Below are 56,855 nucleotides of genomic sequence, written 5' to 3' on the forward strand. Positions count from 1 at the left end.
ACGCGACACCGGCCTGCAAGGCCGTGAGGGCCTAGCGGCACTGGCGGGCAGGGCCTTGAAGGCAGCGCGGCCTGGGCCAAGGGCGCAGGAGCGGCCGGTCTGGCACTGGCGTGACAAGGCCAGCCGGTCCGGCCCTGCCAGGCCGGGGGAGTAGCCGCCGGTCCGGACCTGCCGGGACGCCGGGAAGGCAAGGATAATAGGATGGACCGGCGATGCCACGTTAGCCATCGCTCGAAAGGCGTCCATGACGGTGCCTGTTCCTAGGGTGAAAGGGAAGGGAAAGCCATGGAGCTGCTGTCCGGAAATGAGGCCATAGCCCAAGGGGCTTGGGAGGCCGGGGCAACCGTTGGCGTGGGCTACCCCGGTACCCCCTCAACAGAGGCCCTGGAGTCCTTCGCCAGCAAAGACGGCGTCTATGCCGAATGGTCATGCAACGAAAAAGTAGCGCTGGAGGTTGGCCTGGGCGCCAGCGCAGCCGGCGCCAGAGTCCTAGTCACTATGAAGCATGTCGGGGTGAACGTCGCCGCCGACCCGCTATTCACCGCCGCCTACACCGGGGTCAATGGCGGCTTGGTTATCCTGGCGGCCGATGATCCGGGCATGCACTCTTCTCAAAATGAACAAGACTCCCGCTTTTACGCACTGGCCGCGCGTGTCCCGATTCTCGAACCGGCTGATTCGGCCGAGGCGCTAAGTTTCACCAAAGAGGCTTTCGTACTATCGGAGCGTTTCGACACCCCTGTCTTGATTCGCTCGACCGTGCGCATTTCCCATGCCAAAACCATCGTTGAAACCGGCCAGCGAACCGAACCAGACCAACGCGAATACACCACCGATCCGGCCAAATGGGTCATGATGCCGGCCTTCGCCAAACCGCGCCGTGCCGTTGTCGACACCCGGGTAGCCGACTTGAAAGACTGGGTTGAGACCAGCCCATTCAATGAGGTCTTCCTCAACGACAGCCAGATCGGCATTGTCTGTTCGGGTGCCGCCTATCAATACGTCACCGAGGCCCTGCCCAATGCCAGTGTTTTCAAGCTTGGCATCAGCTGGCCTTTGCCGGCCGCGTCGCTGCAGCGCTTCGCAGCCAGTGTCGAACAGCTCTATGTCGTTGACGAGGCCTCGGATTACCTTTCCAACCAGGTCAAAGCCCTGGGCATAAGAGTCACCCCGAGCCCGGCGCCACTGCCACTGGCCGGGGAACTAACCCAGGGGATTGTCAGCGCCGCCTTTGGACTGCCAGGTCCCGAAACGAACAAGGTCCGCTCAGATCTGCCCGGGCGTCCGCCAATGTTTTGCGCCGGCTGTCCTCACCGCCTGGCCTTCAAAGAGCTAGGTCGCCTAGGCGCCATAGTTGCCGGCGACATCGGCTGCTACACCTTAGGCGCCTTACCGCCTCTTTCAGCCATGGACACCATGGTGGACATGGGGGCTTCTGTCTCGATGGCGCACGGCTTTGAGCTGGTGCTAAGCGGCCAGGGCAAACGCCGTCCGGTGGTGGCGGTGATCGGGGATTCGACCTTTGCCCACTCCGGTGTCTCCTCCCTGATGAACACGGTCTACAACGCCGGTGGCGGCACAGTGGTGATACTCGACAACCGCACCACCGCCATGACCGGGCGGCAGGGCAACCCGGTTAGCGGGCAGACACTACAAGGCCGCCCAGCTAGAGAACTTGACCTTGAAGCGCTGGTGCGAGCCTTGGGAGTGGACGACGTCAAAACAGTCGACCCCCATGACATGAAGGCCGTACGTCGTTCCATAAAGGCCGCGATTCGACACGAAGACCTTAGTGTTCTGGTGTTCCGCGCCTCTTGCGCCCTGCTTGAAAGACAGCCCGGCCCACCGGTAACAGTGACTGAGGACTGCAACGACTGTGGGGTCTGCCTGATGCTGGGCTGCCCCGCCATCGCCCGTCTGGATGGTACCGGCCTACCATGCATCGATCAGGTCCAATGCGTTGGCTGCGGACAATGCGAGCAGTACTGCGCCCCCGGCGCAATTGTCGAGACCGGTCTGCTGGCGAGCACGGGGGTCTAGAGGTTTGACTATGACGCGGGCCGCAGCCAGGAACAGCCGAAGCGCATTGCTGCCACCTGACCAGGTACCTGCCATAACCACACGGCCTAGGGAGATAAACCATGTCTGAGCCTGGCCAAGGCGCCGCCCCCTGCCCTGAGGCCAGCACAGGCCATTCACCAGTCACAATCCTGATGTGCGGGGTTGGGGGGCAGGGCACCATCCTGGCGGCGGATCTGCTGGCGCGTTGCGCCATGGCGGCCGGTTGGCAGGTGAAACTATCCGAGATACACGGAATGTCCCAGCGCGGTGGCGCGGTTACCACGGTGGTCCGCTTCGGCCAGACGGTGGCCTCAATGGTGACCGACCCAGGCTGCGCCGACCACATCATCGCCTTCGAAACAACCGAAGCCCTGCGCAACCTGGCCTTCTTGAAAGCCGGCGGCAACCTGATTGTCAGCCAGGAGGAAATCAAGCCACTGTCCGTGCTGGCGGGTAACGCTGAGATGCCAGCCGGCGCGAGGGACACTTTGCTTGGGGCGGGCGCGCGGCTAGTCCCGGCGGTGAGGTTGGCCCAAAAGGCCGGTAATCCCCAATGCTCCAATGTCGTGCTATTGGGGGTCCTAGCCAAGCAGCTCGGCTTCGCGCCGTCGATCTGGCAGGAACAGATTGAGTCGCGGCTTCCGGCCCATTTGGTCGCAGTCAACATCGCCGCCTTTGAAGCCGGCTTCAGCCTCGACGACCCGGCCACCTAAGGGCGTGGTTTTTGCGGCTGACGGGCCCTGACCGCCCGGCGGCAGGGCGCGGCGCCACCAGCAAACACGCGGTGGGTGAGGGTTGACTTAGCGCCCGGGTGGCCGGCCTGACACAGCGCCCCAACGAAAACCGGCGTTGGGCCTGGTCAGCCGAGCTGATAGATCTCGGTCGCCTGGACGATTTGGTAGCCGGCCTGGGACAGCCTCTGCTCGACGCCAATGCCTTCGACTTTGAGCACGTTGACGGCTGAGCCATCACTGATGGCGAAGCAGTAGCCGTATTCGATGTTGACATCGCCAGAATCGAGCAGCGTCAGCAGATCGGCCAGGGAGCCCATTTGATCAGGGATACGGACCGCCACAACCGGTGTGATACGGGCGCGGAAGCCGGCATCGCGCAGCTGTTGAACTGCAAAGTCGGGCCTATCACAGAAAATCCGGGCGATGCCAAAATCGGCCGTGTCGGCCAGGAACAGGGCGCGCATGTTGATACCGGCATCGGCGATGGCGCGGCAGGCTCTGGCCAGGTGGCCCTTTCTGTTCTCAAGAAAAACAGTCAGTTGCGAAATCACAGGCTATTTCCTTTCACGCCGGTCTACGATCCGTCGGGCCTTGCCCTCGAAGCGTTCTATCGTCTTCGGTTCAACTATCTTCACGTCGACGGCCACCTGGAGAGAACTCTTGAGCTCGCCTGAGATCGTTTTCCTCAGGGCTTCGAGCTTGCGGACCTCATCAAAGGGGAACTCGGCGACGGTTTCGATCCAGAGCTCGGCCTGGTCTAACGGGGTCTTGGAGGTCAGGACTATCTGGTATTGGGCGGTGATGTCCTCGAAGCGGGTGATGACCTCCTCGATCTGGGAGGGGAAGACGTTGACGCCTCGAATAATCAGCATGTCATCGGTGCGTCCCCTGATCCGGTCAATCCGGCGAAAAGTCCGGCCGCAGGCACATTCGCCGGGCAAAATCCGAGTGACGTCATGTGTGCGGTAGCGGATCAGCGGCGAACACTGTTTGGTCAAGGTAGTGAACACTGCCTCACCCCATTGCCCGTCGCCAACCGGCTCTAAGGTTTCCGGGTCGACTATCTCAACGATGAAATGGTCCTCACAGACATGCAGCCCGTTTTGCTGGGCGCATTCGCAGGCTACGCCCGGCCCCATGACCTCAGACAGGCCGTAAATGTCATGCATCCTTAAGCCGAGTTTGGCCTCGATTTCCTGGCGCAACCCTTCGGAACACGGCTCGGCACCAAGTAAGGCCGCCGAGAGCCTGAAATCCTTTGGTGGGTCGAAGCCTTGCTCAATCGCACTTTCGGCGATGTGCAGAGCGTATGAAGGCGTGCAGCAGAGAATGTCGGTGCCAAAGTCTTTGAAGCATTGGATTTGGCGCCTGGTGTTGCCTGAGGAAATTGGCACTACTGTGCAGCCAATCGCCTCGCCGCCTTGGTGAGCGCCCAAGCCGCCGGTAAACAACCCGTAGCCGTAGGCCACCTGGACCACGCTTTGGGCCGTGGCGCCGGCCGCTACCAGGAAGCGACCAAAGCACTCGCCCCAGTCGGTCAGGTCATTTCTGGTGTATCCAACCACAGTGGCTTGGCCGGTGGTGCCGGAAGAGGCGTGGATGCGGACCACCTCATCGCGTTCAACAGCGAAAAGCCCAAAGGGATAGGCATCTCTTAAGTGTTGCTTTTCGGTGAAGGGAAGCTTTGTCAGGTCACTCAGGTGCCCGATGTCGCTGGGAGACACGCCAGCATCGTCGAAGCTCTGCTTGTAGAAAGGGATCCGCTGGTAGACGTAGCTCACCATTGCTTTGAGGTGGTCGAGCTGCCATGCCTCCACGGCCTTTGCCGACATGGTCTCTTTGTCGGGTTGGTAATACACGCATCACCCTTCTTGATCCGCCGCCCCACCGCGAGGCTGGCGCAAGTCGCGTCCACTGGCAGCCCGCAACCCCCACCGTCGCCGGCCGCCTCAGTGTACTAGGTGGCTGGTGAGCGGCCGCCGCGCTGACCCACGGCATCGGGCTGAAACGCTGTCGCAGCGTCCCCATGGTGAGCCGACCCGCCCGGCGGCTGGCCCTGAGGGTCGGGCGGCTGACAGAATTGGGGGAACAGAAACGGGCGCGAGACGACGCCGGCCGCCCTGGGCAGCCGGCAACTTGGATAGAAGAGGTGCGTTATGGAGCTAGTCACGATCGCCGTGGTTGGGGTGATTGTGGTTGTGCTAGTCACAACGGTAGCTCCGAAGATCGGCATCGCCTCGCCGCTGGTGCTGGTGGTACTGGGCGTTGGAGTCAGCCTGCTGCCAATGGTGCCGCCCTTGCACGTCGAACCCGAATTGATCCTGGGCGGCATCTTGCCGCCGTTGCTGTATTCGACCGCTGTCAACACCCCGGTCATGGAATTCCGCCGGGATTTGAGGATCATTTCGATCTTTGCGGTCTTATTGGTGGCAGTTTCGGCTGTGGCGGTTGGTTTCCTTCTGGTTTGGTTGGTGCCCGGACTGCCGTTGGGGATTGGCATCGCCGTGGGCGCCGTGGTCTCGCCGACGGACGCCGTGGCCACGACAATTGTGCGAAAATCCGGCGCCTCAAGCCGGCTGTTGCGGGTGTTGGAGGGCGAAGCTCTGTTCAACGACGCCACAGCCCTAGTGCTGCTGCGCTCAGCCGTGGCGGCGACAGCGGCGGGCTTTTCATTCTGGCGCATTAGCATCGAGTTCGTTTATGCGGTAGTGGTCGCGCTGATTGTGGGCTTCGTCGTTGGCCGGATCAACGTAGCGGTCCGCTCGCGTATCCCACATGTCGCTTCGAACGTCGCGTTTTCCCTGGCCGTGCCGTTTTTGGCCTATGTGCCCGCGGAACATCTAAGAGCCTCCGGCCTGGTAGCAGCGGCCATGGCCGGCCTGATCACCGGCCACCGCACGCCAAAGCGGCTGCCTTCGCAAATCAGGATCGCCGAGCGGGCCGTCTGGGAGACCGCCAATCTGATTCTGGAGAGCGCGATCTTCCTGCTGATGGGCATGCAACTGCGGGCTTTGTTGATGGACATCCACTACTCGACCACACTGGAGTGGCTGGCCTTGGAGTTGGGGGTGGCCTCGGCCTTGATCGTTTTGGCGGCGCGGACTGTCTTTGTATCCGCCTCGGTTTGGCTGCTGGCCCGGCGAACCGACCGCGTGGCCCGGCGACATGAGCGGATCGCGATCTTCACCGAGCGAGTAGATCAGCTGCGCGAGGCTGACACCGATGACCAACGCCGCCGGCGGGTCAGCCAGCGTCGATGGTCGCAGTTCAAGACGGTGATGTCGCGCCGGGCTGCCGATCTGGACTATTTGACCAGTGAGCAGTTCGGCTGGAAGGACGGGGTCATCTTGGTGGCGGCAGGGATGCGCGGGGCCATTACTTTGGCTGCCGCCCAGTCCCTACCCAACGGCACACCCAACCGGTCGCTGCTCATCCTGACGTCCTTCGTGGTGGCTGCGGGCACGCTGCTGATTCAGGGGGGCACGCTCTCGACCTTGGTCAAGGCGCTCATAGTCGAGCCGCGCGACACCAAGGCTGATGAGGTGCTGGCGCGACATTTGGATGTCGAGCTGAATCAGGCGGCGCTGAAGCAACTGGATTCCGGCAAATGGCACCATGCCGATGGCACGGCCTATTCCGAAGAATCGTTCGCCAGGGCGCGTTCGATCTTGGAGACCAACCTGGACGCCAAAAGGGTCAGACCGCGGCGGCAAAGGTCGCACGAGCTGGCCGCCTTGCGGCTGGAGATACTGGAGGCCCAGCGGGCGGAGCTGCTGCGGATTCGCGATGTCGGCAGTTACCCGGGCGAGTTGCTAACAGCCAAACTGGCCCAGCTGGATGCAGACCAGATCAGCATTGAGTCTCGGCAACAGTAGCTTGGCGCCAACCAGTTTTGCCTCGAGACCTGCCATCGACCAGGACGCGTCTTGGTTGACGCCACCGGTCAGGGGACCTATCGCCAGGCGGTGCCTTGGCTTTGTTACAGGTCGGTAACTATCGTTGCGACTAGTTTGGCGTAGCGTCATACTTATTACTTGACCCAGAGTTCACCAACAGTGAGGAGATGCTGGTGTCGAAGTCTCGCAAGGCTCTAGTTTTGGGCGTGACCGCCGCCCTGGCCCTAACAGTGGCCGCCTGCGGTTCGGACAACAAGTCAGGGGAGGGTGCCGGCTCGTTAACCATTGCGCTGACATCCAGTCCATCAGCAACGGCGCTGGAGGCCCTGGCCAAGGATTTCGAGAAGGAAACCGGGATCAAAGTCAGCGTTGTTCAGCTGACCTATGACCAGATCTCGACCAAGATCCTGTTGGCGGCCGGCCAGCCGGACGCCGCCTATGACGTGGTTCAGTTCGACTCGCCCATGTATCCGGCTTTGGTTTCCGGTGAGGCGCTGGCGGATCTAAGTGGTCACGTCAAAGGGTCGGACAAGTACGACTACGCCGATTTCCCAGATCAAGTCCAGCAATACGCCATGTTTGGCGAGGACATCAAGTCGATCCCGCTTTCGACCGAACCGTATGTCTTGTGGAGTAACTCCGATCTGCTGGCGGCTTCTGGTTTGGAGCCGGCCGACACGCTCGACGAGTATGTCGCCAACGCCAAGGCTTTCACCGAGGCCGGCGCCTATGGATCCGACAACGCCTTTGGCGCTCAGGAGAGCGCCTACTACTGGCTCCAGGCCGTCTACATGTTTGGTGGCCAAATCACCAAGCCCGGTACCTGCGAGTCAGCCTTAGACAGCCCGGAAGTCGAGGCTGCCACCAAGTTCTACTTCGACATGCAGGCGACCACGCCGGCCATGACGCTGAACGGTGGCGGTAACGAAATGACCAGTGCCTTCATCCAGGGGGATGTGGGCCAAATGGTCAACGCCACCGGCTATTGGTCAATCGTGGCGGATCCAGACCAGTCCAACATTCCCGAGTCGTTTGTCATGACCCTGCCACCGGCCGGGGATAACGGACGCCACACTTTGGTTTTCGGTTGGCTTATCGGCATCACCGCTAATTCCGCCGCCCAAGATCAGGCCTGGCAGTTCCTTGAGTTTGCCTTGGGTAAGGATTCGATGGACAAGCTGATCGAGCTGGGGGCACCGCCGCCGGCCAGGACATCGCTGGTGACCTCGCCTAACGCCCAAGAAGCCATCCCATATGTTGACCTTCTGGTAGAGGCCTCGTCCTACGGCGCGCATCTGCCTTACACCCCGGTGATGAACGAAATCATTACTGAGGTTTCGGCCGCCATCTCGGCGGCGGCCACAGACGGCTCCGGGGCGGACGGGTTCCTGCCCAAAGCCCGCGAAATGGTGGCCTCAATCTTGAGTGATGCGGACGTCTGTCTGTAATGAGCGAGACTGGGCTGGTGGCGACGGGCTCAGCCCGTCGCCACCGCCGCGGTAAGCTGTCGCGCCGCCGGCGCGCTACCGGGCTTGCCTTTCTGTCGCCAGCACTAGCCCTATTGCTGGCGATTATGGCCATCCCAATGGGGCTTGGCCTCTACCAATCACTAACCAACGAATCACTGGTCCGGCGGGGCCAGACCAAGTTCATCGGGCTAGAGAACTACGCCGACCGAGTCATCGCCCCCGGTTTCGCCAGCGCCGCCCTGGTGACGGCCATAATCATGGTGTTGAGCCTGGCGGTACAGCTGCCGATTGGCTATTGGCTGGCGCTCTGCCTGTCCAGGCGGATCGGCGCCAGTTCGGTCTTCAGGACCATCTTGACTTTGCCAATGATGTTGACCCCGGTGGCAGTCGGTCTGATGTGGCGGTTCCTGGCTGACCCAGATTTGGGAATCATCCGGTGGATCGCCTCGACCATGGATTCTGCGGCCCATCCCAACGTTTTCGGTTCGCGTGTTTCCGCCACCATCTTGATAGTGGTGGTCAACTCTTGGATCAATATCCCCTTGGTCACACTGCTGTTGTTGGCCGGGCTGTTGGGTGTGCCAGACGAACTCTATGAAGCCGCCGCCATTGACGGTGCCAACCGCTGGCAGACCCGCTGGCACATCACAATTCCCTCCATCACGCCGGTAATCGCGGTGGTCTGTGTTTTGCGACTGGCCGGAGATTACTGCATGTTTGACCTGGTCTACACCATTACCCACGGTGGGCCAGGTACCTCGACCCGGAACCTGTCAATGCTGGCCTACCAGGAGGGTCTGGTCAACTACTCGATTGGACGGGCCACAGCCATTGCCATGACCATGGCCATTTTGGCCCTGCCGGCCTACCTGGCCTTTAGGAAGGTGTCACGGGCATGAAACTGCGCCAGAGCCTGCCAAGGCGCGCCGGCTGGTGGCTGGTGATGTGCGGAGCGGCCGCCATGACCTTATGGCCGGTGCTGTGGACCATCTCGACCTCCTTCAAGTCCCAAAAAGAGACCTACCAGTTCCCGCCCACGATCTGGCCTGAAGACGTCCGGTTGTCCAACTACACCAGGCTGTTTGAGTCGACTGACTTCAGATCGGCTTTGGTGACCTCAGTGGTGGTCACCGTGGGCGTGACAATACTGGTCCTGGTGATCGCCTACCCCTGTGCCTATGCCCTGGTCAGGATGCGGGCCTGGGGCTCGCGCCTAGTGCTGCTGCTAGTGGCCTTCGCCCAGACTGTACCGGCCATCGTGGTGCTGATTCCGCTCTACTCGATCAGCGTCAGGCTTCACCTTTACGACACCAGGACCGTCCTGATCTTGGTCTACACGGCCTTCCTGATTCCGTTCTCGACCCTGATTCTGATGGCCTTCCTGCGGGCCGTACCTACCGAGATTGAAGAAGCCGCCCTGGTAGACGGTTGTAGCCACGTCAGAGTGTTGACCCGGATAGTGCTGCCCATGACCCGGCCAGCCATCGCCACAGCGGCCGTCTTCACCGGCCTATTCGCTTGGAACGAGTTCCTCATCGCGGCCGTCCTGGGGGGCGACAAAGCCCGGCCGCTAACGGTCATGATCTCCCAGTTCGTATCGCAAAAAACCATTGAGTGGGGCCCAATGACCGCTGCCGTCTGCTTGGTGCTACTGCCGGTGGTAGTAGCCGTGGTCCTGCTGCAACGACATCTTGTCTCCGGCCTGGTGGCCGGAGCGCTGAAAGCCTAATAGGCCCAACAACGCAAGGAGAAGTGGACATGAACCAACACAAGACCCAGGTGGCGATCATTGGCGCCGGCATCATGGGGGAGTTCTACGCCGGGACTTTACGGCAGTCCAATTTGCGGTTTAGGACTGACCTAGTGGCGGTCTGCGACATTGATGCCTCCCGCGCCGCCGCCGTGGCCGGGGACGAGGCCACGGCCTACACCGATGTTTCTCAGATGCTGGCCAACGAGACCCTCGACTGGGTCTACCTGGCAACGCCTGATTTCGCCCACCGGGAACCGTTTGAGGCCTGTATGGCGGCCGGGGTTCCATGCCTGGTTGAAAAGCCACTGGCGACAACGCTCGAGGATGCCAGGGCCATGCAGGCGGCGGCGCAGCGGGCCGGGGTGCAGGTTGAGGTCAACTTCTCTAACCACATCAACCCGGCCTATGCCGCAGCCAAGACGGCCATCGAGGCTGGCGAAATAGGCCAGCCGCTAGGGGTCTATGCCCGGCTGTCGAACGTTTTCACCTACCCCTTGAACAACCTCAGTTGGGCCCAAAAGTCCTCAGTTGCCTGGTTCCTGATTAGCCACACAGCCGACCTGGCGGCTTGGCTAACTGATTGGCAGGCCACATCAGTTCTAGCTCGCGGCTCAAAGGGTCGTCTAGCCGCCTTAGGCCTGGATACCTACGACCTGATCCAGTGTTTGGTGACCTACTCCGGCGGGCGCTCGGCCATTTTCGAGGCCTCATGGACGCTGCCGGAGTCGATGCCATCACTGGTCGACATGGCCTATGTGATTCACGGTGACGCTGGCCAAATCGCCATTGACACCACTCGCCAAATGGTGACAGTGGCCGGCCCAGGCGGTTATGTCTACCCCGGCACGCTTGATTGGGACCAGCAGTGTATTACCGATTGCCTCGAGCGCCTGGACCAGCCCACCCCGGCCGAGCCGTTAGCTGAAGGGCTGGCCAACACCGCGCTGGTGGTGGCCCTGCACCGTTCACTGCAAAGTGGCCAAGTCGAAACCATCGAGGCGGGTTAGGCGGGGGAGGACCAAGCCAATGGCGGAAGCAGAGGCGCTAGCGGGGCTGATGGATCAATGGTCCAGCCAGCTACTGGCACCCGCCCAGCAGGTGGTGTCAAACGACCGCCTGGCCATAGCCCGGGCCGCCCTTGCCATCGCCAGCCACCTCGACCCCCAGGGCCGTCTGATGTGCTTTGGCGCTGGCCACTCCTGGTGCCTGGCGGCTGAGCTTTGCTCCAGAGCCGGTGGCCTGCCCGGAGTAGTGGCAATGAGCCTGGCCGATCTGGGCCCAAAGCGCGACCAATGGCGCCAATTGGCGGATTCAGGCCCCGAACGCCAGGTCGAACTGGCCCAGCCAATGATCGACCACCACCGGCTGACCAGCCGAGACGTGCTGCTGGTGATATCAAACTCGGGGCGCAATTCAATGGTGATCGAATTGGCTCGGCTGGCTAGGGCCATGGGCTGCCTGGTGGTGTGCGTGGTCTCGCTGGCGCACGCCAATTCGATCAAGTCACGCCACCCCAGCGGCCAGATGCTAATGGATCACGCCGACATTGTTCTAGACAACCATGGATCGCCAGGGGACGCCGGAGTTGAGGTGGCACCAGGCGTAGTGTCGGGTGCCACCTCAACTATCGCCGGTTCCTTGACCCTTCAATTGCTGGCCTGCTGCCTGGCCTACCACTTCAGCCAGAGCGAAAGTGGTTTTGCCACCATTCGCAGCGCCAATCTCGATTGTGAGGCGAGCCAATGAAAACAATCGGAACAGTCGATCTAGGTGGCACCTTCCTCAGGACCGGTTGGTGGCGTCAGGACGCCTGGTTGATGACCCATGCCGAGCGGACCTGCACCAACGACGGTCAAGACGCGCTGACCAGCCAGATCATCCGGGCGGTCGAGGCCGGGCCGGACATCAGCGGCCTGGTAGTGGCCACCGCTGGTGGCCTGTCAACGGTCACCGGTCATATTCACCATGCTGCCAACCTGCCACTTGACAACCTTGATCTGCGTGAGACCTTGGGCCAGCGGCTGGGGGTTCCGGTGGCGGTGCTGGGTGACGCGGCCGCCGGCACTGTGGCTGAGTTTGGCGCCGGCGCCGCCAAGGGCCTGTCCCACGGCGCCTTTTTGACCATTTCGACCGGCATCGGCATGGGTCTGGTCATCAACGGCAGGCTGGTCAGCGGCTTGAACCACCAGGCAGGGGAGCTTGGCCACATCCCGGTGGACACCTCGGCTGAAGCCCCTCAATGTCCCTGTGGTCAAAGTGGCTGCCTTGAGGCCTTCGCCTCCGGCAACGGGCTGGTAGCGCGTTTTTGCGCCGATGGAGGTGCCACAGGCAGCCCGGTACCTGACGGACGGGCTGTGGTCGAGTTGGCGGAAAGAGGCCACCGGGGTGCCACCGTGGTAGTCAACCAGGGCGGGCAATTGCTTGGCGCGGCTTTGGCCATGTTGATACGGCTTTTGTCGCCACAGGTTTTGGTGCTAGGTGGCGGTTTAGCCAAGTCTCGTTACTACATCGGTTTGGCCACAACCTGGCTAGAGCGGATTCTGGCCCAGTCTCTACCCGGCTCCAGCCGGTTGATCTGCACCGGAACCTGTGAACCGTCGAACCCATTAGTGGGCGCGGCTTTGGCCGGCGCCGGTGACCTGGCCGCGAGGCGGTTGCTAAAAGGCACCGGTTATGAAGAGCAATTGGAGGCATTGTGGTAGTTAACGGCACAACCGATCAGCCACCTGGCATTTTTATGGTCGGCACTGCGACCCGTAACCTCGACTTCGCCGCCGGCCTGGCCATGGCCGGCTACGCCCGGCGCCATGGACCCAGCCAGGGCACCTTGGAGCCACTGCAGGCCAGGGCCTTGGCCGTGGCCGACCCGCATGGCAATCGGGTCGCCTTGGTGGCACTGGACCTGGTCTATGTGACCAGGGCGATCGCACAGGCGGTCGAGGAACGACTGGCTCGCAGCGTCGGTCTGCCACATCAAGCCCTGGCGATTAGCGCCACCCACACCCACTCCGGGCCTGATGTTGGCAACCCTGACGATCCCGCCGGCCAGATGGTGGTTGAAACCGCCGCTGAGGCGGTCCAAGCAGCGCTGGGGTCAATGGCGCCGGCCGAGCTGTGGAGTGATGCTGTTGGCGTTGAGGCCCTTGGCATGAACCGTCGCAACGGCACGGCCCCACCCTTGTCCGCCCACGTCATCGTGGCCACTAGGCCCGGCCGGCCCGGCGATGTCATGGCCACTCTGCTTGAATTCGCCTGCCATGCCACCATCTTGGAGCACGACAATGTCCGCTACTCGCCGGATTACCCCGGCCATGCCCGCCGACTGATCGAGCAGTTGGTCGGTGGGACCTGCGTTTTTGTCCAAGGGTGTTCCGGCGACATCAATCCGGTATTTGATTCCCACCAGCCTTCTGGGGCCCACCTGGCTGGCGCACTGCTGGCCGGCACGGTTGGCACCAGCCTGCTGCGCTCATTGCGTCACCAGGCTGGCGCCAAATACGTCAATCTGACCTGGAACGGCGACTACCCGGTAACAACAGTGTCGACATTGCGACCGGTGCCGGCCGGTCGAGTCTGGGCAGCCCAGGGGGACACCGTCGTTGATTTGGCCGCGCTAGCCGACCCGGCGGCGGCAGCGGCCCGGCTGGCGGCGGCCCGTCAAGCTTTCAAGGCGGGCCAAAACGGACCCGACCATCATGCCTTGGGCGCCGAGCTAGGCGAGGCCTGGGCACAGGACCTGCGCGCCAGCGGATACATGGACGCGGTCCCAGCCGACCCGCCCACCCAACCAACCAATCTGACCAGCCGGGTCCTGGGCTTGGGCCCGGCCGCCGCCATCTGCGCCTTACCTGGCGAGGTCTTTTGGACCACCGGCCAGGACCTGCGACAGCGTCTAGAAGCGCCACCGCATTTGCTCCTGGCGACCTGCGCTAACCAGGCCGTCGGTTACCTGCCGCCGGTCCATGAGTTTGCCGAAAAAGGCTACGAGATTGGTGAAGCCGGCTTGGCCAAAGGCGCGGCCGAGGCCGTAGTCGAGACCACAGCTGGTCTGCTGGCCGGAGGTGGACCCCCTGGGGTCCGGGCGGAAACGTGAACACTAGTGCCGCAGGCCGGCCGTTCGTTGCCGGGCTGATTACCGTTTCGCAGATGGGCAGCTCGAACCGGGTGGGCCTGCTTTACGCCCTGGCCGAGCATGGTCCGACCTCACGCTCGGAACTGGCCCGTATGGCTGGCGTGCCGCGCGGGTCAATCGCACCAATCGTGGCCGGTCTAATCAAAGACGGCATTCTGATCGAGTTGGAGCCAACTGGAGAGACCCCCAAAGTGGGCAAACCATCGCGGCCATTGTGGTTTGGTCCACGGATTGGACACGCCGGCACAGTCAGAATCGAAGCTGGCGTGGTCGAATGTGCCCGGGTCGATCAACGGGGCCAGGTCCGCGACTCGGCCCAAGCCGCCTTTGGCCGCGGTGCCACCACCGGCGAACTTGAGGACCTAGTGTTGAAACTGGCCCAGGAAGTCTTCGACCGGGCCACCGGCCCACTAACCGGTATTGGGCTGGTCTGGCCGGCCGTCTGGGACCGGGACACCGGACGAGTCTTGTCGTGCACGCCCATACCGGCACTCGAAGGATCGCAGCTGGTCGAACGCCTAGAGCAGCAGACTTCGCTTGAGGTCTTTGTCGAAGACGACGCCCGGGCGCTGAGTGTGGGCCAACGCTGGTTTGGCCAGGCCCGTAATGACGATTCGTTTGCCGCTGTCCAGATCTCGGCTGGGATAGGCGCCGGGCTGATCGTGGACGGCCGGTTGTTTTCGATTGACGACCAATTCCCAGAAATCGGACACATGGTGGTGGACGTTTTTGGCGAGCCGTGCCGCTGCGGGCGGACCGGCTGTTGGGAAACCATCGCCGGCCTAGGCTGGTTGCGCCAACAAGCCCGCCGCCACGGTCTGGCCAATTGGGCCACTGTCACGCCTGGCTACCTGGTCACGACCCAAGGCCCCCAAACTAAGAGGCTGCTTGACTCCTATGCCCGCAATATCGGCATCGGCCTGGCCAATATCGCCATTGCCTTTGGCATCAGCCGCTTCATTCTGCATGGCGAGGTTGTCAGCGGCGGCCCAACACTGCTGGACCAGGTCAGGCGGCACACTGCGGCCCAATGCGCCATGCCCGGGACGGGCCAACCGACTATTGATCTGGCCGACTCAACCCACCCGACCGCCCTACTTGGGGCGGCCGCCATGCCACTTGTCCACGCCATCGAACGCGCCTAGAGCCCCTGCGATGGCAGCCCAATCACAAGGAGAAACGAAATGACCAAGTCACAAGTCCAAATCGGCATAGTCGGGGCTGGCATCTGGGGTGAAAAGCACGCCGAAATCTACCAGGCCATGGATGGCTGTGAGGTTGTGGCGGTCTGCGACCGGGAACTAGCCAAAGCCAGCTCCTTGGCCTCAAAGCTTGGTCTCGATTCTGCCTATGGCGACTACAACGAGCTCTTGCGCCATGGCCGCATCGACGCGGTGGCGATTGTGACGCCAGATTTCGCCCACGCTGATATCGCCGTGGCGGCCGCTGCGGCCGGCAAGGACATGCTGATCGAAAAGCCATTGGCGACCACTGTCGATGACGTCGCCAGGACGGTCGAGGCCATCACCTCGGCCGGGGTTAGGGCCATGGTTGATTTACATAATCGCTGGTCACCGCCGTTCAACACGGCGCATAGTTTGCTTGAATCGGGCCGAATTGGTCAGGCCTATTCGGCCTACTTCCGGCTCAACGATACGCGCTGGGTGGCCACGGACATGCTGCCCTGGGCGGCCCAATCTTCGATTCTTTGGTTCTTGGGCAGCCATTCGATTGACGCCTTGCGCTGGTTTTTCGATGACGAGGTAGCTCGCGTCTTTACCGTGGCGCGCAAAGGCCTGCTGGTGGAGGAGGGTGTCGACGCCACCGACGTCTACTTGACCACCTTAGAGTTCACAAAAGGCGGGATCGCCCAAATGGAGAACGGCTGGATCACCCCAAACGCCCATCCATGTATCAATGACATCAAATTCACGCTCCAGGGCACCAAAGGCACTATCGCCATCGACGCTTCGAACCACAACCTGATCCAATGCTTCACCGATGACGATATGAATGTGCCAGATGTGGTTGTTCACAACTCGGTCTTTGGGCGGCCAGTTGGATTTGCTTTTGAGTCAATCAGGTCGTTTGTTGAGTGCCTCATTTCCGGCGAGGACTTCAAGGTCAGCCTGCTAGACGCCGCCAATGGCGCTTGTGCGCTAATCGCGGCGGAGGAATCAGCCGCTAAGCGCCAACCGGTGACAGTCCGCTACCTCTAGCCCTCGGCGCGCCCCTCAGCGCGCCAGAGGCGAGCTTTGGCATAGACCACCCGTTAGGGCCGGCCACTAGCCTTTGACGGCGCCAGAGATAACTCCTTTGATGATGTGGCGCTGCCCTATCAGGTAGAAGGCAATAATCGGGATGATGGCGATGACCAGCATGGCCATCAGGCCGCCCAGGTCCTTGGCGCCGTAAGAGCCGGTCATGTACTTCTGAACCGCGATTGGAATGGTCTGATAGTTCGATCCGATGACCAAGAATGGCAGCAGGTAGTCGTTCCAGATCCACATGGCGTTGAGAATGGCAACGGTGATGGCGGTGGGGCGCAGCACCGGGAAGATGACTTTGAAGAAAACCTGCCAGGGCGAGGCGCCGTCAACCATGGCGGCCTCTTCGATTTCGATCGGGATCGACCGGATGAAGCCGACAAAGATGAAGACTGACAGTCCGGCTCCAAACCCGGTGTAGAGGACCACAATGCCGAAGGGATTGTCCAACCGGGTCATATTGGCCACCTTGGACATGGTGAACATGACCATTTGGAAGGGCACAATCATCGAGAAGACAAAAAGGTAGTACAGGGTCGAGGTCAGCTTGGATTTGACGCGGGCAATGTACCAGGCGGTCATCGACGTGACCAGCACAATCACCACTGTTGAAGCAATCGTGATGAAGAACGACCAACCGACCGCGCCAACAAAGTCACTCCGGCCCAAACCGTCAGCGTAATTCGACCAGCCAGCAAAAGATTCCCCAGTTGGCAACGAGAACGGGCTGGTGTCAATGTAAACCTTGGACTTGAAGGAGTTCATCAAGATCAAGGCCATCGGTACTAGGTAAATGATCGAAAGCACCGTCATGCCAATGACGGCCACGACGCGGAAGACGCGCGAGGTCTTTTCCATCAGCCGTCCGCCTCCTTGCTACGTGTGGCTCGTAGCTGGATGAAGGCGATCAGGGCCACCAGCAGGAAGAACATAACGGCCTTGGCTTGGCCCACACCTGAGAGGTTCTGGTTGTAGAAGGTGTTGAAAATGTCCAAGGCTAGACCCTGGGTTCTTGGGCCTGGAGTCAGGGCGAGGTTTTGGTCGAACAGTTTGAAGCAGTTCGACAGGGTCAAGAACGTGCAGATAGTGATCGAGGGCATCAGCATGGGGATGGTGACGCGGAAGAGGCGGCGCCAGTAGCCGGCCCCGTCAATCTCCGCAGCCTCAATCACATCGCCGGGAATGTTCTGAATCCCGGCAATGTAGATAACCATCATGTAGCCGATCATCTGCCAGTTGACCAGCAAAACCAGACCCCAGAAGCCGTAGGCCGGCGAGAAGGTCAGGGGCTTGCCGATGGTGTTGATCAACAGGGCGTTGAGCAAAACCTGCCAGACGTAACCCAGCACAATCCCGCCAATCAAGTTGGGCAGGAAATAGATGGCGCGGAAAATATTGCGCCCCTTGATGGCTTTGGTCAGGATCGAGGCCAGGGCGAAGGCGAAAACGTTGACCATGATGACCGAGACAACGGTCAACAAGGTTGAAAACAGTAAGGCGCGCAGGACCGAAGGGGATCCGTTGATATCGGGTTGGAAAGCCTGCTGGTAGTTCCGCAACCCGACCCACTTGCCGTCTGTGACAGTGGTGAACTGGTTGAACGACAGCCAGAACCCTAAAACAAACGGCACTACGAAGGCCAAGATGAAGGCCAGGGTGGTTGGCAGTGCGAAGAGAGGAAACCACCGCTTGAGGTAAGACGAAATCTTCATGAAAAAAGCTCCAGTTTTGGGGGCTGACTGGCCCGCCGGGGCTGGCTATTTGGCGAACCAGTCAGCCGGGCCGGGGGCGGCTAGCCCTGGCCCATATTGGCAGCCTCCTGCTGCCAGCCGTCGACAACAGTTCTGACGACGGCATCCCAATTGGCTGAACCTTGGGCGTATTGCAGCAAAGCGTCGCCAAACTGGTTTTTGAAGTTTTGACTTGGGAACAGCTGGAAGACCCAAGGCAAGTTGGTGATGCCCTCCTTGTCCCGCCAGGCCATTATGTCCTGGGCCAGTGGGTCGGCCGGCGCATCGGCCGCGGTGAAGGTGTCGAACGGGGCGATGAAGCCCAGGTCGTTGGTCACGAACTGTTTGCCCTTGTCAGAGCTGTAGAGCCACCAAAGGAAGTCGAGCGAGGCCTTCTGTTTGGCCTCGGAGGCATTGACGTTGATGGCCAAGTAGTTTTCTGTGCCAATGCAAATGCCTTGGCCTTCCTCGCCAGACACCCCGATATACAGGGGCAGGAACTTAACGTCTTCAGCCTTAACTGTGTTGCCCTGGACGCCGTTGATCTGGCCCCAGCCCCAGTTGCCGTTTTGGACCATGGCACTTTGACCAAGGGCGAATTCCGACATCGAATCGTCGACGGTCTTGGCCCCAAGCTGTTCCTTGGGCGTGGTCGAGTTGTTCAAGTACAGGTCAAACAGCTTCTTGAAGTCCTCGTTGTAGGAGAACTTGACCTCTGAGGGAACCTCGGTCTTGTCGAGGGCGCCGTCGTCCTTAAACTCGTAGTAGAACGGCACATTGGCCAGGTGGGTCTGCCAGCGCCAGTCTTCACCGGTCTGGAGCGAGGTCGAAGAAAAGACGCCTTCGATCCCCAGTTTGTCCTTGTGTTTGGTCATATCTTCAACGACCTTTTTCAAGGTGGCAAAGTCGGTGATCTCCTCAACCGAGCCGACCGTAGCGGCCTTGTCAGGCAGCGCGAAGTACTCTTTCATAATGGCGTCGTTGTAGATGATGCCGTAGCCCTCGATGACATAGGCGACGCCGTAGACGCCATCGCCGTCGTGGATGGCCAAAGACTGGTCTGACAGATGAGCGTAGAGGTCAGAGCCAGAAAGATCGGCCGTGTAAGCCTTGGCGTTTTGGTAGCCGACCGGCCCGTTGACCTGGAAAATGGTCGGGGCATCAGACTTGGCGATTTCGCTGCGGAAAGTCTGTTCGTAGGTGCCCGAGGCGGCGGTCTCGACCCGGACCGAAACCCCAGTCTCTTTGGTGTACTCGGCCGCAATTTGCCTGTAAACATCAGCAACTTCAGGCTTGAAGTTGAGGAAATAGACACCGGCAGCGTCACTGCCGCCGCCGTTCCCTGAGCCGCAGGCCGCCAGGCCGGCGAGTCCTAGGCAAGCCGCCGCGGCGGCAACGATGATTCTCTTCATATGACCCTTCTTCCATATGGCGCATCCATCTGGGGCATTGAACTGTTTTTAGGCCGGCGTGGGGCGGAGTCGAGAATGACGCCAGCGATGTCTCCCCACCAGTTTAAGCTTCAATGGCCGCCACTTTGGCCGGTTTTGGGGGTCTGGGCAGGTAACGGTTTGACAACACTTTTGCTGCCAAGGCTTTGGCCAAGGCGCTAGGAGGAGGCTTGGCCGATGGCGCTGGGCAAGTAGCTAGGCAGCGCCTGGGTGACAAGCTGTTCGTAGACCAAATCAGGGGCCAAGCAGCGCAGCTCCTCGGCCAGGCATTCGGCGGTTGAACGGCGAGACAGCACCAGATGCTGGCGATCATGCCCGCTTTGGCGAAGGACAGCCCCGGCTTGGGTGTGTTCCTTGTCCAAGACCAGGTGGCTGCCGCCGCGGAAGTAGAGCTCAATCGAGCTGATCGAGCCGGTCAAGCCTGGGGCCCGGCGCACTGTTACGTGCAACGACTGGGCCACCCAAGCGGCCATCAAATCAGCCGCCACCGCGGTTGGGGCGCTGATAACCGCACTGGTGACGGTGCCGGCATCGGACTGCGCCAGGGCGCCTGTCAACTGGGCTCGCCAGGGCGACAGCCGAGCCCAGGCCAGGTCGCCGTCACCTGGGTGATAGGCGGAGGTTAGGGCTTTGAGAGCGGCTTCGCGGTTGGGGGCCTCGCGGGAATCAGTGATGCGCCTAACCGCCATTCGCCCAAGGGCAGAGGTGGCCGGAACCTCAGGACGTGTGGCCGGCCACCAGACCACCACCGGCAAATCAGGCACCAGTAGCGGCGCCACTATGGCCTCGAGGCTAGTGGCGGCGCGGCCAATCGCCCTCAAGACGACTATCTCGCCGGAGCCGCCATCTGAGCCAAGGCGGATCTGGGCGTCCAGGGCAGCCGGTTCGTCAGGCGATTCGGTGGTGACAACAATGGCCCGGCAGGGGTGTTCCATAGCCGCCACGCGTAGCACTTGGACTGAGCTTTCGAGTTCGCCTGGCTCACACTGGACCACCAAGTTCAAAGCCCGCGCCTGGGCGGCCACCCCAGCCTGGGCTCGCAATTCGACCAGGCGGGTGGCAACCTGGCTAACCGATGTGGCGTAAATCGGAATGATCACGGCCGCCTCCAGGTTTTGCCGTCCCGGGCCAGCAGCCTATCGGCAGTTTTCGGTCCCCAACTGCCAGCCGGATATCGCGCCGGCGGCTTGTTTGAGGCCTGCCAAGCCTTCAGGACAGGTTCCACCACCCGCCACGATTCACTGACCTCACTAGATGAGGCCTGGTAGGGCGGGACACCGACCAGCACGTCAAACAGCTCCTGTTCGAAACCCTCCGGCAGGGCTTCGGCAAAGGTGTAACCATGAGAGAAATCGACTGTCACCGGGCGGACTTGAGTCTGGGTGTTTGGCACTTTGGTGTCGATGCGCATGGTCACACCCGAATCGGGTCGCATTCGGATAGTCAGGAGGTTGGGTTCCAGTTGGCCGGCTAGGGCCGGTACCGTCTGCGCCCAAGCAGTCGGTTTCAGTAGCAGGGTGATTTGGGTGATGCGCCGGCCCAGTCGCTTGCCGGTGCGGAGGTAGAAGGGAACGCCCCGCCACCGGTCTGTGTCAACCGCTAGCTTCAGGGCCGCGTAGGTCTCTGTGGTCGAACCTCCGATCACGCCGGGCTCATCCAAATAGCCCTTGACCTGGATGTTTCCCTGCCACCCGGCAGTGTACTGGCCGCGCGCGGCGGCTTTTGAGACTGGTCCGGCCAACTCGATTTGGCGCAAGGCGCACTGGCGGGCCGCCCTGACATCAACTGCCGCCATCGAAGCCGGTTGGTCCATGGCCGTCAAAGCCAGCAGTTGGAACATATGGCCGGTCACTATGTCGCGCAAGGCGCCAAGTTGGTCCCAGTAGCCGGCTCTAGCGCCAATTCCTTGGTCTTCGCCCATAGTGATTTCGACATGCGAAACGTGGTCTCGGTTCCAGACCGCATCGAAGAGCCGGTTGGCGAAGCGCAGCGCCACAAAGGTCCGGACTAATTCGTTGCCTAGGTAGGGGTCCATACGACAGACCTCAGTCTCACAAAAACCCTGATCGATCAGGTAGTTCAGTTGCTTGGATGAGACCAGGTCAAAGCCGTAGGGACGTTCGACCACTAAGCGGCCACCATGCCCAGGGGCTCCGGCCAAACCAGAATCAAGTAGGCCCTGAACCGCCACCGGGCAGCGGTCCGGTGGCAGGGCTAAATAGAACAGACGCTGTTGTCTGGTCGAGTGGGCCACATCTGCGGCTTGGAGGGCCAAGGCCAAATCCTTGTAGGTGGCTGGGTTGGCCACATCGCCGGAAACATAGTGCAGCCGGGCAGCGAAGTTCTCCCAAACCTGCTGACGGAACGGGGTGCGGGCGCCGCTGGCCACAGCCGCATGGGCCTCGCGCCGCAGGTCGGCTTCGGACCAGTCCCGGCGGGCTACGCCTACCAGGGCGAAGCCGGCTGGGAGCAGGCCGCGGTTGGCCAGGTCATAGAGTGCGGGCAGAAGCTTCTTATGCGCCAGATCGCCGCTGGCACCAAACAGGACCATGGCACAAGGCCCGGCCATTGGGGTCAGGCGCGGGTCCCAGGCAAAGCCCAATTGGCGCTCACTTGGACCTGGCAGGGCGTCCGCGGACACTCCTACAAACCGGCCAGTTCGAGGCTGCGATGGGCCGCGTTGACCACGTTGGCAGCCGTGAAGCCGCGTTCTACCAGCAAATCTGCGCCCGGGGCCGAGGCCCCGAACTCCGTCACGGCGACGCATTGGCCAGCTGTGCCAACTAAACCACGCCAAGGCCCCGGGGTGCCGGCTTCGACAGAAACCCGGGCTCGAACCTTAGAGGGCAGAACCTGTTGGCGGTAGCTGTCGCTTTGCTGGTCGAACCACTCAAGGCAAGGAGCCGAAACCACCCGGGCGCCAATGCCCTCTTCTCCCAGCAGTTCACGGGCCTGAAGGGCCAATTGGACCTCGCTGCCACTGGCCAGCAGAATCACGTCGGTGGCCGCCAGCGGCGAGGCAGCCAAAACGTAGGCACCAAAACGCAGGTTTTCAGCGCTGGCCAGCGATTGGGCCGCCCGGTCTGGTACTGGCAGGTTTTGCCGGGACAGCACCAGGCAAACCGGTTGGCTTGATTCGAGGATGTGGGCCCAGGCCTGGACGGTTTCGTCAGCGTCAGCCGGTCGAATAACGGCCATCCCGGGGATGGCCCGCAACGACTCGAGATGTTCGATCGGCTGGTGGGTGGGGCCGTCCTCACCGACACCAAGCGAGTCATGGGTCAATACGTAGGTCACCGGCAGTTGCATGAGGGCGCTTAGGCGCATGGCGCCGCGCATATAGTCGCTGAAGACCAGGAAGGTGCCACCATAGGGCACTGTCAATCCATCAAGGGCAATGCCATTGAGGATTGCGCCCATGGCGTGTTCGCGTACGCCAAAGTGGATAGTTCGCCCGGTCGGGTTGGCCGGCAGGAACGAGGTCTCACCTTCAATGGTGGTGTTGTTCGAGCCGGCTAGGTCGGCCGAACCACCCCAAAGCTCGGGTAGGACTGGCCCGATGCCGGCCAGCACCTTGCCAGAAGCCGCGCGGGTGGCGATGGGCTTGCCCGGGGCAAAGCTGGGCAGTGAATCGCGCCAGCCTTCGGGAAGCAGACCGGAACGCAGACGCTCTAGCAAAGCTGCGGCATCGGGCCGGGGGGCCAGCCAACTGGCCAGCTCTTGGTCCCAGGCGGCCGCCGCTTTGGCCCCCCGACCTAAAGCCCGCCGGGTGTGCTGCAGCACCTCGGGTGGAACGGCGAAGTCACTGGCTGGATCCAAGCCAAGGTTGCGTTTGAGGCCAGCCACTTCCTGGGGCCCAAGTTTGGCGCCGTGGATTGAGGCCGTGTTCTGCTTGGTGGGCGAGGGCCAGCCAATAATCGACCGCAGGCAAACAATCGACGGCGCGTCTGAGACCGCTTGGGCTTTCTTCAGAGCCTGGTAAAGCGCCTGGTAGTCCTCTGCGTAGCGACCGCCGTGGGTCCAATCGACTCTATCGGTGTGCCAACCGTAGGCGCGATACCGGGCCAGGACGTCCTCAGTGAAAGCTAAGTCGGTTGACCCTTCAATCGAGATCTGGTTTTCGTCATACAGCACCACCAGGTTGGCCAGCTTGTGGGTGCCGGCCATCGAACTGGCCTCGGCGGTGATGCCCTCCTCAAGGTCACCTTCGCCGGCAATAACCCAAATGGTGTGGTCAAGAGGCTGCCTGCCGTCAGATCCGGGCTCCAGCATGGCGCCGAGTCGCCGTGCCGCCATGGCCATGCCGACAGCCGAGGCCAGCCCCTGGCCCAAGGGCCCGGTCGACATTTCCACCCCAGGGGTCAGGCCGTGTTCTGGGTGTCCCGGTGTGATCGAACCGGCCGTGCGCAGCGCTTGGATATCCTCCAAGGAGACGTCATAGCCGGCCAGGAACAGTTGGACGTAGAGCAGGGCCACAGTGTGACCGGCCGAGAGAACCAGCCGGTCACGTCCCAGCCACTTCGGGTTAGCCGGGTCGTGGCGCATCAGACGCTGGTAGAGCAAATAGGCTGGGCCGGCCAGCGAAATGGCACTGCCAGGGTGACCGGAGCCGGCCTTTTCGATGGCGTCTGCGGCCAGGGCCTTAGCGGTGGCGACGGCGAGGTTGTCAAGGTTGGACCACTCCAGGTCATAAGGCATGGCCATCAGCTTAGTCGGCGCAAGGAAAGTTGGGTTGGGCGCGCAGCACCTGCCACCCCCTCGCTCGCCAGTCCGAGCTTTGGCATCATTGGCTGAACCGCGAGTTTGGGCTTTGGCATCATTGGCTGAACCGCGAGGTTGGGCTTTGGCATGAAAAGGCCGGGGCGGGGCCAGGCTCGTTGTCTCGCGCCTTGTCTTGGGGCAATGCCGCCGCATTGCCAAAGACAAATGCCCGGAGCCAATCCCAGACAACAATCCTCGCCCCGCCCCTCGCAAGGATGGGCTTTCGCACAATCGCCTTGGGCGAGGAACACTGCGGGACAATTGTCCGGTGGAACTAGATCAGGTGATCGCGGCCTATTTGGCCCATTTGCGCCTAGAGCGCGGCGCTAGCCTGGCCACACTCGACGCCTACCGCCGTGACCTGCGGCGTTACCAGGAATACCTTGGTCCGGTCAAGCTTGAGTCGGTTTCCGCCAGGCAAGTTGAAACCTTTGCCCGCCAGTTGCGGGAACCTGGCGGCGGCGCGGCCTTGTCAGCCGCTTCGACGGCGCGGGCGATTAGCGCAGTCCGGTCGCTGCACCGTTTCGCCTTGGCTGAGTTCTATGTCACAAGCGACGTGGCCCGCGACGTAACCGGGCCAAAACTGTCCGCCCGTTTGCCTAAGGCTCTAACGGTCGAACAGGTCGAAGCCCTGTTGCAGGGGGCAAAAGGTGCCGGTGAGCCGCTTGACCTGCGAGCGGTGGCGGTGCTGGAGCTGCTCTACGCCGCCGGTTTGAGGATCTCCGAGCTGGTCGGGCTCGATCTTGATGACGTTGACTTCTCAAATCAGCGCCCGGCTTTGAAAGTCCTTGGCAAGGGCGCTAAGGAGCGGATCGTGCCGGTGGGCGGCCCTGCCCACTTGGCCTTGGAGGCCTATCTGGTGCGCGGCCGGCCGGTCCTGGCCCGGCGCGGCCAGGGCACCCCGGCTTTGTTTCTGGGGGCTCGGGGTGGGCGGCTGGCCCGGCAAGCGGCCTGGCAGATAATCAGGCAAGCCGCCGATGCCGCTGGTTTAGGTGGCCTGGAAATCTCGCCGCACTCGTTACGGCACTCCTTTGCCACCCATCTGCTTCAAGGCGGAGCGGATATTCGTGTGGTCCAAGAACTGTTGGGTCACGCTTCGGTTACCACTACCCAGATTTACACCAAAGTCACCCCCGAACACCTGCGTGAGGTCTGGTTGGGGGCCCACCCAAGGGCTCGCGGAACGGGTTAGCAGCCCAAGTAGGCCGGGAAGATGGCCAGACCAGGCCGGGGAATCGGCAGGGCCAAACCGGGAAGATAGCGGGATCTGGCCGGGAATCGGCAGGACCGGGACGGGAAGTCGGCAAAACCTGCTGGGGAATTGGCACAATCAGGCCGGGGCCAGCGTGCCCAAGCCTGCGCCAGCCGGGGCCTTGATAACGTGGCCGCGTGAGTGCGCGGATCAAGCCAAACCCTGCGGCAGTCAAAGACGATTTCCCGCCCCCGCCAAAGCTGAGTGGCCACGGGCCTGCCCGGATTATCACCATGTGTAACCAAAAAGGTGGCGTGGGCAAGACCACCACCGCAATCAACCTGGGGGCGGCCCTGGCCGAATACGGCCGGCAGGTGCTGCTGGTCGATTTTGACCCGCAAGGAGCGGCCACCGTCGCCACAGGGGTCAACCTGGGCGAAGAAGACCCCACCGTCTACGAGGCCCTGATGAACCCTGAGGTCGAGCTGACTTCGGTGATCAAGTCAAGCAAGATTGCGGGCCTTGACGTGGCGCCTGCCAATATCGACCTTTCGGCCGCGGAGGTCCAATTGGTGGGCGAAGTCGCCAGGGAGAACACCCTGGCGCGGACGCTGCGAGGGGTCGCGGATGACTACGACATCATTCTGATCGACTGCCAGCCTTCATTGGGTTTGCTAACCGTCAACGCTTTGACCGCTGCCCACGGCGTTATCATCCCCTTGGAGACCGAGTACTTTGCCCTCAGAGGTGTAGCCCTGCTGGTTGAGACCATCTCCAAAGTGGCAGACCGGCTCAACCCAAGGCTGAAGATCGACGGCATTGTCGCCACTATGTTCGATGCGCGCACCTTGCATTCGAAAGAAGTTCTGGACCGAGTGCATGAGGCCTTTGGTAGCGAGGTCTTCACGACTGTCATTGCCCGCACGGTCAAGTTCCCCGACGCCTCGGTGGCGGCAGAATCAATTCTGAGCTTTGCGCCGACCCACGCTGGCGCCGAGTCCTACCGGCGTCTGGCCCGCGAATTGGTGGCGCGCGGCGATGCCGCCTGAAGTCGAAACCTTCGCCGTCAACCTGGCCAACTTCACTGGCCCCTTTGACCTGCTGTTGTCACTCATCGCCAGGCACCAGTTGGATATCACCGAAGTGGCCTTGGCCCAGATCACCGATGATTTCATGGCCCATATCAAGGCCCAGGAAGACAATTGGTCGCTGTCCCAGGCCAGCGAGTTCGTGGTCGTGGCCGCGACCTTACTTGACCTGAAGGCGGCTTCGCTGCTGCCCGGTGGACTAGAGCAAAGCGAGGACTTCGAACTGCTCGAGGCCAGGGATCTGCTGGTCGCCCGCCTGCTGCAATACCGCGCCTTCAAGCTGGTGGCGCAGTCGATGCAGGTCGAGCTGGCGCAGCAGAGTCGCTACCGGCCGCGATCAGTAGGGCTTGAAGCGCACTTCGCCCAGCTGCTACCGGATCTGGTCTGGACGGCTAACCCCAGCGATTTGGCCCGGCTAGCGGCCAGCGCCTTGGCGCGCCCGCCAAAGCCAACTGAGGTTCCATTCGAACACCTACATGCGCCCAAAGTGTCAGTACCGGAACAGGTAGCCGTTTTGACGGCCCGACTGCGCCGGTCTCGCACCGCCACCTTTCGTCAGTTAGTGGCCGATGCCGGCCCAACAGTTAGCCTGGTGGTCGCCCGCTTTGTCGCCATCCTTGAGTTGTTCCGGGTCGGAGCGGTCACCTTTAGCCAAGGTGAAGCCCTAGGTGAACTGTCGATCCACTGGTCTGGACCGACCAAAGGCGAAGTCAGATTGGAGATGGGCTCGTGGAGATGAGCCAGGCCCGGGCCGCCCTGGAGGCGGTCCTGATGGTAATTGACGAACCGGCTAGTTCCACCGACTTGGCCATTGCCGTGGACCTGCCAGTACCTCGCGTGGAACAGTTGCTTGAAGAATTGGCGACGGAATACCGGGGCGCCGGCTCGACCCGACCGCGCGGCTTCGAGCTGCGGCAGGTGGCAGGCGGCTGGCGAATCTACTCCAATCCGGATTTCGCCGAGGTGGTGGCACGTTTCGTCACAGACGGTGCTACCGCCAAGCTGACCCAGGCGGCCCTGGAGACGTTGGCGATTGTGGCCTACAAGGGCCCCATTAGCCGTGGTCAGATCGCCGCCGTACGTGGCGTCTCAGTCGATTCGGTAGTTAGAACCCTGCTAACGCGCGGTCTAATCGAGGAGGTCGAGGTCGACCCAGTGACTGGGGCATCACTATTCGCCACCACCGGCGACTTTTTGCAGGCCATGGGATTGGCTAGCCTTGACCAGCTAGAACCGCTGGCGCCACACTTACCAGCCGGACAGGAATTGGCCGAGATCGAGGAGCAGATTAGCCATGAACCAGCCTCAGCCGCGCCGAGAGGCGCCGCCCCACAGCGCTGACTCACCTAGGCTGCAGAAAACTCTGGCCCTGGCTGGTGTTGGTTCGCGGCGAGCCTGTGAGGCTCTGATCGAATCCGGCCGGGTCAGCGTCGACGGCCAGACGGTCAGGCAGCTAGGTATCAGAATCGATCCAGCCAGGCATCGAATCGCGGTCGATGGTCTGACAGTAGAAACAAATGTACAAAAGACCACACTAGCTTTGCACAAGCCGTATGGTGTCATTTCGGCCATGGTCGAACCAGACGGACGGCCTTGCCTGGGGGAGTATGTACAACAAAGGAACGAGCGTCTGTACCACATCGGTCGTCTTGACACTGACAGTGAAGGCTTGATTCTGCTGACTAATGACGGCGAATTGGCCAACCGGGTGGCTCACCCAAAATACGAGCTGGTCAAAACCTACCTTGTGACCGTGGAGGGCAAGCTTTCTACCAAGACGGCCAACCGCCTGCGGCGAGGCTTCGAGCTGGATGACGGGCCGGCCAAAGTGGACCGGCTGAAACTGATTGACACCCTGCCAGGTGCGACCCTGTTAGAACTTGACATTCACCAAGGCCGCAACCGTGTCATCAGGCGACTGATGGATGCGGCCGGGCATTCAGTGACGGGCCTAGTGCGTACGCGAGTCGGGCCTATTCGATTAGGTGACCTCAAACCGGGGCGCACCAGGGTGCTCTCGGCCCCCGAGGTCGCCTCACTGAAACAGGCGGTTGAGCTGTGAGGCCGCATGCCACTACCGGACCGGTTCTGATAGTCGGCTGTGGGCTGATGGGCGCCTCAGCCGGCCTGGCGTTGACGGCCCGTAAGGTCGCCGTCCAGTTGGAGGACTCCTCGCCAACAGCTTTGGCGGTGGCAGTACAGGTCGGGGCTGGGCAGGCCAGAGATGACAAGGCACCGGCGCCAAAACTAGTTATCGTGGCGACACCGCCGGATGTGACAGCCCGGGTGGTTGTTGAACAGCTCAAAGCCCAACCTGAGGCCGTGGTCACGGACCTGGCCTCAGTCAAGGCTGCCATCTTTGATGAATTAGCCCAGGGGGCCAAAGACGACGGCTTGGACCTTGGCCGTTACGTCGGCTCGCATCCGATGGCCGGCAAGGAACGATCTGGACCGGCCGCGGCCACGGCCGATTTGTTCACTGGCCGGCCCTGGGTAATCGCGGCCACCGACCAGACCAACCAGGATTCGACTTTGGCCGTGCGTGACCTGGCGATTGATCTTGGCGCAACGGTGCACTACCTCGAACCGGCAGCCCATGACGCGGCCGTAGCCTTGGTCAGCCATGTGCCACAGGTGGTGGCCTCTTTGGTGGCCGCCCGCCTACAGGACGCCTCGCCGCAAGCTCTGGAGCTGGCCGGCCAAGGCTTGCGAGATGTCACCCGGATTGCCAAATCAGACCCGGCTTTGTGGGCCGCAATTCTCACATCCAACGGCCCGGTGGTTGCGGCCCAGCTCAGGGCCATAACAGCTGACCTGGAGCGGGCGGCGGCGACACTTGAGGCGGCCAACCGGCCTAAAGCCCTGGGCCAAAGCCTGCTGGAAATCAGCAGCTTGATGATTGCTGGCAACCGGGGAGCTGAGCGGATTCCTGGTAAACACGGCGGCGCCCAAATCGCCTTTGACCAGTTGACCGTAGTGGTGCCGGACCGGGTGGGGGCTTTGGCTGGGCTGTTCGCGCTGCTCGACCAACTCAAAGTCAACCTGGAGGACCTCAACCTGGAGCACGCCGCCGGCCAGGCGGTTGGTTTGGCTACGCTGTCGGTGCCTCAGGGCCGCGGCGGCCAATTGTCCGCCGAGCTGGAACTACACGGCTGGAAGTGCCTGGTATGAGTCTTGTTATCGCCATTGATGGCCCCTCCGGTAGTGGCAAATCGACGGTTTCGAGGGCTGTGGCCAAGCAGCTGAACCTGGCCTACCTTGACACCGGGGCGATGTACCGGGCGGCCGCAGTTGAGGTGGCCCGGCACGGCGCGCTCGACCAGGTCGAGGCCATGCCCGCCCTGGTTGAAGCGATGGAGCTGGTCATCGCGCTGGACCCGACAGCCCCGGTGGTCTACCTCGACGGTGAGGACATATCTGAGCTAATCCGCAGCCCGGATGTCAGCGCCAAAGTCTCGCGCGTTTCGACCGTGCCGGGCGTGCGCCAAGTCATGATCGCGCTCCAACAGGCCGTGATTGGCCGCGAGCGAACGCCGGCCGGTTGGGCCCAGGGCCGCGGCGTGGTGGCCGAAGGCCGTGATATCACCACGGTGGTGGCGCCCGATGCCGAGGCTCGCCTTTTGCTGACCGCCTCGCCTAAGACCCGCCTGGCCAGGCGGGCTGCCGAGGTCCATGGCGCAGCCAGTGGCGCAGCTTTGGCGGCGACGGCCGATGCGGTTCACCGCCGCGACCGGGATGATTCAACAGTGGCCGAGTTCCTCCAACCGGCGCCAGGAGTGGTATTGGTCGATTCAACTGAGCTGTCCTTGGAGCAAACCATCGCCCAGGTCCTGGCCCTGGTGGCGTCATGAGCCCAACTGGCCGGCTGCCTGGCCGGCCGCCTGGTCGACTGCCTGGCCGCCTTCAAGCCGGCTGGGCTCACGCCCTTTGCGCCGCCTTTGACCGGGTCTTTTGGCGTTGTCGCATCTCAGGTGCCGAGCAGATTCCGCCCGGCCCGGCCATATTGGCCGGTAACCACGCCGGGCTGATGGACGGACCGGTGGTGATGGGGGCGGCGCCGCGCGGCGTTCACTTCTTGATCAAACAGGAACTGGCCAAAGGGCTGCTGGGCCAAATCATGCTGGCCGGCGGTCAAGTGCCGGTCGATCGCAGTGCGGGCGGCCAAGCCCTGAAAGTCTGTTTGGCCCTGTTGCGGCGAGGCCGGCTGGTCGGCATTTTTCCCGAAGGCACCCGTGGCGATGGCCAAATGCGGCAGATCCAAGCCGGGGTAGGTTGGTTGGCGGTCCATTCCGGCGCCCCGGTGGTGCCATTTGCCTGTTTGGGTACGCGCCGCCAAGGTGAGTCGATTGGCCATTTCCCAGGGCCAGGCCGGCGCTTGGATGTCTCTTTTGGCCCACCGGTTGACTTGTCGATGCTGCAAGGCAGCCGGCGCCAAAGGGTCGGCGACAGCCTCGAACCAATCGCCCAAGCCATGAGGACTCAGCTGGCCGCGGCCGTGGCCAGGACCGGAATGACGCTGCCAACCGACCAAGGCAGGCGGGACCAGCCATGACCAGCCCAAAGACCGAAGCCCTGCTTTCGGCCCTGCAGGCCTATGACCTTCAGCCAGAGGACATGGCCCTACTCCAGGATTCACCAGGTGGCCTGGCCCAAGGCCAAAGTGAGTTGTCTCTGGGAGCTTTGGCCGTCATCGGGCGTCCCAATGTTGGCAAGTCGACACTGGTCAACCGGATTTTGGGCCGGCGCGAAGCGGTCGTACAAGACACCCCCGGAGTCACCCGGGATCGGGTCTCCTACCCGGCCAATTGGTCCGGCCGCAATTTCACCGTAGTCGACACCGGCGGCTGGGAGACCGACACGGCCGGGGTCCAGACCAGAGTGGCCGAACAAGCTGAGGTGGCCCTGGATCTGGCTGACGCCGCCATCTTGGTGGTCGACGCCACAGTTGGTCCAACCGACACCGATGAGGCCCTAGTCGCACTGATCAGGCGCAGCGGCAAACCGGCCATTGTGGCCGCCAACAAAGTCGATGGGGCCAAGGCCGAGGCTGACGCAGCCACATACTGGTCGCTGGGCTTAGGCGAGCCGTGGGCAGTTTCGGCCCTGCACGGCCGGGGCATGGGGGAGTTGCTGGACCAGGCGGTGGCCCTCTTGGAGCGGGCCGGCCCCAAGGACAACGCCGCTGACGCGCCGGGGGTTAGACGGGTGGCTTTGGTGGGCCGGCCCAATGTCGGTAAGTCATCGTTGCTCAACACCCTGGCTGGCAGCTCCCGGGCGGTTGTGGACTCGGTCGCCGGGACCACTCGCGACCCGGTCGACGAATTGGTCCAGCTGGATGACCGGGCCTGGCGGTTGGTTGACACAGCCGGCATTCGCCGGCGGGTACATCAGCAGGCCGGGGCAGACTATTACGCCTGGCTCAGGACTCAAGCGGCCCTGGAACGGGCCGAGGTGGCCGTGGCCCTGATCGACGCCTCGCAGCCAATTGCCGAACAAGACGTCCGGATTCTCAATATGGTCGAAGCGGCCGGCCGAGCCTTGGTTATCGCTTTGAACAAATGGGATCTAGTTGACTCAGATAGGCGGTACTACCTGGAGCGCGAAATTGAAATGGACCTGGCGCCATGGGCTTGGGCGCCGCGGGTTAACCTCTCAGCCCTGACCGGGCGGCACACCAACCGTCTGGCTGGCGCCTTGGACCAGTCTTTGACCGGCTGGGATCAGCGCATCTCAACCGGCCGGCTGAACGCCCATTTGGGACAGCTGGTGGCGGCTAAGCCGCATCCGGTCCGCTCCGGCAAACAGCCCCGAATTCTCTTTGCCACCCAAGCTGAGGCTTGTCCGCCCCAGATTGTGATCTTCGCCACTGGTTTTCTTCAGGCGCCCTACCGGCGTTTCATTGAGCGGTCACTGCGTGAGAGCTTCGATTTCACTGGCTCGCCCATCCTGATTTCCGTGCGGCAGCGTCAAAAACGCCGCTGACCCGTACCAAATACCGCCAGGTTTGGTTTTGGCATGAAACAGGTCGGGAGTTGGCCGGCCTGGGCCCCGGCGCCCTAGTTGCCGCCGGGCAAAGCCGCGGCGAAGGCTTCGAGCAGGCGGGCCACGGCCAAGGCGTTCTGGGGGCGGCGGGCCGGATCTTTGTTCATTAGCAGGGCCATGAAGCTACGCACGTCACGGGGTAGATTGGCTGGTGCCACTGGCGATGGGGAAATGACGTGGGCCGTGGCGGTGGCTTCACGGCTGGCCCGGGAGTAAGGCTTTTGGCCGGTCAGGGCCTCGTAGAGGATAATCCCCAGGGAATAGATGTCGGCAGCCGGGGTGGCCGGTTGCCCGCGAGTCAGCTCGGGCGCCAGGTAGTCGGGGTTGCCTGGCACGGTTAGGTGGGTCGTGACTGAAGGCGAGCCGATCGGTGTGGCGATGCCAAAGTCAATCAACACGGGGTTTTCGGCCTGGTCAATGATGATGTTGACGGCGCTAACATCGCGGTGGACAAGGCCGGCCGCATGCACTGCCCGCAAGGCCCGGGCGACTTTGGCCACGATCAGCAAAGCCCGCTTGGTCTCAATCGGTCCGCTCTGGGCAATCTCGGTGGCCAGCGAATGGCCTGGGGCGAGTTCCTGGACTATGACACCCGGTGGTGGCACGTCATCTTCGATCAAGCCAATAGTGCGAGCCACGCCAGCGTGCTGGACGGCGCCGCCATGACTGGCCTCGTTGAGGAAACCGCGCACCGCTTGGGCGTCGTCGAGTCGGTCTGGTCGCATTGTTTTGAGGACCACTGGCTGGTCAGTGGCCGTGTCAAGGCCGCGCCAGGTTTCGCCCAAACCGCCACAGCCCAATTGTTCTTCGACCCGGTACCGCCCTTGGCCCACAAGCTGCCCCTGATCCAACAAAGACGGCGGTTGCACCGAGCCATATTCGCATGGATCATGGTCAGGGCCCTACTGCCACGCCCATTAGGGTTGAGTTATGAGCCAAAGTGACAGCGCTAGAGCCAGGTTCGTCGCCACGGTGACCGGTTCCCCGCCGCCCAGCGCCGTCTTTGATCAGCTGGCCAAACTGGCCTCGTTGAACGGTGTTACAACCGAGTACACCGACTGGAAAGGAAACCCCCAGCGGGTGGCGGCCAAGACGATTAGAGCGGTGCTGGCTGCCCTAGGCCTTGAGGTGGGCACTGACGAGGCCGTGCTCAAGGCCCTGAAATTGGCCCAGGTGGCAAAAAGTCGAGCTGTGATTGCCCCTGCCACAGTCATGCGAGTTGGTCAACTTGGTGAGGTCGCCGTCCATCTGGCCCCGGGTACCAGCGCCGAGGCCTGGCTTGAACTCGACCAAGACCCGCTGCTTGGCAGCCAGGGCGGTCTAGTCGACTTGGCTTTCACGGACGATGGCGGCCACCTGGTTTTGCCTGAAGACTTGCCTTTGGGTTGGCATACGATCCGTTTGCGGATTGTCTCCGACTCACCGGCCAACTCCAGCCAAGAGGCTCAAACCAAGCCGGACCACCAGGCCAAACTGGTCATCTGCCCTGACCGGCTCGATCTGCCGCCCCATCTGGAACCGACCAGTGAATGGGGGCCAATGGTGCAGCTGTATTCGCTGAGATCACAACTGTCTTGGGGGTTGGGCGACTTCATTGACCTCGGAGCGCTCGGCCACGAAATGGCCAGGCTTCACGGCGCCGATTTCGTGCTGATCAATCCGATCCACGCGGCCGAACCAACACCACCCATCACCGATTCGCCATATCTGCCAACCACCAGGGATTTCGTCAACCCAATCTATATCCGGCCGGAAGCCACAGCCGAATATGCCGCCGCTGGCCCGGCTGTGCGCCAAAACGTTGATCAGCTGCAAGTCCTAGCCGCGGCCGGTTCCGACACAGCCACCACCCTGGAGCGGGACGCCGCCTGGACGCTCAAACTGCGTGCTCTGGAGCTGCTATGCGACGTGCCGCGCAGCCCAGACCGGCTCCAGGCGATCGAAGATTTCGCTAGCCAAGCCGGCAGTGGGCTGAACGATTTTGCCCTCTGGTCCGCCCTGGCTGAGGCCGGATTGGCCAGCCAAATCGAGTACGACTCGGCTGAAGCTGGAGAATTCGCCAAGACCCATCAAGCCCGGCTCGACTTCCACGTCTGGTTACAGTTCCTAGCCGACGAACAACTGGCCATAGCCCAAGCGGCCTGCCTTGAAGGTGGCATGAAGCTTGGTGTGATCAAGGATTTGGCCGTTGGAGTTCACCCGCATGGCTCTGACGCCTGGTCCCGGGCCAAGCTACTAGCCAAAGGCATCGAAGCCGGTGCCCCACCGGACTATTTCAACCAGGTGGGACAGGGCTGGTCAGAGCCACCGTGGCGGCCAGATGCACTGGCAGCGGCCGGCTACGGACCATTGCGCTCAATGCTGCGGGCGATGCTTCGGCACGCTGGCGGGCTACGAATTGACCACATTTTGGGTCTGTTTCGCTTGTGGTGGATCCCGCTGGGCATGGAACCGGGTGATGGCACCTACGTCGCTTATGACCATGAAGCCATGGCTTCGATCCTGGTTCTTGAAGCCCATAGAGCAGGCGCCGTACTGGTGGGTGAAGACCTCGGGGTAGTGGCCCCCGGCGTGCGCGAATACTTGAAGTCGCGCGGCATTCTGGGCACGTCGATTGCCTGGTTTGAGCGGGAAGGTGATGGTCCAAACAAACTCCCGCCCAGCCAATACCGGCGCTTAGCGATGACCGCGCTAACCACCCACGACCTGCCGCCCACCAGCGCCTATCTGGCCGGCGAGCATATCAACCAGCGCCAGAGTTTGGGCCTATTGGATATGCCGCTGGACCAGGCTCTGGCTGGTGCCGCCCTCGACCGGAGCACCATGGTTGACCTGCTGGTCTCCGAGGGTTTTCTGGAAGACCGCGAGCAAGACGACGACCCGAGCGTTGTCTTGGCTTTGCACAAGATGCTGCGCTCCATGCCGTCAGTGCTATTGGGAGTCTCCCTAGCCGATATGGTTGGCGACCGGCGCAGCCAGAATGTGCCAGGCACCGACCGTGAATATCCCAACTGGTCGGTGCCCCTAGCTGACGCCGAAGGCCAAGCCGTTTTCCTTGAAGAACTCGAGACCAATGCGACCTTTGGCGCCATAGCCCAAGTCATGCGCGCCAAGTAGCCCAAGCCCTAAGCGCAGCTGGGCTGCCGACTCGGAGCTTGGCTGCCGACCCGCAGCTTGGCTGCCGGCCCAGACTTGGCGACGCCGCTAGATCAGGCTCAAAGCCCAAGGCGAGCGCCGGCATCGGCCGGGAAAGGTGGTAAGACGCCGCCAAAGACTGGGCACTGGGCTTGGAAGGCACACCAATTGCACAATGGGTTTTGAACCGGCGGGAAGTTGGCGGCCAAAAAGGCCGCCGCAATCGCGTCCCACAAGGTCAACACCTTCAACTCGGTCCGTTCCAGGTCGCCTTGGCTAGGGGCCTCACGCAGGATGTCGCGGTTGCCCAGGTAGAGCAGCATGTTTTGGGCCGGCAGCTGGCCGTGGCGGCGCCACCAGGCCAGCGCGTAGAAGCGAAGCTGGAAAAGGGCCTCGCCTTGGAACCGGGGCGAAGGCGATTTGCCGGTTTTGTAGTCAACTATGCGGACAGCGCCGGTGGCCGCAGCCACGTCAACTCGGTCAATGTAACCGCGCAAGGTCAAGCCGCCCTCGAGCTGGGCTTCGATTCGAAACTCGCGGTGATGCGGCCGCAACGAGGCCGGGTCTTCGAGGTAAAAGTAGCTTTCGACAAGGTCGTCAGCTGTTTTGAGCCAGTCTTGGCGCTCTTGAGGTGTGGCGAAGAGCTGGTCCAGGTCGGGTTGTCGCTGCTCCAACCTGATAACGGCCTGGGGCAGCAATCCATGGGCGGCTACGGGCGTGCGTTTGGGCGCTGGCAGATCAAAAAGCTCTTCGAGTACCAGGTGGACCAGGCTGCCGCGTAGGGCGGCGGCCGATGGCGGTTCGACCAGACGGTCAATCACGCGCAGCCGGTAGAGCAGGGGACAGCGTTCGAAATCGGCAGCACGAGAGGGTGACAGGCTCGGGCGCGACATGACCCAACCATAGGCCAGGTATGGTTGCGGGCGTGAGTCAGACAGGCCAAAGCTCAGGGCTGCAGCTAGGACGGATTGGCGGCGTGCCGCTGATCCTGACCTGGTCGTGGGCCCTGGTGGCCGTGTTCCTGGTTTGGATCTATTTGCCGTCGCTGGCCCGGGCTTGGCCTGACGTGCCTGATAGTGCCCGGCTGGTCATGGTGTTGGGCCTGGTGGCCTGCCTCTTCGTCTCGGTTCTGGTGCATGAGCTGGCCCACGGCCTGGCCGGCCGGGCGGTGGGGGTGCGGCCGCGTGAGTATGTCATGACTTTTTGGGGTGGGCATACCAGTTTCGACCAGCCAATGCCCCGGCCGGCCGCTTTAGCGGTGATCAGCGCGTCAGGGCCGGTGGCGAACCTGGCGTTGGCTGGTGCGGTTTACCTGGCCGGTCTACTAGCCAATCCGGCGGCGCCACTGGCCGGGCAGCGACCCAGCTACTTGGTCTTGGTGGCCAGTTTTGCTATCTGGATCAATTTGTTTGTGGGCATTTTCAATCTGATCCCCGGCGCGCCACTCGATGGCGGTGGCCTGGTCGAAGCCCTAGTTTGGGCCGCCACTGGCCGGCGGCAGCGCGGCCTGATGGCCGCTGGCGTGACTGGACTGGTTACGGCCGTGGGGATAGTGGTTTGGGGGGTTTGGCGACAGACCCAATCGGCTGGTTACGAATCGGCCCTGTGGCCGGTGTTGATCGCCTTGTTGGTTGGTCAAGGCGCCTATGCGGCTTTGCGTCAGGGCCGGGCCTTGGACCGATTTGAAGCCTTTTCCGTGGCCGGGCTGTCGATGGCGGCCGTGGCCCTGCCTCAATCCACCAACTTGGCCGGGGCCCAGGCCACTCTGGCCGGCGGTGGCCAGGCCACTTGGGTGGTGGTGACCGATTCGCAGGGTCAGCCCTGTGGCGTCATCTCACCGCAGGCTATGGCGGCGGTGCCAGCAGATCAGCGTGCCGAGTTGAGTTTGGACGCTGTGATGCAGGCCTTGCCTGGCCCTTGGGCCGTTGACCAAGCGGCCAAGGGTCTAGATGCTCTCAGGGCCCTGGCAATACCGGCCCAACAGGTGGCTTATCTGCCGGTGGTGTCGGGGCGGGAAGTGGTCGGTGTGCTTGAAATGGCCAAGGTGCGCCGTATCGCTGGGATTGGTCAGGCCTCGCCATGAAGCAACTAGACCCCGCCGGTCAAGACCCGGCCCAAGCCGCCGCCACTGGACCAGACGCGACTGGCCTCGACGCAACTGAACTAGACGCAGGCCGACCAGACCCCGCCGAAGCGAGCGCCATCGGACAAAGCCCCGCCGCAGCCGGCGTCATCGGACCAAGCCCCAATGAAGCAGGCGTCACCGGACAAAGCCCCAATGAAGCAGGCGTCACCGGACAAAGCCCCGCCAAACGACGGGCAGGGTGCACCAGAGCCATCCCCACAGGAGCGGCTGAACGCCGCGGCCAACTAAAACCGGGGGAAAGGGTCCAGCTGACCGATGCCAAGGGCCGGCATAACACCATCATCTTGGAGGCCGGCAAAGTCTTTCACTCCCATCGCGGCACCTTTGAGCACAACCAGATCATTGGCCAAGACGAAGGCTGTGTGGTGACTACCGCGGCTGGCACCGAATACCTGGTGCTGCGGCCGCTGCTATCAGATTTCGTATTGTCGATGCCCCGCGGCGCCACCGTCGTCTACCCCAAAGACGCCGGGCAGGTTGTGCAAATGGCGGATATCTATCCCGGTGCCCGTGTGGCCGAGGCTGGAGTCGGCTCCGGTGCTTTGACCATGTCACTGCTCAGGGCCGTGGGTGACGACGGTTACCTGCTTTCGGCTGAACTTCGTCCTGAGTTTGCCACTATTGCCAAAGCCAACGTCGAGTCGTGGTTTGGCCGGCCGCATCCGGCTTGGGACTTGCGGGTTGGCGATATGGCTGAACTCCTAGTGGCCGCAGACGGTCCCGGTCCTGGTGGACTCGACCGGATCGTCTTGGACCTGTTGGCGCCGTGGGATCTGGTCGAGCCCTGCGCCCAGGCCCTGGCCCCCGGTGGCGTTCTGATCAGCTACATTGCCACCACTACCCAGCTTTCCCGCCTGGTTGAGACACTGCGGGACCATGGCGGCTACACCGAGCCATATAGCTGGGAGTCGATTGTGCGCCCCTGGCATGTTGATTCTCTGGCGGTTCGCCCCTCCCACCGGATGGTTGGTCACACTGGCTTCCTGGTGACAACCCGCCGCCTGGCGGCCGGTTACACCGCCCCGGCGCGGCGCCGCCGGCCAGCGCCTGGAGCCCAAGATGCCGAAGGCCTTCAGTGGACGGCAGCCGCTTTTGGCCTGGCCGAGGTGTCCGAGCGTAAGCTGCGGCGCGTCACCCGGGCCATCGAGGAAGGCCAGGCCATGGCGCCGGAAGCCGACGGCCGCAGCTAAGCGGACCAGCCACGACATAACACGAAAACAGCCTGACCAGCCACGACCTAGCACCAAAACAGCCTGACCAGCCACGACCTAGCACCAAAACAGGTTGGGGTTCTTGGGCCGTTGATGTGAGCAGGCCCTTTGTGGCTCCTCCAGAATTCGCACCTGTTTTCGTGCAAAGTCGCGGCGCCTTGACCTGCGTTGATACTAGGTCGTGGCTGCTTGACCTGTATTGGTGCAAGGTCGTGACGAACCGACCGGCTTTGACGGAAGAACTCTCATTCCCTCACTTTTGACCAAGCCGGCATCCGGCCAATCACCGCCATTACCACCATCGTTCGGGTGGACCACGCCACTTCGCCCTAGCCGAGCGCCGGCGAGCCTGCTCCGCTCCAACCTGGCGAGACACAACCGTCCACGACGCCCATCAGTTCACGAAACTGTGAGCGTCAGCGTCAGACTCGATAACGCCTGCCAAGGGCGACGACTGCTGCACTTTGCAGAGCTGGACCACCCTGCTGCTGCACTTGGCATGCCGCCGCGAAACGATGGTTGCACCTGGCAGAAACCGCTCCCGGATCACCTGGGCGTACACCCGGCCGGTTATGCCAGGCGCAGCCGCAGAATCTAGGGAACATGCTCAGCGTCACAATCGACCGTGCCTTTTGTGCCAGGCGCGGCAATGAACGACTGTCGTTCTGCTAACCGTCACAATCAACACCCCCGATCATGCCAAGCGTTGCATCCGATCGAAGGGCAATGGTTGACCGGGCACGGTTCGCCTAGACGCTCGATGCGGCGGGGTTGTGGTGCCGGTCCGGGTGGTGTCGTCGGAGGTGGGTGGTGGATTCGGCGGGGCCAGGCTCAGGGGCCTGGCTCTCTCCTGGGCCATCGAGGAAGGCCAGGCCATGGCGCCGGAAGCCGATGGCCGCAGCTAGGCGGACCAGCTTGGCTGCCCAATGCCGGCGGCCCGGCCAAGGGCGGAACCTCGGTGTCGCTGGAACCCGTTAGGTCCTTGCCGGGCACGGTTCGCCTAGACGCTCGATGCGGCGGGGTTGTGGTGCCGGTCAGAGTGATGTCATCGAAGCTGGCGTGGTGGATTTGGCGGATTTGGCGGATCCAGGCTCAGTCCGGGACCGGCGAGGATTGGGGGAGGGGCGCCGTAGGCTGGTACACCGTGAGCACTGATAGTCCGTATGACCGCCAGGTTAGACAGGTGGCCAGTTTGGAGGAAAAGAACCAGCGCCTGAGCCAGTCACTGGTAGCGGCGCGCCAGCAGCTGACCGAGCTACGCCGCCAATTGGCGGCCCTGAGCGCCCCGCCGGGTAGCTACGCCCAGTTCGAAGGTCCGGCCGCCGGCGGCAGTGCCAAAGTCATCCAAATGGGCCGGCGCTTGAGGGTGTCATGCGGGCCTGAAGTCAACCTGGCCCAATTGCGAGCCGGTCAAACCGTCGCCCTGAACGAATCGATGGCGCTGGTAGCTGCTTTGGGTTTCGAGACCATTGGGGACGCAGTCAAGCTGAAAGACGTTTTGGACCGAGACCGGCTTTTGGTCACCTGCCGAGGCGAAGAGGAGCTGGTGGCCAGGCGGGCTGGGCCTTTGGTCGGAGTGGAGCTGCGCGGTGGCGAAACCCTGCTGTTGGACCACCGTTCGGGTTTCGCCTTCGAAGTCATTGCCCACTCACGGGCTGAAGATCTCATTTTGGAAGACGTACCGGATGTTACCTATGACGATATTGGCGGGCTGGACAAGCAGATTGCCCAGGTGCGCGATGCCGTCGAGTTGCCTTTCAATCACGCCGGGGTTTACGCCGACTACCAGTTGCGCGCCCCCAAGGGCGTCTTGTTGTACGGCCCGCCAGGTTGTGGCAAGACCCTCATTGCCAAGGCTGTGGCTCGGTCGCTGGCCGCCACAGCCGGCGGTCAGGCTTGCTTCTTGAACATCAAAGGTCCAGAGCTGCTAAACAAATACGTCGGTGAAACCGAACGCCACATCAGGGCGATCTTTGCCCGAGCCCGGGACAAGGCCCGCGAAGGTGGGGCCGTAGTGGTGTTCTTCGACGAAATGGAATCGCTCTTCCGTACCAGGGGCAGCGGGGTTTCCTCTGATGTCGAAACCACCGTGGTGCCCCAGCTGCTGGCCGAGATCGACGGGGTTGAAGCCCTGGGCAATGTCATTGTGATCGGGGCCTCGAATCGGGAAGACATGATTGATCCGGCCATTTTGCGACCCGGACGGCTGGACGTCAAAGTCCGGATCGACCGGCCCGATCAGGCCGGTGCCGCCCAAATCCTTTCGAAATACCTGCTGCCCTCCCTGCCCTTGGATCAGGCCGAATTGGCCCGTCATGACAACGACCGGCCAGCCACCACCAAGGCCATGATCGAGGCAGTTACGTCCCAGCTCTACGCCGAAATAGACGCCAACCAGTTCCTTGAGGTGACCTATGCTGGCGGCGACAAGGAGATTCTCTTCTACAAGGACTTCGCCTCTGGTGCCATGATTAGGGCTGTCGTTGACCGGGCTAAGACCGCCGCCATCAAATCTCAGCTCGACCAGGGTCAAGGCGGCCTGACAACCAGCCATCTACTCCAAGCTCTCGACCAGGAACTGACCCAGAACGAAGACCTGCCGGGCACAACCAACCCCGATGACTGGGCCAGGGTTTCTGGACGCAAAGGCGAACCGATCGTCTACTTGAGGACTTTGGCCGGCGGAGGGCGACACCTTGAGCTGTGACGGCCGGCGGATCATGGGCCTGGAAACCGAATACGGCATAGCCCAACTCGGCGCCGAAGGCCACCAACGGGCCAATCCGATTCAGCTCTCGAGCCTGGTGGTGGCGGCCTATAAGGCCACCCAAGGCGACCACCTGGCGCCCTGGGACTACCAATCGGAAGACCCACTGGCTGACGCCCGCGGCTGGCGCCTGGACCGGGCCGCGGCCCACCCCAGCCAGCTGACCAACGACGAAGCCCCCAAACTGGCGGCCCGGCGGCGGGACGGGGCCGGTGCCGCCTTGCTGTCAAATGGGGGCAGGTTGTACGTCGACCACGCCCACCCCGAATACGCCACCCCTGAGGTCACCAGCGCCAAGCAGGCCGCTTTGTGGGACCAAGCTGGTGAGGTTGTGATGCACCTGGCCGCCACCGCCTTGGCCGCAGGCGGTGGCCCGGAGGTTGGGTTATACAAAAACAACACCGATGGCAAAGGTGCTAGCTACGGCACACATGAGAACTACCTGGTCGAACGGCGCGTGCCGTTTGACCAGGTAGTTGCGGCCTTGACGCCGTACCTAGTGACCAGACAGGTTTTGACCGGCTCGGGCCGGGTTGGCTTGGGCCAAACCAGCCAAGAGGCCGGTTTTCAGTTGTCCCAGCGGGCCGATTTTGTCGAAGCCGAAGTGGCCCTAGAAACCACCATCAACCGGCCCATTATCAACACTCGGGATGAGCCGCACGCCGATCCGGCGCGCTGGCGGCGCCTGCACATAATTGTGGGCGACGCCACCATGGCAGCCCAAGCCACCTACCTCCGCATGGGGTTGATGAACCTGGTTTTGGGCGCCCTGGAGGCCGGCGGCCTCGACGGCGGGTTTATCAAGGCGGTTGCGTTGAGGCATCCAGTCGAAGCCTTCCAGCAGGTCTCTAGGGATTTGACGCTGAGGCAGGAGCTCGAACTGGCCCACGGCGGGCGGGCCACCGCCCTTCAAATCCAGGGCCACTATCTCGAACAGATCAATAGCCTGGCGCCGGCTGCCAGCCTCCAATCAGAGGCCACCGACCTAATCAGCCGCTGGAGCAGGTTGCTGGAGCAGTTGGCCAAAGGCCAGCTAACCCAAGCCTCCAAACAGGTCGAGTGGCTGGCCAAGTACCAGCTGCTCGAACGCCTGCGGACCCGGTCAGCGCCTCACCTACCTTGGGATCATGCCAAGCTGGCGGCGGCCGAACTGCGCTGGACCGATGTCGACCCGACGCGATGCTTGGCTCGACTGCTTCAGGCCAAGGCCGGCATTGGGTCGATGTTTGACCAGGCCACAGTGGTCGAAGCCGTGACCCATCCGCCCACCACAACCCGGGCCTACGTCAAGGGGCAGGCTTTGCGACGCTTGGCCGATGCCGTCCGAGCGGCCGGGTGGGACAGCCTAGCTTTGGCAGGGGAGAGGGGCCTAACCAGCCTCAAGCTGACCGATCCTTGGCGCGGCAACCAGGCGGATCTTGCGGCGCTGCCAGGGGGTCGATGGACGGTGGAGGCTCTGGTCAAAGTCCTGCAGACTGGTGACCCAGGCTGAGTTGCGACCACCATTGCCTGACTAGTGATCCGAACTAGAGCCCTAAGCCCAGCCAAGTGGCTGGCAGCTGCAACCAGGCTTTCGAGGCGCATTGCCTCGCCAACTGCCCCGGGGCTGGCGAACCAGGTAGGCCTCGCCGTTAGAATTGCCAAGCAGCAAATAGGTCCCCAGTGGCCCAGTAAGGCAGATGATGGAACAGATCAAGGGCTCAGCCTCCTCGCGCCGGCGGGGCGAAGACCAAGCCGGGGGAGAACCGGGCGAAAGTGGTGCCAACCAAACCCAGGCTCAAGCCGGCACCCAGGCCATCGACGACCTGCTCGACTCGATCGACGAGGTCCTTGAAACCAACGCCGAGGCTTTTGTCCGTTCTTTTGTGCAAAAGGGCGGCCAATGAGCTCCGCCCGCGGGCTGAGTGGCCCCTACCTGACCCCTGGGAACAGCTTTGTCGGTTTTCTGGCGGCCGAGGCACCCGAACTAATGCCCACGACCCGGCTGGTCCAGGCCAGCCAAGCAACTCCCGCGACGCCATCGGCCACCACGATTGTGGCCCTGACCTACCGCGACGGCCTGGTTATGGCCGGCGATAGGCGGGCCACAGTGGGACATGCCATCGCCAGCCGCGAAATGGAGAAGGTCTACCCGGCCGATTCGACCACCGGCATAGGCGTGGCCGGCACTGCCGGGCCGGCCTTGGAATTGGTTCGGCTCTATCAACTTGAACTGGAGCACTACGAAAAAATCGAGGGCACGGCACTGTCCCTAGAAGGCAAAGCTAACCGCCTGGGTTCAATGTTGCGGGGACGGTTTGCTCAGGCCCTGCAAGGCTTGGCCGTGGTGCCGCTATTGGGCGGTTTTGACCGCAGCGAAGGACGCATCTTCTCCTATGACCTAACAGGCGGCCACTATGCCGAACGCGATTTCGCCGCCGTGGGCTCCGGCGCTGTCTATGCCAAAGGGTCGCTGAAGAAACTGCATAAACCGCGCGCCACCAGCCGGGCTGCTATCCGCACCGCCATCCGGTCGCTCATGGACGCGGCCGAAGACGACGCCGCTACCGCCGGTCCGGACTTTGGCCGCGAAATCTGGCCGGTGGTGGCCACCGTCACCGCGGCCGGCTACCGGCGCCTTGGCCAGGACGATTTGGCCCCAGTCATGGCCGCCTTGAGGCAGGAGGCGTCATGAGCTTGCCGATGTATGTACCGCCGGAACAGCTGATCAAGGACCGGGCCGATTTCGCCCGCAAAGGTGTGCGCCGCGGCCGGCCCGCGGTGGTGCTGTCGTTTAGCGGCGGCGTTTTGCTGGCCAGCCACAACCCCTCACGGGCGTTGGTCAAAATTGGCGAAATCTACGACCGAATCGCTTTTGCCGCTGTGGGCAAGTACAACGAGTTCGAAACCCTCAGAGTGGCCGGAGTTCGCTTCGCTGACCTGCGCGGTTATGCCTACGACCGGTCAGATGTGTCTGGACGGGCGCTGGCCGGAGCCTACGCCCAGACCTTGGCGGCGGCCTTCACCACCGAAGCCAAACCGTTCGAAGTCGAACTGGCCGTGGCCGAGGTCGGTCCGGTGCCGGCCGAGGATGCGGTTTTCCACGTTTCCTACGACGGTTCGGTCAGCGACGAGCATGCTTGGGCCGTGTTGGGTGGCGCCAGCGATGAGGCACGCCAAACCGTGGCTGAGGGCTGGCGGGCGGATTTGACCTTGCCCGATGCCGCCCGGCTGGCTTTGGCTGTCTTGGGCAGCCAGTTGCCGCTGGGGCAAATTGAATCGGCTCTGTTACACCGCGGGCGCGACGGTCGGGCCTTTGAGAGGCTTGACGGCAGCTGGTGGCGAGCGGTCGGGCTGAAGTGACCGGCCGCATTATTGGCCTGGAGACTGAATACGGTATCAACCTTGACGGCGGCGAATTGGGCCCGGAGCAAGTCGCCCGCGAACTGTTCCAGCCGGTGGTCGAATGGGGCCGGTCAACTTCGGTTTTCACCTCATCCGGCGGCAGGCTGTATCTAGATGTTGGTTCGCATCCGGAGTTCGCCACGCCCGAATGCGCCTGTCTCAGCGACCTGGTGGCCCAAGATGTGGCCGGGCAGCGGATCATGGCTGGACTGGCCCAAGCGGCCACGGCTCGTTTGGCGGCGTCAGGACAGGCCGGACGCGTCCATTTGATCAAGAACAACGCCGATTCGGCTGGTAGCTCCTTTGGTTGCCACGAAAACTATTGCGTGCCTAGAGCCAAAGCCGCCCAATGCGCCGAGTTGCTGATCCCCTTCCTGGTCAGCCGGCAAATCTTGGTTGGCGCCGGGCATGTGCGTGTCGACCCGGTTGGGGCCAGGCTGACCTTGTCTGCCCGCTCGGATCATGTCTTTGAGGCCACCAGCTCGGCCACAACCCGGGCTAGGCCCATGATCAATACCCGCGACGAACCTCACGCTGATGGCTCGATCTGGCGACGCTTGCACGTGATTGTCGGAGATTCGTCAATCTGTCAGGCCACCACTTGGCTGAAGGTCGGCTCGACCGATCTGGTGCTGCGAGCCATCGAACAGGGTTTGGCCTCTGGCCACTTGGAGTTGGACCAGCCGGTTCAGGCCCTCAGGCAAATTGCCCATGGTTACCTCGATCAACCGGCCGTGGCCTTGCGGGCCGGCGGCACCGTTACGGCGCCGCAGCTGCAACAGGCCTATTTCGAGCTGGCGGAAAAGGTAGCTGACTCCGAGGCCGACTTGGCTCTGCTTGACCTTTGGCGGCGGGTGCTTGAGGGCTGGCAGTCAGGCGATTTCACGGCCGTGGCCGGTGAAATTGACTGGGTCATCAAAGACAGGTTGATCCGGCGATACCAGGAAAGGACAGGCGCCTCACTGTTGGATCCGCGGGTGGCGCGGCTCGACCTGGCCTACCACGACATCGGCACTGAGGGTCTGGCTGGCCGGCTGGAAGCCTCCGGCGGTATGACCCAGGTGGTGGCGAGCCAGCGAGCGGCCGCCGCCGTGCTGGCGCCACCGGCCGGGACCAGAGCCCAGGTGCGTGGCGCTTTTGTCGATGCGGCCCGGGCGGCCGGCCAAGACTACGTCGCTGACTGGACCAATCTGAAACTGGCCGGCCCAGGCGGCGGGCAGGCCGTGACTGTGTTGGATCCTTATGGTCAAGACGCCGAGCCGGCTTGGGCTTTGGTCGAGCAACTAGGCCTGCAAGCCAGGGCCGGCCAGGTCTTGGCCCTTGACGGCATAATGGCCCAGCAGGCCCAGACAACAGAAAGGACCGATTAGATGAGTGTGGCCATTAGGGTGATTCCCTGTCTGGACGTGGACGCCGGACGGGTGGTCAAAGGCGTTAATTTCCTAAATCTGCGTGATGCCGGTGACCCGGCTGAGCTGGCCGCCCGCTACGACTCTGAGGGTGCGGACGAGTTGACCTTCCTGGACATTTCGGCCTCGGCCAGCGGCCGGGCGACCATGGTTGAAGTGGTTGAACGCACGGCCGAACACGTTTTTGTGCCACTGACTGTGGGTGGTGGCATCCGCTCCGTTGAGGATGTTGACCGGCTGCTTCGAGCTGGAGCCGACAAAGTCTCGCTCAACACTGCCGCCATCACCAGGCCGGAGCTGATTGGTGAGATTGCCGCGCGTTTCGGTTCGCAGGTATTGGTTTTGTCGGTTGACGCCAGGCGCTGTACCGATGGCGTCGAAACTGATTCGGGTTATCAGGTCACTACCCACGGCGGGCGTCAAGGCTGCGATCTCGATGCCGTGGCTTGGGCCAAACGCGGTCAGGAGCTCGGCGTGGGTGAGGTTCTGCTCAACTCGATGGACGCCGACGGCACAACCGACGGTTTCGATCTGGAGATGCTAAAGGTAGTGCGTCAGGCCATTTCGGTTCCGTTGATCGCCAGCGGTGGTGCCGGCCAAGTCGAGCACTTCGTCGAAGCCGCCAAGGCCGGCGCGGACGCCGTCCTGGCGGCCAGCGTTTTCCACTTTGGTGTCCTGACAATCGCCCAGGTCAAGCAGGGCCTGCGGGCGGCCGAGTTGGATGTGCGTTAGATGCAAGGAGAACCCTTGGGCGATATGGTTCAAGACCCTCTGGTCCGGCAAGGGGTGTCCTAGATGAGGCCTGAGCGGCTCAGTTTTGATGACCGGGGCCTAATCCCGGCCATTGTCCAGCAGGCGGGCAGCGGCGAAGTGCTGATGCTGGGGTACATGGATCTTGAGGCTGTCAACAGGACTTTGACGACCGGCCGGACCTGGTTTTGGTCCCGTTCACGCCAGGAGTACTGGTGCAAAGGGGAGACCTCAGGCCATATCCAAAAGGTGGTGTCGGTGGCGGCTGACTGCGACGCCGATGCGCTTTTGGTGACGGTCGAACAGACTGGGCCGGCCTGCCACACCGGCGCCAATAGTTGCTTCGACACCAACCCCCTGACCGGCTAAGACCTATATTCACGACCTACCCACGCCGAAGAGAGGCCCGGCTGGCTACTTGACGGCGTGGCTGTAGATTTGGTCTATGACCGTGCACTGGCCAGGCGACCATGAGCCGGCTGGAGAGGCCGCGACTGATGCCGCGCCTCCGCCGCCCGATCCCGAGGCCTACGCGCCGGCATCGGCCTACCCGGGCTACCAGGCTTACCCTGGCTACCAGGGCTACGCGCCTTACCCAATGAGTCCCGGCTACTATCCAACTGCCTGGCCGGGCCAGTTCGCCCCGCCAGACCGCTCGCATAACGGCCTGGGTGTGGCCGCCCTTGTTTGCGGCATCGCTGGCCTCTTGCCCTTCTATTTGATTCCGGCCACGATCGCCGCTGTCATTACCGGCCACATGGGGCTGGCCGCGGCCAAAAAGCAACGGGCGGATAATCGAGGTTTAGCCTTGGCCGGGCTGATCTGCGGCTATATCGGCGTTGGGCTAAACCTATTGGCTATTGCGCTGCTGGCTTTCTTCCTGGCCAACGTTGAGCGTGGACTGTATGAAGGCCCGACTCTCGTGTCGCTGGCGGCGGGGTATCTTTGATGTATGAGTCAGACACCGACGCAACCTGAATACCCCGGCTATCAGCAAAACCCCTACGGTGCCCCACCCCCGGCGCCATATGGCGCCTATCCCTACCAACAAAACCAGGCGCAGCTGATGTCCCAGTCCAAGAACGGTCTGGGCGTGGCCGCGCTGATCTGCGGCATTGGGTCGTGGGTGATTTTGCCGCTGCTGGCGGCGGTCGCGGCGATCATCCTGGGTTCAATGGGCAAAAAGGCGGCAGACCAGGGTCTAGCCAACAACCGCGGCATGTCGCAAGCCGGTTCGATTCTGGGCTGGATCAACGTTGGTATTACGGTTTTCGTGGGCGTGCTGGTATTGATTCTCTTCGTCGCCGGCGTCCTGGTCATCAACTCCACCACCTACTAGCAGGCAGGGCGCCCCACGGCCAGGCCGGGCGGGACGATTTGGCAGTGGACCCCTGGCATCTTGTAGGGTCAAGGCACGCGCCTTTACAAGGTCAGACAGCGTTGTCCAAGCGCGAATGTAGCCCCCGAGGAGTCAGCCGTGTCCGTTCTAGATGCCATAGTCGAGGGCGTGCGGCTGGATTTGGAGGAGCGTCAAAGACGCTTGCCGCTTGACGCAGTCAAGGAACAAGCCCAGCGTGCCCCTGAGGTGCGTGAATGTCTGGCGACGTTGGCCGATAGGTCGGCAGTTTCGGTGATTGCCGAGGTCAAGCGGGCCAGCCCGTCAAAAGGCGACTTGGCTTCGATTCCTGACCCGGGGCGACTGGCCAGCCGGTACGAGCAGGGCGGCGCGGCCGCTATTTCGGTGCTGACCGAATCACGCCGCTTCAAGGGCAGCCTCGATGACCTCGACCGGGTCAGGCGGGCCGTGGACATCCCGGTTCTGCGCAAAGACTTCATTGTTAGCTCATATCAGGTTTGGGAGGCCCGGGCGCACGGAGCCGATCTAGTGCTGCTGATAGTGGCCGCTTTGAGCCAGCCGGCCCTGGTTTCGCTAGTTGAGCGGACCGGGTCTTTGGGCATGACCGCTCTGGTCGAAATTCACGACAGCGACGAGTTGGACCGTGCCTTGGCCGCCGGCGCCAAGCTAGTTGGGATCAACGCCCGCGATTTGACCACCTTGAAAGTTGATCAGGGCCTTTTCGCATCGCTGGCCCCGCGGGTGCCGAAAGGCATCACCTTGGTGGCCGAATCGGGCGTGGCCGGGCCGGCCGATCTAGTGGCCTACGCTCGGGCTGGCGCCCGGGCCGTGCTGGTGGGCGAATACCTGGCAACCTCAACTGACCCGAAACAGGCCGTTTGCCAGCTGGCCTGCCTGGGCGCCCATCCATCGACCAGGGTCAACCGGGTATGAAGGGGCCTTACTACGGCCCCTATGGCGGCCGTTTTGTGCCCGAAGCCCTTATCGGTGCGCTCGACCAGCTGACCGAGGCCTTTGAAAAGGCCAAGCTTGACCCGGCCTTCACCGACCAGAGCAACCAGCTACTAAGCCAATACGCTGGCCGTCCCACGGCCCTAACCGAAGTGCCGCGGTTCGCCGCCCAGGCCGGTGGCGCCCGCATTTTTCTCAAACGCGAGGATCTGGCCCACACCGGCTCGCATAAGATCAACAACGTCATTGGCCAGGCGTTGTTGACCAAACACCTGGGCAAACAACGTATCATTGCCGAAACCGGCGCCGGCCAACATGGTGTTGCCACCGCCACCGCGGCAGCTTTGATGGGCCTGGATTGCACCGTCTACATGGGTGCGGTTGACACCCAGCGCCAGGCGCTGAACGTGGCCCGGATGAAACTGCTCGGTGCCACGGTGGTGCCGGTCGAAACTGGCACGGCCACGCTCAAAGACGCCATCAACGAAGCCCTGCGCGACTGGGTCACTAACGTCGAAACAACCAACTACGTTTTTGGCACGGCTGCTGGCCCGCATCCCTTTCCGGCTTTGGTGCGCCACTTCCAATCCGTCATTGGCACCGAAGCTCGCGCCCAGCTGCTTGAGCGGACCGGCCGGCTGCCGGTGGCCGTGGCCGCTTGTGTGGGCGGGGGTTCGAATGCGATTGGTACTTTCTCTGCCTTCTTGGCCGATGCCGCAACTCGCCTTTGCGGTTTCGAGGCCGGTGGCGAATCGCTGGCCTCGGGCCGCCACGCCGCGCCTTTGTCTGCCGGCACACCGGGCACTTTGCATGGCGCGCTGTCATATCTGATGCAGGATAGTGACGGCCAGACGCTGCCAACGCATTCGATTTCGGCCGGATTGGACTACCCCGGGGTTGGGCCAGAGCATTCGTTCCTGAAAGACACCGGCCGGGCCGAATACTCCGACGTGACCGACGCCGAAGCTATGGCAGCCTTCGAGGCCTTATGCCGCACCGAGGGCATCATGCCGGCCATCGAGTCGGCCCACGGGCTGGCCGGGGCGTTGAAGCTGGCCGGGGGCTATGGGCCGGAGGATGTTGTGCTGGTCTGCCTGTCAGGCCGGGGTGACAAAGATGTTGAGACAGCGGCGAGGTGGTTTGGACTATGAGCCAGCTGGACCAAACTCAGACCGCGGCGACCAGCCCAACCGAACGAGCCATTGATCAGGCTCTAAGCCAAGGCCGAGCCGCCTTGATTGGCTACCTGCCAGTTGGTTTCCCATCCTTAGCCGCTTCGATCGAAGCGGCCGAGTCTTTGATCGACCAGGGCGTAGACATCATCGAATTGGGCCTGCCCTACTCTGACCCGGTCATGGACGGGCCAGTCATCCAAGAGGCGGTGGCGGCGGCGCTGGAAGCCGGTTTCCGGGTTGACCACTGCTTCGAAGCCGTTGAGAAGTTGTCCACCAAGTCAGCTCCGGTCCTAGTAATGACCTACTACAACCCGGTATTGAGGCGCGGCCTGGACCGCTTCGCGGCCGAGTTGGCCGCAGCCGGTGGGGCCGGCACCATCATCCCGGATTTGGTTCCAGACGAGGCCGCCAATTGGATCGCCCAAGCCAAGGCCCACCAACTCGACCGTGTCTTCTTGGTGGCGCCGGCATCGGACAATGAACGCTTGACCCAAGCAGCGCGGGCCTGCCGAGGTTTCACCTACGCCACTTCGACTATGGGGGTGACCGGAACCAGGGCGACGCTGTCGCGGCGGGCGGCCCAGCTGGTTGGGCGAGCCCGCGCGGCCGGAGCAGCTCGGGTTTGCGTCGGGGTGGGAGTGTCAAGTGCCGCCCAGGCGGCCGAGGTGGCCAGCTTTGCTGACGGTGTCATAGTCGGCTCGGCCCTGGTTAATGCGCTGGCCGGGCCGGGCGGTCTAGCCCAGATGGCGGCACTGGCCGGGGAGTTGGCCCAGGCGGTGCGGCGGTGAGGCTGGCGGAAATGGCGGCTTTGGCTGGTCAGCTGGCCCAGGCGGTGCGGCGATGAGGCTGGCGACGGGCGACGGCTCGACCTGGTTGGCCCTGTTGCCCAGTCCGTCGCGTAACGTCTGGCACCTTGGCCCGCTGCCAATTAGGGCCTATGCCATGTGCCTGCTAGCCGGGATCGTAGTGGCCTGCGTGGTCGGGGCAAAACGGCTGGGTCAGCGTGGCTACCCCCCTGAGCTTATGTATGACGTGGCCATCTGGGCGGTGCCGTTTGGCATTGTCGGGGCTAGGATCTACCACGTTTTGTCCTCGCCTGGGGCCTACTTTGGGCCAGGCGGCGACCCAATGAAGGTCTTTTCGATCTGGGAAGGCGGTTTGGGCGTCTGGGGTTCGATCGCTTTAGGCGCGGTGGGTGGCCTGATCGCGGCCAAACGGCACAAGATCCCAGTTGGCATTTTGGCCGATTCCCTGGCGCCGGGCATTGTCTTGGGTCAGGCGGTGGGGCGTCTGGGTAACTGGTTCAACCAGGAGCTATTCGGTGGCCCAACCACTTTGCCGTGGGGTTTGAGGGTCTCGGCCGACAGGGCCTTGGCAGCCGGCCAGCCGGACGGTACCTTGTTCCACCCGACTTTCGCCTACGAGCTGGTTTGGAACCTGTTGGTATTTGTGACCCTGATCTGGTTGGACCGGCGTTTGCGCCTGCGCCACGGCCAGGTCTTTGGTCTGTACATGGCGCTGTATTGCCTGGGCCGGCTGTGGATAGAAATGCTGCGAGTCGACCCAGCCTCGCATCTGCTGGGCCTGCGACTGAACGTCTGGACGTCCGTCGTGATTGGCCTGGCCGGCCTGGCCATTTTCGCCTGGTCCAGGTACCACTTCCGCGACACCGAGGAAGAGGACCCTGACTCAGAGACAGAACCAGTTACCACTGCCGAGCCTGGCGCCGATGACGCCGAACCAGAGTCCTAAGGCCTGCGCAGCTGGCCCCGGAAGGGGCCGAGGTTACGGCAGGGAACACGCCTGAGTAGGGTGTATGCTGGCAGCAGCTGTTTGCATACAGGGAGGTGCCATGCCGTTACTCCAAGTCAGGAACTTTCCACCCGATCTGCACAACGCACTGTTGGAACGAGCGGAACAAGAACAACGCACTGTGTCGCAGCAGACCATTGTGCTGCTGCGAGCGGCGCTGTCGTCACAGCATGACAACTTGAGCAGACGCCGGGCGGTCCTGGCGCAGATCCGGGACAATCCGCCCAAATCAACCGCTGACCTTGACGTGGTGCAAGGGCTTCGCCAGGATCGGGAACGTTGAGGATTGTGCTCGACGCGAGCGCCGGTATCGCCGTTGCGCTCGACCGCCCCGAGGGTAGAGCAATAGGACGGGTTTTGGGTAGCGTTCAGGAGGTCCTGGCGCCCAGCCTTTACACGTTCGAAACTGCGAATGCAGTGTGGAAACACCAAATGGCCGGCGGGCTCGACCCGGTCAGGGCTGCGGCGGCCTTTAGAGCGGCGCAGGGTCTTGTTGACAAGTTTGTCGACGATGAAGGTGTGGTAGCCAGCGCGCTGGTCGATGCCGCAAAGCTGGGGCACCCGGCCTATGACCTTGTCTACACGGCCCTGGCTCGGCAAGCCGGAGCCTACCTTTGTACTCTTGACCAGCGGCTAGAGGTGTTGGCTGGCGAACTGGGCGTGCCGGTTGTGAAGACGGCACACTGGCCCTCGGCCGGTGACCAATCGGCTGACTGACCAGAGGTCCCGCTGGTGTTGCGGAAGTTGCGCAAGCCGTGGCACAAGGTCGGCGAGAAGGAGGAATGATGTGGTCCACGAGACAGTGAGATACAGGCGTCCCCGAAACTATGAGCGGGCCATCAGGAGGAAAGATGCGGCGAGCCAAGATTGTTTGCACTATTGGACCGGCCAGCAATGACCAGGCCTCGATCAGGTCCTTGATCCAGGCCGGGATGAACGTGGCCCGGTTCAACCTGTCGCATGGCAGCCGGGCCGAACACGCGGTTGTTTACCACCGGGTCAGGAAAGCCAGCCAGGAGTTAGGTGTGCCGGTGGCGATTCTGGCGGATTTGCAGGGGCCCAAGATCCGACTGGGCGCCTTTGGCGGCGGACAACCGGTCGAGCTGACGGCCGGTGATAGGTTCACCATTACAACTGAGGACGTGGTCGGCAACGCCAAGCGGGCTTCGACCACATATCAGGCCCTACCCAAGGACACCAAACCCGGCGATGTGGTGCTGATAGACGACGGCAATGTTGTGCTGCGGGTCGAATCAATTGACAAGACCCAGGTGATTACCAGCGTGCGGGTTGGGGGCAAAGTTGGCGACCACAAGGGCATCAATCTGCCCGGAGCCGCTCCTTCGGCGCCAACTCTCTCAGCTAAGGATCGGGCAGATCTGAGCTTTGCCCTCGACCTTGGCGTGGACTGGGTGGCTCTGTCCTATGTCCGCTCGGCCGCCGACCACGCCGAAGTGGTCAGAGCCATGGACATGGTCGGGGTGCAACGGCCGGTCATAGCCAAGATCGAAAAACCCCAGGCCGTCGACGTCCTCGAAGAGATCATCGAGTCATTCGACGGGGTCATGGTGGCGCGCGGCGATTTGGGAGTCGAACTACCACTCGAAGACGTGCCGCTGGTCCAAAAGAGAGCCATCGACCTGGCCCGCAGCTTTGCCAAACCAGTCATCGTGGCGACCCAGATGCTCGAATCAATGACAACCAACCCAAGGCCCACTCGAGCCGAGGCCTCGGACTGCGCCAACGCGGTGCTAGATGGGGCTTCAGCTTTGATGCTGTCTAGCGAGACCTCGATTGGAGCGTACGCCGCCAAAAGCGTCCAAACGATGGCCAGAATCATCGAAGTGACCGAGGCTGGGGGACAGGCCCGGATGGCCCCAATGACGGTGATGCCGCACACTCGCTCGGGCATTTTGACCCAGTATGCCGCCAGCATTGGTGACCGGGTGGAGGCCAAATACCTGGTGGCCTTCACCGAGACGGGCGACACTGCCCGCCGCCTGTCGAGGCTACGCTCGGCTCTGCCAATGATCGCCATGACCCCTGACCCAGAAGTTCGCCGGCAGCTGTCCTTGGTTTGGGGTGTGGAAGCCTTTGAGGTGGCCAATCAGAGCAGCAGCGATGAGATGGTGGCGGCGGCCGATGTCGTGCTTAAGGCCCAGGGTCTGGCCGTCGAGGGCGAAACGATCGTCATCGTCTCCGGCGCGCCTGTTGGCACGGCCGGTTCGACAAACCAGATCCTGGTCCACCAAATTGGCGGCCTGGACGCACCTGTCGACTAGAAGCCCCGGGTCGTTTCCCGCCCCAGCAGGCGGTCTCTGGTCTCCTGAGACCAGCCTCTATTGACCATGGACCGTTCGTACGCCGTCAGAACGTCTTGGTCGCTCAATCCGAGCCTGTTGGCTTGGCTGGTCGCAGCCGCCAGGCCTGCAAACAGCCCGGTTGGGAGAGCAATAAGGGGCAGCATCGCGGCCAGAGCCAGTGCCACTATGGCCTTCGCCTTTGGCCGCGCTTTCACCACTGCCACAGTCGCCAAGGCCACCACGGCCGTCGAGGCGACAATGAGGGCCACCGCTACATAGGCCGAGGCGAATGTGGCCTTCATCGGGTCGTGGCCTAGCCAATTGGTGAGGCCAAACATGGTCCAGCCGACAATGGCCCAGGCAACGCCAAGGGCAACGGCACCGATCAGGGCCGTCAAGCTCATACGCCCGGCTCGTTTGGGTGGAACCGGCGGAGGCATGGGTGCCCCAGACCAATACCAGGCCGATGCCGGCCCTGGCGGCGGGCCATAGCCAACAGCAGGCTGGTCTTGAGGCCAGGTCACCGGGCCGGGCGGTGCGGCAAGACGGGAGGGGTCACCGGCCTGGGCAGGGACTGAACCTGACGCTGGGTCGGATGGGCTGGTCATTGTTGCTCCGATCACGGTGATTCGCACCTGGCCACGGTCACGATTTAGGTTTGGTCCCCGGTGCCGACGCGGCTATCAGTCAGGAAGCGCGATCCAGCCAAGCTATCACGCCCTTGGCTTGTGGTGGTCGGCCGCGCCACCGGTGCAAAAGCGGCGATGCTATCCGCGCCTGGTAGAGCCATTCGGAGCTGCTGCCCATTGGCCCCAGCCGTATTTTGGCCCAGGCCCACCGCGAGACCTGCTCAATCTGTCGCGCCCCGGAGGAGCCACCTACTAAAGCAGCTGGTCAAGGAGTTTCGATACAAATTCAGTCGGCAGACCCACCTGGTTTCGCGGAAGTGCGAATGGGTGTTGTAGAGTCTGGGCATGTCATACCTGGATGTTGAAGCGCGATTGCGCACAGCCCTAATTACCCTCATCCTGGACGAATACTCATTGCTCCAGTCGGTTCGCCTGCCAGTTCCGGCCTCACAACGGGTGATTGCCACCCAGCTGGCCTGGCGACTGCGCACGGAGTATGAACGGTCCTGGGACGTTGACGTCGAGTACAACCGGATTGGCCACGGCTACAAGCCCGGTACCCGGCCGGATGCTCCGGATCCGGCGGCGCGGCCGGTCGACATTTCGATCCATCACCGCGGTCTAACCGGTCCGGCCGCCAACTTGCTGGTTATCGAACTCAAGACCCACGGCGTGGACGACCTGGCCGCGGAGCTGGCCCAGTTGAACGCGACCAAGGTTGGTTTCAAGTATCGGCACGCAGCGCTGCTTGACCTTGGCATGCGCGAGGGTGATGACCCCAACGGACCGCCGGTGGTGCTGGAGCCAGCCTGGCTCTGGTTGCCCGGTGGCCGCGACATGTCGCCGGTCTTTGACGGCGATCAGGCCAAGCAACTTTCCCGCGAAGGCTGGCAGGCTCACGAGCTCAGAGTGGCCACGCGCAAAGCCCTGGAGCAGGCCAGCTAGCCTGACCGCCCAGGGCCACTCGGCCCAAATGGCCTGGTCGGCAGGCTTCAAGCGGCTCAAGGACGCAAGCGTCCTGACCCTCGCCTCAATCATGGTGCTCCTCGGCGCTGCGCGCCTCGTCAACAATTTCGTTGGCCTCACAAAACCAAGCATGCTTGGTTTGACTCGGCCTGCCTCATTGTGCCCTGGGTGGTGTTGTGGTTCAGGACATAGGAAACCCATGTCTCAGGACATAGGCAACTAGTGTCTCTGGACACCGGAAACCAACACTGGGCTCAGACACCGGGAACCATCCCCGCCACGTC

At 62.5% G+C, this 56,855-nt stretch carries 53 protein-coding genes; 42 read left to right on the forward strand and 11 right to left on the reverse strand.

The genetic code is table 11. From position 1 onward, the window contains the following. Positions 1 to 285: 285 nt before the first annotated feature. Positions 286 to 2,040 (forward strand): thiamine pyrophosphate-dependent enzyme, encoded by a 1,755-nt coding sequence (locus FWD29_02185; protein MCL2802754.1) that lies wholly within the window; start codon positions 286 to 288, stop codon positions 2,038 to 2,040. Positions 2,041 to 2,141: 101 nt separating this feature from the next. Next, positions 2,142 to 2,774, forward strand: coding sequence for an indolepyruvate oxidoreductase subunit beta (locus FWD29_02190; protein ID MCL2802755.1), 633 nt, complete (start codon positions 2,142 to 2,144; stop codon positions 2,772 to 2,774). Between the two features lie 146 nt (positions 2,775 to 2,920). Here the strand turns inward: FWD29_02190 and FWD29_02195 are convergent, their stop codons facing one another. Together FWD29_02195 and FWD29_02200 are read right to left on the reverse strand one after the other, a co-directional pair. Further along, positions 2,921 to 3,346, reverse strand: coding sequence for a hypothetical protein (locus FWD29_02195; GenBank protein ID MCL2802756.1), 426 nt, complete (start codon positions 3,344 to 3,346; stop codon positions 2,921 to 2,923). A gap of 3 nt (positions 3,347 to 3,349) precedes the next feature. Continuing rightward, positions 3,350 to 4,627 (reverse strand): phenylacetate--CoA ligase, encoded by a 1,278-nt coding sequence (locus FWD29_02200; protein ID MCL2802757.1) that lies wholly within the window; start codon positions 4,625 to 4,627, stop codon positions 3,350 to 3,352. Between the two features lie 324 nt (positions 4,628 to 4,951). On the opposite strand from FWD29_02200, the gene FWD29_02205 reads away from it, so the two are divergent. The 10 genes from FWD29_02205 to FWD29_02250 all read left to right on the forward strand — a co-directional run bounded on the left by FWD29_02205 (position 4,952) and on the right by FWD29_02250 (position 16,264). Further along, positions 4,952 to 6,670: a sodium:proton antiporter gene (locus FWD29_02205; GenBank protein ID MCL2802758.1), complete on the forward strand. Its 1,719-nt coding sequence runs from the start codon at positions 4,952 to 4,954 to the stop codon at positions 6,668 to 6,670. A gap of 194 nt (positions 6,671 to 6,864) precedes the next feature. Beyond that, positions 6,865 to 8,139 (forward strand): extracellular solute-binding protein, encoded by a 1,275-nt coding sequence (locus FWD29_02210; protein ID MCL2802759.1) that lies wholly within the window; start codon positions 6,865 to 6,867, stop codon positions 8,137 to 8,139. Further along, positions 8,139 to 9,059 (forward strand): sugar ABC transporter permease, encoded by a 921-nt coding sequence (locus FWD29_02215; GenBank protein MCL2802760.1) that lies wholly within the window; start codon positions 8,139 to 8,141, stop codon positions 9,057 to 9,059. Before FWD29_02210 ends, FWD29_02215 begins: the two co-directional genes overlap by 1 nt. Beyond that, positions 9,056 to 9,889 (forward strand): carbohydrate ABC transporter permease, encoded by an 834-nt coding sequence (locus tag FWD29_02220; GenBank protein ID MCL2802761.1) that lies wholly within the window; start codon positions 9,056 to 9,058, stop codon positions 9,887 to 9,889. The genes FWD29_02215 and FWD29_02220 overlap by 4 nt, the downstream gene beginning before the upstream one ends. 29 nt (positions 9,890 to 9,918) lie before the next feature. Further along, the gene (locus FWD29_02225; protein MCL2802762.1) at positions 9,919 to 10,920 is read left to right on the forward strand and encodes a Gfo/Idh/MocA family oxidoreductase; all 1,002 of its coding nucleotides are present in this window, start codon (positions 9,919 to 9,921) and stop codon (positions 10,918 to 10,920) included. Positions 10,921 to 10,939: 19 nt separating this feature from the next. Next, positions 10,940 to 11,659, forward strand: a complete 720-nt coding sequence (locus tag FWD29_02230; GenBank protein MCL2802763.1) for a sugar isomerase domain-containing protein — start codon at positions 10,940 to 10,942, stop codon at positions 11,657 to 11,659. Beyond that, positions 11,656 to 12,615, forward strand: coding sequence for an ROK family protein (locus FWD29_02235; GenBank protein ID MCL2802764.1), 960 nt, complete (start codon positions 11,656 to 11,658; stop codon positions 12,613 to 12,615). Before FWD29_02230 ends, FWD29_02235 begins: the two co-directional genes overlap by 4 nt. Next, positions 12,609 to 14,006, forward strand: a complete 1,398-nt coding sequence (locus FWD29_02240; protein ID MCL2802765.1) for a neutral/alkaline non-lysosomal ceramidase N-terminal domain-containing protein — start codon at positions 12,609 to 12,611, stop codon at positions 14,004 to 14,006. The genes FWD29_02235 and FWD29_02240 overlap by 7 nt, the downstream gene beginning before the upstream one ends. Then, positions 14,003 to 15,190: an ROK family transcriptional regulator gene (locus FWD29_02245; GenBank protein MCL2802766.1), complete on the forward strand. Its 1,188-nt coding sequence runs from the start codon at positions 14,003 to 14,005 to the stop codon at positions 15,188 to 15,190. Before FWD29_02240 ends, FWD29_02245 begins: the two co-directional genes overlap by 4 nt. 39 nt (positions 15,191 to 15,229) lie before the next feature. Continuing rightward, the gene (locus FWD29_02250) at positions 15,230 to 16,264 is read left to right on the forward strand and encodes a Gfo/Idh/MocA family oxidoreductase (GenBank protein MCL2802767.1); all 1,035 of its coding nucleotides are present in this window, start codon (positions 15,230 to 15,232) and stop codon (positions 16,262 to 16,264) included. A 66-nt stretch (positions 16,265 to 16,330) separates the two neighbouring features. Here the strand turns inward: FWD29_02250 and FWD29_02255 are convergent, their stop codons facing one another. The 6 genes from FWD29_02255 to tkt all read right to left on the reverse strand — a co-directional run bounded on the left by FWD29_02255 (position 16,331) and on the right by tkt (position 24,191). Then, entirely contained in the window at positions 16,331 to 17,170 is an 840-nt protein-coding gene (locus tag FWD29_02255; GenBank protein MCL2802768.1) for a carbohydrate ABC transporter permease, read from the reverse strand. Further along, a complete protein-coding gene (locus FWD29_02260) occupies positions 17,170 to 18,024 on the reverse strand; it encodes a sugar ABC transporter permease (protein ID MCL2802769.1) in 855 nt (284 codons plus the stop codon). The genes FWD29_02255 and FWD29_02260 overlap by 1 nt, the downstream gene beginning before the upstream one ends. Before the next feature lie 80 nt (positions 18,025 to 18,104). Continuing rightward, positions 18,105 to 19,454: an ABC transporter substrate-binding protein gene (locus FWD29_02265; GenBank protein ID MCL2802770.1), complete on the reverse strand. Its 1,350-nt coding sequence runs from the start codon at positions 19,452 to 19,454 to the stop codon at positions 18,105 to 18,107. A gap of 197 nt (positions 19,455 to 19,651) precedes the next feature. Further along, the gene (locus FWD29_02270; protein MCL2802771.1) at positions 19,652 to 20,593 is read right to left on the reverse strand and encodes a glucose-6-phosphate dehydrogenase assembly protein OpcA; all 942 of its coding nucleotides are present in this window, start codon (positions 20,591 to 20,593) and stop codon (positions 19,652 to 19,654) included. Beyond that, a complete protein-coding gene (gene zwf, locus FWD29_02275) occupies positions 20,590 to 22,134 on the reverse strand; it encodes a glucose-6-phosphate dehydrogenase (GenBank protein ID MCL2802772.1) in 1,545 nt (514 codons plus the stop codon). Before zwf ends, FWD29_02270 begins: the two co-directional genes overlap by 4 nt. A 2-nt stretch (positions 22,135 to 22,136) precedes the next feature. Then, on the reverse strand, positions 22,137 to 24,191 hold the full coding sequence (gene tkt / locus FWD29_02280) for a transketolase (protein ID MCL2802773.1): 2,055 nt from the start codon (positions 24,189 to 24,191) through the stop codon (positions 22,137 to 22,139). 331 nt (positions 24,192 to 24,522) lie between these two features. Between tkt and FWD29_02285 the strand changes: the two genes are divergently transcribed. The 9 genes from FWD29_02285 to der all read left to right on the forward strand — a co-directional run bounded on the left by FWD29_02285 (position 24,523) and on the right by der (position 32,516). Beyond that, positions 24,523 to 25,446, forward strand: coding sequence for a site-specific tyrosine recombinase XerD (locus tag FWD29_02285; protein MCL2802774.1), 924 nt, complete (start codon positions 24,523 to 24,525; stop codon positions 25,444 to 25,446). 209 nt (positions 25,447 to 25,655) lie between these two features. Then, on the forward strand, positions 25,656 to 26,495 hold the full coding sequence (locus FWD29_02290; protein ID MCL2802775.1) for an AAA family ATPase: 840 nt from the start codon (positions 25,656 to 25,658) through the stop codon (positions 26,493 to 26,495). Next, the gene (locus FWD29_02295; protein MCL2802776.1) at positions 26,485 to 27,273 is read left to right on the forward strand and encodes a segregation/condensation protein A; all 789 of its coding nucleotides are present in this window, start codon (positions 26,485 to 26,487) and stop codon (positions 27,271 to 27,273) included. Before FWD29_02290 ends, FWD29_02295 begins: the two co-directional genes overlap by 11 nt. Continuing rightward, positions 27,270 to 27,875: an SMC-Scp complex subunit ScpB gene (locus FWD29_02300; protein ID MCL2802777.1), complete on the forward strand. Its 606-nt coding sequence runs from the start codon at positions 27,270 to 27,272 to the stop codon at positions 27,873 to 27,875. Before FWD29_02295 ends, FWD29_02300 begins: the two co-directional genes overlap by 4 nt. Continuing rightward, positions 27,829 to 28,596, forward strand: coding sequence for an rRNA pseudouridine synthase (locus tag FWD29_02305; GenBank protein ID MCL2802778.1), 768 nt, complete (start codon positions 27,829 to 27,831; stop codon positions 28,594 to 28,596). Before FWD29_02300 ends, FWD29_02305 begins: the two co-directional genes overlap by 47 nt. Then, positions 28,593 to 29,705: a prephenate dehydrogenase gene (locus FWD29_02310; protein ID MCL2802779.1), complete on the forward strand. Its 1,113-nt coding sequence runs from the start codon at positions 28,593 to 28,595 to the stop codon at positions 29,703 to 29,705. The genes FWD29_02305 and FWD29_02310 overlap by 4 nt, the downstream gene beginning before the upstream one ends. Next, entirely contained in the window at positions 29,702 to 30,385 is a 684-nt protein-coding gene (gene cmk, locus FWD29_02315) for a (d)CMP kinase (GenBank protein ID MCL2802780.1), read from the forward strand. The genes FWD29_02310 and cmk overlap by 4 nt, the downstream gene beginning before the upstream one ends. Further along, positions 30,382 to 31,086: a 1-acyl-sn-glycerol-3-phosphate acyltransferase gene (locus FWD29_02320; protein ID MCL2802781.1), complete on the forward strand. Its 705-nt coding sequence runs from the start codon at positions 30,382 to 30,384 to the stop codon at positions 31,084 to 31,086. The genes cmk and FWD29_02320 overlap by 4 nt, the downstream gene beginning before the upstream one ends. Then, positions 31,083 to 32,516 (forward strand): ribosome biogenesis GTPase Der, encoded by a 1,434-nt coding sequence (gene der / locus FWD29_02325; GenBank protein ID MCL2802782.1) that lies wholly within the window; start codon positions 31,083 to 31,085, stop codon positions 32,514 to 32,516. Before FWD29_02320 ends, der begins: the two co-directional genes overlap by 4 nt. A 74-nt stretch (positions 32,517 to 32,590) precedes the next feature. Here der and FWD29_02330 read toward each other — a convergent pair whose 3' ends face one another. Beyond that, the gene (locus FWD29_02330; GenBank protein ID MCL2802783.1) at positions 32,591 to 33,445 is read right to left on the reverse strand and encodes a serine/threonine protein kinase; all 855 of its coding nucleotides are present in this window, start codon (positions 33,443 to 33,445) and stop codon (positions 32,591 to 32,593) included. A 61-nt stretch (positions 33,446 to 33,506) separates the two neighbouring features. Here FWD29_02330 and malQ point away from each other — a divergent pair, with 61 nt between their 5' ends. Then, a complete protein-coding gene (malQ, locus tag FWD29_02335; GenBank protein ID MCL2802784.1) occupies positions 33,507 to 35,693 on the forward strand; it encodes a 4-alpha-glucanotransferase in 2,187 nt (728 codons plus the stop codon). A 98-nt stretch (positions 35,694 to 35,791) separates the two neighbouring features. On the opposite strand, the gene FWD29_02340 is transcribed toward malQ, so the two are convergent. After that, positions 35,792 to 36,604, reverse strand: coding sequence for a PD-(D/E)XK nuclease family protein (locus FWD29_02340; protein ID MCL2802785.1), 813 nt, complete (start codon positions 36,602 to 36,604; stop codon positions 35,792 to 35,794). Positions 36,605 to 36,636: 32 nt separating this feature from the next. Here FWD29_02340 and FWD29_02345 point away from each other — a divergent pair, with 32 nt between their 5' ends. The 19 genes from FWD29_02345 to pyk all read left to right on the forward strand — a co-directional run bounded on the left by FWD29_02345 (position 36,637) and on the right by pyk (position 54,955). Next, positions 36,637 to 37,794, forward strand: coding sequence for a site-2 protease family protein (locus FWD29_02345; protein ID MCL2802786.1), 1,158 nt, complete (start codon positions 36,637 to 36,639; stop codon positions 37,792 to 37,794). Beyond that, positions 37,791 to 39,047 (forward strand): tRNA (adenine-N1)-methyltransferase, encoded by a 1,257-nt coding sequence (locus FWD29_02350; GenBank protein ID MCL2802787.1) that lies wholly within the window; start codon positions 37,791 to 37,793, stop codon positions 39,045 to 39,047. Before FWD29_02345 ends, FWD29_02350 begins: the two co-directional genes overlap by 4 nt. 1,165 nt (positions 39,048 to 40,212) lie before the next feature. Then, on the forward strand, positions 40,213 to 41,775 hold the full coding sequence (gene arc / locus FWD29_02355) for a proteasome ATPase (GenBank protein ID MCL2802788.1): 1,563 nt from the start codon (positions 40,213 to 40,215) through the stop codon (positions 41,773 to 41,775). 13 nt (positions 41,776 to 41,788) lie between these two features. Further along, entirely contained in the window at positions 41,789 to 43,327 is a 1,539-nt protein-coding gene (locus tag FWD29_02360; protein ID MCL2802789.1) for a proteasome accessory factor PafA2, read from the forward strand. 190 nt (positions 43,328 to 43,517) lie between these two features. Next, positions 43,518 to 43,721, forward strand: coding sequence for a ubiquitin-like protein Pup (locus tag FWD29_02365; GenBank protein MCL2802790.1), 204 nt, complete (start codon positions 43,518 to 43,520; stop codon positions 43,719 to 43,721). Next, positions 43,718 to 44,509 carry a proteasome subunit beta gene (gene prcB / locus FWD29_02370; GenBank protein MCL2802791.1) on the forward strand — a complete coding sequence of 264 codons (792 nt, stop codon included), beginning with the start codon at positions 43,718 to 43,720 and terminating at the stop codon, positions 44,507 to 44,509. Before FWD29_02365 ends, prcB begins: the two co-directional genes overlap by 4 nt. After that, positions 44,506 to 45,177, forward strand: a complete 672-nt coding sequence (gene prcA / locus FWD29_02375) for a proteasome subunit alpha (protein MCL2802792.1) — start codon at positions 44,506 to 44,508, stop codon at positions 45,175 to 45,177. Before prcB ends, prcA begins: the two co-directional genes overlap by 4 nt. Continuing rightward, on the forward strand, positions 45,153 to 46,589 hold the full coding sequence (locus FWD29_02380; protein ID MCL2802793.1) for a proteasome accessory factor PafA2 family protein: 1,437 nt from the start codon (positions 45,153 to 45,155) through the stop codon (positions 46,587 to 46,589). Before prcA ends, FWD29_02380 begins: the two co-directional genes overlap by 25 nt. Beyond that, positions 46,590 to 47,360, forward strand: coding sequence for an imidazole glycerol phosphate synthase subunit HisF (hisF, locus tag FWD29_02385; GenBank protein MCL2802794.1), 771 nt, complete (start codon positions 46,590 to 46,592; stop codon positions 47,358 to 47,360). It abuts the gene before it with no gap. 63 nt (positions 47,361 to 47,423) lie between these two features. Then, a complete protein-coding gene (gene hisI / locus FWD29_02390; protein MCL2802795.1) occupies positions 47,424 to 47,747 on the forward strand; it encodes a phosphoribosyl-AMP cyclohydrolase in 324 nt (107 codons plus the stop codon). A 76-nt stretch (positions 47,748 to 47,823) separates the two neighbouring features. Further along, entirely contained in the window at positions 47,824 to 48,327 is a 504-nt protein-coding gene (locus FWD29_02395; GenBank protein ID MCL2802796.1) for a DUF4190 domain-containing protein, read from the forward strand. A 3-nt stretch (positions 48,328 to 48,330) separates the two neighbouring features. Beyond that, positions 48,331 to 48,717, forward strand: a complete 387-nt coding sequence (locus FWD29_02400) for a DUF4190 domain-containing protein (protein MCL2802797.1) — start codon at positions 48,331 to 48,333, stop codon at positions 48,715 to 48,717. A 138-nt stretch (positions 48,718 to 48,855) separates the two neighbouring features. Next, positions 48,856 to 49,668 carry an indole-3-glycerol phosphate synthase TrpC gene (gene trpC / locus FWD29_02405; protein MCL2802798.1) on the forward strand — a complete coding sequence of 271 codons (813 nt, stop codon included), beginning with the start codon at positions 48,856 to 48,858 and terminating at the stop codon, positions 49,666 to 49,668. Beyond that, complete coding sequence (trpB, locus tag FWD29_02410) at positions 49,665 to 50,837, forward strand: tryptophan synthase subunit beta (protein ID MCL2802799.1); 1,173 nt, start codon at positions 49,665 to 49,667, stop codon at positions 50,835 to 50,837. Before trpC ends, trpB begins: the two co-directional genes overlap by 4 nt. After that, positions 50,834 to 51,649 carry a tryptophan synthase subunit alpha gene (gene trpA / locus FWD29_02415; protein MCL2802800.1) on the forward strand — a complete coding sequence of 272 codons (816 nt, stop codon included), beginning with the start codon at positions 50,834 to 50,836 and terminating at the stop codon, positions 51,647 to 51,649. Before trpB ends, trpA begins: the two co-directional genes overlap by 4 nt. A 52-nt stretch (positions 51,650 to 51,701) precedes the next feature. After that, entirely contained in the window at positions 51,702 to 52,613 is a 912-nt protein-coding gene (gene lgt, locus FWD29_02420; GenBank protein MCL2802801.1) for a prolipoprotein diacylglyceryl transferase, read from the forward strand. A 100-nt stretch (positions 52,614 to 52,713) separates the two neighbouring features. Further along, entirely contained in the window at positions 52,714 to 52,956 is a 243-nt protein-coding gene (locus FWD29_02425; protein ID MCL2802802.1) for a hypothetical protein, read from the forward strand. 5 nt (positions 52,957 to 52,961) lie between these two features. Beyond that, complete coding sequence (locus FWD29_02430; GenBank protein MCL2802803.1) at positions 52,962 to 53,390, forward strand: type II toxin-antitoxin system VapC family toxin; 429 nt, start codon at positions 52,962 to 52,964, stop codon at positions 53,388 to 53,390. A gap of 134 nt (positions 53,391 to 53,524) precedes the next feature. After that, positions 53,525 to 54,955, forward strand: coding sequence for a pyruvate kinase (gene pyk / locus FWD29_02435; GenBank protein ID MCL2802804.1), 1,431 nt, complete (start codon positions 53,525 to 53,527; stop codon positions 54,953 to 54,955). On the opposite strand, the gene FWD29_02440 is transcribed toward pyk, so the two are convergent. Next, positions 54,952 to 55,380: a hypothetical protein gene (locus FWD29_02440; protein ID MCL2802805.1), complete on the reverse strand. Its 429-nt coding sequence runs from the start codon at positions 55,378 to 55,380 to the stop codon at positions 54,952 to 54,954. The two genes, pyk and FWD29_02440, sit on opposite strands and share 4 nt — an antisense overlap. Before the next feature lie 570 nt (positions 55,381 to 55,950). Here FWD29_02440 and FWD29_02445 point away from each other — a divergent pair. Continuing rightward, positions 55,951 to 56,550, forward strand: a complete 600-nt coding sequence (locus FWD29_02445) for a hypothetical protein (GenBank protein ID MCL2802806.1) — start codon at positions 55,951 to 55,953, stop codon at positions 56,548 to 56,550. The last annotated feature ends 305 nt before the right edge of the window (positions 56,551 to 56,855 follow it).

It is taken from the genome of Micrococcales bacterium (assembly GCA_009784895.1).
Taxonomy (GTDB): Bacteria; Actinomycetota; Actinomycetes; order Actinomycetales; family WQXJ01; genus WQXJ01.

Bases quoted from the DNA above. Each gene is read 5' to 3' on its own strand.
- FWD29_02395 (MCL2802796.1), top strand. From the start codon at position 47,824: ATGACCGTGCACTGGCCAGGCGACCATGAGCCGGCTGGAGAGGCCGCG.
- FWD29_02425 (MCL2802802.1), top strand. From the start codon at position 52,714: ATGCCGTTACTCCAAGTCAGGAACTTTCCACCCGATCTGCACAACGCA.
- FWD29_02300 (MCL2802777.1), top strand. From the start codon at position 27,270: ATGAGCCAGGCCCGGGCCGCCCTGGAGGCGGTCCTGATGGTAATTGAC.
- FWD29_02220 (MCL2802761.1), top strand. From the start codon at position 9,056: ATGAAACTGCGCCAGAGCCTGCCAAGGCGCGCCGGCTGGTGGCTGGTG.
- der (MCL2802782.1), top strand. From the start codon at position 31,083: ATGACCAGCCCAAAGACCGAAGCCCTGCTTTCGGCCCTGCAGGCCTAT.
- FWD29_02255 (MCL2802768.1), bottom strand. From the start codon at position 17,170: ATGGAAAAGACCTCGCGCGTCTTCCGCGTCGTGGCCGTCATTGGCATG.
- FWD29_02205 (MCL2802758.1), top strand. From the start codon at position 4,952: ATGGAGCTAGTCACGATCGCCGTGGTTGGGGTGATTGTGGTTGTGCTA.
- trpB (MCL2802799.1), top strand. From the start codon at position 49,665: ATGAAGGGGCCTTACTACGGCCCCTATGGCGGCCGTTTTGTGCCCGAA.
- FWD29_02295 (MCL2802776.1), top strand. From the start codon at position 26,485: ATGCCGCCTGAAGTCGAAACCTTCGCCGTCAACCTGGCCAACTTCACT.
- FWD29_02200 (MCL2802757.1), bottom strand. From the start codon at position 4,627: ATGTCGGCAAAGGCCGTGGAGGCATGGCAGCTCGACCACCTCAAAGCA.
- hisI (MCL2802795.1), top strand. From the start codon at position 47,424: ATGAGGCCTGAGCGGCTCAGTTTTGATGACCGGGGCCTAATCCCGGCC.
- hisF (MCL2802794.1), top strand. From the start codon at position 46,590: ATGAGTGTGGCCATTAGGGTGATTCCCTGTCTGGACGTGGACGCCGGA.
- FWD29_02185 (MCL2802754.1), top strand. From the start codon at position 286: ATGGAGCTGCTGTCCGGAAATGAGGCCATAGCCCAAGGGGCTTGGGAG.
- FWD29_02190 (MCL2802755.1), top strand. From the start codon at position 2,142: ATGTCTGAGCCTGGCCAAGGCGCCGCCCCCTGCCCTGAGGCCAGCACA.
- FWD29_02360 (MCL2802789.1), top strand. From the start codon at position 41,789: ATGGGCCTGGAAACCGAATACGGCATAGCCCAACTCGGCGCCGAAGGC.
- FWD29_02260 (MCL2802769.1), bottom strand. From the start codon at position 18,024: ATGAAGATTTCGTCTTACCTCAAGCGGTGGTTTCCTCTCTTCGCACTG.
- pyk (MCL2802804.1), top strand. From the start codon at position 53,525: ATGCGGCGAGCCAAGATTGTTTGCACTATTGGACCGGCCAGCAATGAC.
- FWD29_02215 (MCL2802760.1), top strand. From the start codon at position 8,139: ATGAGCGAGACTGGGCTGGTGGCGACGGGCTCAGCCCGTCGCCACCGC.
- FWD29_02305 (MCL2802778.1), top strand. From the start codon at position 27,829: ATGAACCAGCCTCAGCCGCGCCGAGAGGCGCCGCCCCACAGCGCTGAC.
- FWD29_02400 (MCL2802797.1), top strand. From the start codon at position 48,331: ATGAGTCAGACACCGACGCAACCTGAATACCCCGGCTATCAGCAAAAC.
- FWD29_02250 (MCL2802767.1), top strand. From the start codon at position 15,230: ATGACCAAGTCACAAGTCCAAATCGGCATAGTCGGGGCTGGCATCTGG.
- tkt (MCL2802773.1), bottom strand. From the start codon at position 24,191: ATGCCTTATGACCTGGAGTGGTCCAACCTTGACAACCTCGCCGTCGCC.
- FWD29_02320 (MCL2802781.1), top strand. From the start codon at position 30,382: ATGAGCCCAACTGGCCGGCTGCCTGGCCGGCCGCCTGGTCGACTGCCT.
- prcA (MCL2802792.1), top strand. From the start codon at position 44,506: ATGAGCTTGCCGATGTATGTACCGCCGGAACAGCTGATCAAGGACCGG.
- FWD29_02365 (MCL2802790.1), top strand. From the start codon at position 43,518: ATGGAACAGATCAAGGGCTCAGCCTCCTCGCGCCGGCGGGGCGAAGAC.
- FWD29_02440 (MCL2802805.1), bottom strand. From the start codon at position 55,380: ATGAGCTTGACGGCCCTGATCGGTGCCGTTGCCCTTGGCGTTGCCTGG.
- lgt (MCL2802801.1), top strand. From the start codon at position 51,702: ATGAGGCTGGCGACGGGCGACGGCTCGACCTGGTTGGCCCTGTTGCCC.
- FWD29_02235 (MCL2802764.1), top strand. From the start codon at position 11,656: ATGAAAACAATCGGAACAGTCGATCTAGGTGGCACCTTCCTCAGGACC.
- FWD29_02265 (MCL2802770.1), bottom strand. From the start codon at position 19,454: ATGAAGAGAATCATCGTTGCCGCCGCGGCGGCTTGCCTAGGACTCGCC.
- trpA (MCL2802800.1), top strand. From the start codon at position 50,834: ATGAGCCAGCTGGACCAAACTCAGACCGCGGCGACCAGCCCAACCGAA.
- cmk (MCL2802780.1), top strand. From the start codon at position 29,702: ATGAGTCTTGTTATCGCCATTGATGGCCCCTCCGGTAGTGGCAAATCG.
- FWD29_02350 (MCL2802787.1), top strand. From the start codon at position 37,791: ATGAAGCAACTAGACCCCGCCGGTCAAGACCCGGCCCAAGCCGCCGCC.
- FWD29_02230 (MCL2802763.1), top strand. From the start codon at position 10,940: ATGGCGGAAGCAGAGGCGCTAGCGGGGCTGATGGATCAATGGTCCAGC.
- FWD29_02340 (MCL2802785.1), bottom strand. From the start codon at position 36,604: ATGTCGCGCCCGAGCCTGTCACCCTCTCGTGCTGCCGATTTCGAACGC.
- FWD29_02445 (MCL2802806.1), top strand. From the start codon at position 55,951: ATGTCATACCTGGATGTTGAAGCGCGATTGCGCACAGCCCTAATTACC.
- FWD29_02225 (MCL2802762.1), top strand. From the start codon at position 9,919: ATGAACCAACACAAGACCCAGGTGGCGATCATTGGCGCCGGCATCATG.
- malQ (MCL2802784.1), top strand. From the start codon at position 33,507: ATGAGCCAAAGTGACAGCGCTAGAGCCAGGTTCGTCGCCACGGTGACC.
- prcB (MCL2802791.1), top strand. From the start codon at position 43,718: ATGAGCTCCGCCCGCGGGCTGAGTGGCCCCTACCTGACCCCTGGGAAC.